Source organism: Paenibacillus uliginis N3/975, assembly GCF_900177425.1.
Lineage (GTDB): Bacteria > Bacillota > Bacilli > Paenibacillales > Paenibacillaceae > Paenibacillus_AQ > Paenibacillus_AQ uliginis.
Genome location: NZ_LT840184.1, coordinates 943,805 through 1,001,475 on the forward strand (window position 1 = coordinate 943,805; position 57,671 = coordinate 1,001,475).

A 57,671-nucleotide genomic window follows, 5' to 3' on the forward strand; every position below is an offset into this window, starting at 1 on the left:
ATATGTCGATTCGCACGGTAGAGGATTTTTTGAATTTCCCAATAAATTATTACATTAAAGTCGATATGGAAGGATTTTCACGAATCATCGATTCCTTGGGGGGAGTTGATGTTATGAATACATTACAATTTGACTATGCAGGTTATCATTTTGCAAAAGGGGAAATAACCTTGAACGGGGAAGAAGCTCTTGCCTTTTCACGTATGAGATACGAGGATCCCAGAGGAGATTTGGGACGCAATGTGCGGCAGAAAGAAATATTGAGAGAGCTAATCGACAAAGCTTTAAAGATATCTACTGTTTTCAAGCTGGAAGATATTCTTGATGAAATAGGCGCAAGTGTTAAGACTGATATTTCATTTGAGGAAATGAAAACATTCATGAAGGATTATCGTACGAAGCTGGAAAAGATCGAGCAGGTAGAAGTTAAAGGCTACGGCGAAAAGATTAATGGGATTTGGTATTATATGGTCGAAGAAGAGGAAAGAAACAGGATGAATGCCTTGTTAAAAGCTCATATACAGTAACACTCCTATGTATATTTACTCTATTTGGATTCATGCATAAGTACCCCCTTTAGCAGCGCAGAGGGGGTACTTTGTTTTAGAGTAAGTCTGGAAGACAAATGATCAATTAGTCTTTTAGCTCTAAAGCCTTCTTTACGGATTTGGACTGGGGCGGATTCCTTCTTCCGATAATGTAATCAATGGAGACGTGGAATTTATCGGCGAGCCGTGTCAAGGTTTCTAAATTCGGTTTTCTGCGGTTTTTCTCATAATGTGATAATGATGCCCGGCTAATGCCAATCGCCTCTGAAAGTTCTTCTTGAGTCCACCCATTGTTCTCCCGCAGTTCTGCGATTCGATGTCCGTACAACGTTCATCTCCACCTCCCTTAAATCATGGTTCAATTCCAAATAGCAACATAATTAACGCTTACATGATACAAAATGTATCGCAAATTAACGTTTACGTCAATACAGCTTGTATCCTATTTTCAAAAATGTAACAAAATGTATCTATACAGCGCATAAGCACTTCGACAAAGGATCTCACATTGCGTCAAAATGCGGGTGCTATCTAGTGTTAGTATGATACAGTAGAACCATTAAAATATGAGAAAATATCTATTTTTTGTTGACAAACTTTTCAAGATTATATACATTCCATTTATAGATACATTTTGTATCACTGACAGGTATCTCCATAGGAGAGGATGTTGTTAGGTATGAATGAATTGAGAATGTACTGTATCTGTTGTTGTCGAGTTGTGTCTCTTACGGAAGGTGGAAATTTGTTTCGAACTGGTTTTTTCAAATATGATATCCCCATGGGGGTTTGCCCGGATTGCTCAAGGATACCCCCACTCCAGTCATCGCTAATGGCAACACTCAGGAAGGAAAGTGTGTTACTATAAAGGGATTATATTGAAGCTATGGTATAAGCTATGACAGTTGCAAAGGAGTAAATAACATATGCAGGAACCGCTTGTAAGGCTGATGGGTGTGACGAAAATAATCGCATCTAAGGCATTGGTCCAGGATCTTACTCTGGACATTCCCGCAGGTCAGGTATTTGGCTTTTTGGGGCCGAATGGTGCGGGGAAGACAACGACGATCCGGATGATGGTCGGTTTGATGTCGATTACGAAAGGGGATATTCTCATCGGGGGGCATAGTATCCGTGAGAACTATGAAAAGGCCTCTTCTCAAATTGGCGCAATTGTTGAGAATCCGGAAATGTATAAGTTCTTGACAGGTTATAAAAATTTGGTCCATTATGCTCGGATGATGCCCGGCATTTCAGAACAGCGTATTCACGAGGTGGTAGAGCTAGTCGGACTTACGGACCGGATTCACGATAAAGTGAAAACCTATTCCCTCGGTATGCGGCAAAGATTAGGCGTAGCACAAGCACTGCTGCATCGGCCGAAGCTGCTCATACTGGACGAGCCAACCAATGGACTTGATCCGCAGGGAATCAGGGAGCTTCGCGACTATTTACGCAAATTAAGCCGTGAAGAGGGAACAACGGTATTCGTTTCCAGCCACCTTCTGTCCGAAATGGAGCTTATGTGTGATACGGTTGGCGTCATTCAAAACGGCAAGCTGATCGATATACGGCAGCTGCGTACTTCAGAAGGAGAACGGGCATTCGAGGAAACAGCCTTCGAAGTAAGTGATGTTCCGCGAGCTGTTCAGCTGCTGGAAACCTTTCAGCACAGAGTGCACGGAAACCGGGTTATTATCCGTGGAGACCGCAATGCGATTGCTGAGATCAATGCAGACTTTGTGCGTGGCGGTGTTCAGGTGTATGGAATACAGCCAATCACCACATCGCTTGAGGATCAATTTTTGGAGATGACGGGAAGTGAAAGCCATGACTGATTTTTTTAAGCTTATCGCCAATGAGAATATGAAGATATACAGCCGAGTCCGCACATGGGTGATGATCGGGATTCTGGCCGCTTTTAATGTGCTTATGCCCGTTCTCATGTACTTAACCGGAGCGTCAATGGATCTTTGGACATCCTTTACGTGGACAGAGAGTTTTACCTTTATGCTGAACACGATATTTACAGTAGTTATCGCCGCAGATATGGTGGCGGGGGAGTTTACGTGGGGCACAATCAAGCTCCTGTTAATCCGCCCTTGGAGCCGGGGAAAGATCTTAATGTCCAAATTTCTGGCTTTGATTCTATTCTCCCTGCTTGGGACGATGATCGTGGCGGTTGTTGGCATGTTATCGTCGGCGTTGTTATTCTCCGGTGAGTCTGCGATCTCCTTGAGTTCGGAAGGGGCCGGTATGGAAGCTTCGGCGCTCCTGCTACTGACCGATTACATTGAACTGTTCGTTATTGCGCTTATCGCTTTCATGATTTCCACCGCTTTTCGCTCCAGCAGTCTTGCTATCGGATTATCGATGCTCATGTTGTTTACGAAGGATTTGTTCGGCTTGTTGTTAAACCCCGAAAAATATGAGTGGGCGAAATATATTTTGTTTCTCCATATTGATCTCAGCGATTACATTCATTCATCTGTTGGGCCCGGCGGGGTCGGGATCGGATTCTCTATCGCTGTGTTAGTCGGGTATTGTTTAATATTTGCGCTTGTATCCTGGTGGGCTTTCTCCAAAAGAGATGTTTCCGCATGATATTTTAGAGGTCGTTATTATTCCGGTAAGATAAAAGAGCTCCTTCGGCAGATTTGCTGTCGAAGGGGCTCTTTAGGTTGAATGTGTATGGCACCGTGAATGACCCCGCAGGGCCCCGGTAGACCGTGAGGAGAGTGGATTAATATTTCGTTACCCTGCTTCGGGTCTTTGCATGGGTACCGTCTCAAGAGCTGACTTGGTAGGCTCAATGCCAGCCGCCGGACTCTCCATGTGACTCGCCCCATTAAGAACGCCGCCCTCCATAATAATAAGAGATGAAGCAATGACATCACCATGCATTTGTCCGGTTGGGGTGATGGTCAGCTTACCCTCGGCTGCGATATCGCCGTACACCTTACCCGCTATGATCACTTCTTTGGCTGAAATGTTGGAGCGTGCAACTGCGCTCTCACCGATGGTCACGTTACCCTGGCTTTCAATGGTGCCATTAAATTTTCCATCGATCCTCAGATCTGCGTCGCAGTTCAGAGCACCCTCAACATGGCTGCCCTGACTGATAAGTGTGCTAGTGCCCGCAGATGAAAACTTTTTTCTCTTAGACTTTTTCACACCAAAAACCTCCTTATCACTTTTATTGAACGTACGGCAGCGGGTTTACGGTCTGGTTGTTTTTGACGACCTGAAAGTGAAGATGCGGACCGGTACTGCGTCCTGTGTTCCCAAGCCTGCCAATACGTTCGCCTTGCCCAACCTGATCTCCGGCCTGAACATCTAGGCTGTCGAGGTGCATATACCATGTCTCGAGCCCGTTCGGATGACGTACAACGATGTACAATCCTCGTACACCACTTCGTTCCGCTGTAGTTACAGTGCCTGAACCAGCGGCAAATACTGGATCACCTCGCTCCCCAGCGATATCGATTCCGGCATGATAGGCGGACCGTCCGTTAAACGGATCGTGTCGATAACCAAAACTGGAGGTAAGGCGCTTGGAGAGCGTGGGCCACTGGGTTGGATTTCCTTCACGTTTACTTTGAGTCTCAACGGCCTGATCCAGCGTCTTGGGAATATGGCTCTCCATCGTCTTGATCAGGTCCTGTATGGCCTCAAAATCATCTTTCGTTTCTTCAGCCAAATCGAGCATTTCGTTCTCATGAACAGCAATATACTCCCCTCCGACATTGCCGCTGTCCAGAGACAGAGAGGACGTCTCCTCTCCAGCAGAGCCGTGTTTTTGGATGAACTGCTGCAGCTCAAGCTCCAGTTCCTTTACCCGCTTCATCTGTGTTTTGGTCTGTGCGGCTTCACTAGAGAGCTGGATAATCGCTTTATTCAGCCGCTCAATCGCTTCTTCTTTGTTGGTAACGGTAACTTCCATTTTGAGCGATTCCAAGCTTTTGAGTGTAAGTTGCTGTTCCAGCTCCGAAATCGTACGCGCAGAGTTGATTTGCATGGAAACAATCAGACTCGATATAGAAAGGATTGCAGCAGCGGGTACAGCGATCATCAATGGCTTGGATAAATGAACCTGTTTGACCGAGTGCTGGGCATCGCGGAGCACCAGCAAGGTCATACGTTGTTTCCGGCGCTTGTTCTTCATGGCATCCCCTTTCATTATTTCTATGTGCAGCAAAGGTAACGATAAAAGAGTTGGACGGATCCTTATTCTCTATGTATTCTACTTTTGCGAGAAACATGTCATAAATATTAGAAGAAGATGATGGTAGTGTTCATTCTTGTTGCTGATTGGGTATGTGTTGAATAAATACATAATTGAATGGTCAATGATGTAGTTATCCATATTTTTTCTAAGTTAGGGGGCTGCCGGTATGCTGTGGCTTCTGCTTGCACTTATCGCATTCATATGCCAAATGGCTGCGGTGCTGTTGCTGGAATTCAGAAATCCGTCCAAGACCGTTGCGTGGTTGTTTATTTTATTTTGTTTGCCGCTGGTCGGCTTTGTGCTCTATTTTTTCATGGCTCAAGACTATCAGCATCGTCTGAAGATTCGTAACCGGGGAACACGTCTGTTTCAGGAGATTAAGGAGCAGTTGTGGAAAAAAGCAGCCGTGGTCCAGCAAGCATCAGACATGCATAATGACGAATTCCATCATAATCTCCGCCTCTTCAATTTGCTGAACCATCTTTCGGAAAGTCCTATCACGGGGTGTAACCGAAGCAAGGTTTTGACCGATGGAGAGGAGACATATGCGGCTATGCTTCAGGCCATGGAAAAGGCGAAAGATCATATCCACGTTGAGTTTTATATTTTTCGTCATGACACGATCGGGACGAAGTTTCAGGATGTGATGATCCGTAAAGCCAAGGAAGGCGTCAAGGTACGCCTTATTTGCGACGGACTGGGCAGCTACAAGCTAAAAAATTCGTTTGTACGCCGGTTTAAAGAGTCGGGGGTGGAGGTTCATTTTTTCCTTCCAGCGATGATTTCGGTGTTAAATCGTAGAATCAATTACCGGAACCACCGGAAAATCGTGATCGTTGACGGAATCGTGGGCTTTCTCGGTGGTATTAATGTCGGCGACGATTATTTAGGGAAATATCAGAAAATGGGCTACTGGCGGGATACGCATCTGGAAGTGGAGGGGGACGCGGTTTATTTTTTGCAGAATGTTTTTCTTCAGGACTGGAAGCTTGCCGCAGGGGAGAAGATTGTAGATCTGAGTCTGTTTCCCAAACACCACTGTACGGGTGAAGAACAGGTACAGATATTGAGCAGCGGACCTGATATGACCTGGAACGCGATTCAGGAAATGTGCTTCGGCTCCATCTCGGTGGCTAAGGAACGGATTTGGATTACTACACCGTACTTTATTCCGGACGAAGGATTATTCGAAGCAATCAAGACGGCGGCTGTCAGCGGTGTGGATGTGCGCATTATTATTCCGGACAAGGCGGATTCCCGTCTTGTTAAGCTGGCTTCACTGTCTTACGTGGAAGATCTACTGACGGCAGGGGTAAGATTTTACGAATACAAAAAAGGGTTTATTCATGCAAAGGTGCTGATCGTTGATGATTTGATTGGTTCCGTTGGCACGGCGAATATGGATATGCGAAGCTTTTTTTGTAATTTCGAGCTGACTGCTGTTCTGTTCGATAAGGAGCCGATTAAGCGTTTAGTTTCCGATTTTGAGGAGGATCTGCGCAATAGTGGTTTGATTGATACCCAGAAATTTCACGAACGGGGAAGGCTGCAGAAGGTTACAGAAATATTAAGTAGAATGCTGTCTCCATTGCTATAAACGATGTTTAAAACGGTGAAAAATAAATGATTAAGCGTTGCGATCTGTTTAATCTTGGAATTCCGTATATCGCCCCTTTCATTTTGTGTTAAAATAAATATATAAATAAAGCTTATAAATATACACTTGGCTTTATTGCAAAATGATCGGGGGAATTTTATGTCCAGTGAATTAAATGTTCTATCACAACCGCCGCAGTCATCGCAATCTCAACAGCAGTCGCAGCCGCAAATGCAACCAACACAACAGCCACAGCCGGAAAAGCCAACCTCGAGATCACTCCAAGCAAGACTTCTCCGCCGGTTTATATTTTTGACGCTTGGAGCAACATTGATGGCCGTCGGTCTGGAGATATTTCTCGTGCCGAACCGTATTATCGACGGTGGAATTACTGGAATCTCGATTATGGTTTCGCATATCACCCAAATACCACTTGGCGTTTTCCTCACACTCTTCAATCTTCCTTTCTTATTTATGGGGTATAAGCAAATCGGCAAAACGTTTGCGTTGTCCACACTTTTCGCCGTTTTGGTTATGTCGGTAGGGACTTACTTTCTTCATCCGGTGTCCCCGCTTACCATTGATCCGCTTCTGGCTGCTGTTTTTGGCGGCGTTATACTCGGGATCGGCGTCGGTTTGGTTATCCGCTCGGGCGGATCGCTTGACGGCACAGAGATCGTAGCCATCCTGATAAACAAAAAAGCACCGTTCTCTGTCGGTGAAATCGTCATGTTCATTAACTTCTTTATTCTCGGCAGTGCAGGCTTCATCTTTGGTTGGGATCATGCGATGTACTCTCTCATTGCGTATTACTTGGCTTTCAAATTGATTGATATTACGATCGAAGGTATTGATCAATCCAAATCGGTATGGATTATAAGCGAGAAGTATAAGGAAATAGGCGATGCGCTCACTCAGCGTCTGGGTCGAGGTGTAACTTATCTGGATGGGGAAGGTGCTTATACCGGTGACAGCAAGAAGGTTATTTTTGTAGTCATTACCCGGCTTGAGGAAGCGAAGCTGAAATCCATCGTTGAAGACTGGGACTCCCAAGCGTTTCTTGCGGTTGGTAACATTCACGATGTGAAGGGCGGCCGTTTCAAGAAGAAAGATATTCACTAAAGTGCTATAGAAGAATGAGACTTAAAATTATTAGCCGAAGCATCACTACGAATGCGGATTATTCTTCCGATCGCTGTTGCCCCCAGATTTCTTTTATGTATTTATATAACGTTGAAATCCGGGGACAAAGGCGACCTCTGTCGTTTCTCCAGAATAATTCCGCCTTCTCCGTTGAAGTTCTTCTATATCTTTAGTTCAATCTATAAGGGGATAATAAACAAACCGCTCCGGTATTCTGGAGCGGTTTGTTGTTGAATGTAATTATGAGACTGGATGATCAGGACCTTGCGTTTCCTGCGTTGTAGAAGAAGTCTCTTGAGTCTCGTCCTTGCTGCGGCGTGTCTTCTTACGTAGCCAATTGAATACTCCGACAATGACAGCAACGATTACATACCAAAACTTTTTGAGCAATAGCAGGAGGCCGACCTTCTTGGCAACAGCCAAACCTGCACCTCCGAGAATCAAACCGGTTAAGCCCATCTCGGCAACCTTATCGGTGGACTCATCGAAATCCTCATAACGCTCTCCTTGAACAGCTGAAAATTTCGGTAAAATCTCATTGGACAGAATTGCTGCCGCTTCTTTGCGGTTTTCGGAATCGCTAACGAGCACAACGCTAATATAACCTTCACGGGTAAGCAGCCTTACCTCATAATTTACAAATGGCTTTTTCTCAGCATTCTCCAGCAAAAGAGACCAGGTCAAGTTTTTTGTACTATGGTCATAGAATGGTTCAACATCCCATCCCGTAACAAAAATATGGTCGCTGGCAGCTTTTTCTTCGTTCTGTGCTTCGGTGCCCTCTTTAATCTGCTTAAGAAGTTTGTCCGGCTTGATCTTTTCCTTCTCTGCGTTTTTGATATGACCCGAATCAACATAGTCAAAATATACAAACCAGTCTTGATCTTCGATCGGACCAATACCGGCAACCTCCTGCCCTGACAGGATGTTTCCCTGCATTGTTGAGAACTTTTTAACGTCTTCTTTATTCAGATAGAAGAAATCTTTACCGAGATCAAGCGTTCCTACAGTTCCGATCTCGACCTTAACACCATCCCCGCCTTCTACCGGGGTAATACCGCTTCCGGTAGCTCCTGCGACGGTAGGGAGTGCTAACATCAGTACAATCAATAAGCTAAAAATTCGTTTCACCAATACATCCTCCAATATCTATAATAGGTCAACCCAAAACTTTGCACATCATATCACAGCTTACCGATATATACCATATCAGGATTATTTGACGGATTATTTCATAAATATACTCTTATATTCGTATAAGAGGGTAATTTATATCATTGCATTTCGGGTGTAATAGGACAAAATGAGTGATGAAATTGTCTTGTATTTCATTTACATGATAGAAAATTGTCAGTTTCATGCAGAAAATGTCGTATGAAAGTGGTTTGTATTCTGAAATATATGTATAAAATGATCGGAAATTCCCATGCTAAACATCCTTTTTAATCCAAATAACTTGTTTATAAGAACATATGTTTGTTGTAATCATCTAATACACTTGGACATGGTATTTTGATGTTGTTGAGGGTGAAATAGGAGGGATGAGCTCATGACCAAAACAATATACGAAAAGATAACGGCCAAACAGACATTGAACCGGGTGAAAGAGGAGAAGATGCCTTTTGATTGGTCGATCAATCCTTATCGTGGGTGCGCGCATGGCTGCAGCTTTTGTTACGCCAGGGCGTTTCAATCGTTCATTGGAATGGGGGCACAAGATGAGTTTCAGCACCATATTTTCATAAAAAATAATGCTGCTGAAGCGCTGGAGGCACAGCTGGCCGTTATCGCGAGGAAATTCGGTCATGATATCGAAGCGGTCCGCCGACATATCGGTCAGGTGACAATTGGCACAGCTACAGACCCTTATCAACCTGTTGAGAGCAAGACGGAGATTACCAGGGAATGCCTTAAACTGTTAGCCAAATATCGCATATCCACGAGCATTACGACCCGGTCGCCGCTTGTGCTCCGGGATCTGGATATTTTGACCCGGATGGATCAAGTCTCGGTCAATATCAGCATTAACACACTGGATGATAATATAATTCATAAATTGGAGCCAGCTTCGCCTCATCCGGCTAAACGAATGGAGACTGTGCAGCGTTTATCACAGCATGGGATTCGGACAGGAATCTTCGCAGCGCCGGTACTGCCGTTTCTGACGGATCGTGAGGAGCAGATGAATCAACTGCTCTATGCTGCTAAGGAGGCAGGTGCGGATTTTGCGATGATTTCTTTATTGCGTTTGTCTCGCGATGTGAAGGACTGGTACATGCAGACGTTAAGACATCAATTTCCAGAGGTCGTTTCGTTGTATACCAAGTTGTATAGTGGATCGGCTTACGCCGAAGATAGCTATGTTGCCTCTTTCAAAACGCTGGCAGAGAAATTGCTGTTGAAGTATGAGCTGACCGGCATGTCCAGTGGACGTGGAGGCAGGGCTTCTAATCAGTTTGGCCCCATTGCAGAGAATGAGGCACCTTGGGCGGTTTCGACAATTAAGACAGGGGAGGATCAGCTATCAAAGGCCAGGGAAGGTCAACGATCTGGTTCAAGCTTGTCCGGCTTGGAGAAGTCGGGTGACTTTGAGTTTCCGCGTGACAGTAACGACAAAAACACGGCGGATTTTGCCCCGACACTGACAGAAGGCAAGCGCAGGGGCAAACTTCCGATTCCATCGAGCCCGGTAGAGCAAGAGGAACTGACGCCGGAGATCGAGCAGTTGTCGTTTCCTTTTTAGATATCCTTTATAGAGGTTGTTCAAAAAGTCCGCTTTTGATCACGAAGTGAATCAGGAAGTGGGCTCGGCATCGAATCTTGAATTCAGCCGGTCCTTCCAGTGCTCACGTACCCAAAACGTACGCTCCGCTCCTCAGTTCCTAGCTTCATCCAACTCAAGCGTTTTGAAAAAACGCACATCGGAAGCATAAGCTTCGGTGCTGAAAACCGACCTTTTTGAACACGCACTTCTAGAACTATTTTCGTTTGGACGACAAGTGACGCAGTATGGGCTCGAGCGGCTGAGGAGGGAGCAGCGTTAGCAAATCACCCTTCTCTTGAAGCCGCTCTACGATATTGAGAAGATGAAAGTCTGAAGGTGAAACATTCTGAGACACCTCTTCCCAGGTCAGCGGGGTGGAGACGGTGGCAAGTGGCCGGGCCCTCGGTGTATAGGGTGCTGCAAGCGTTCTTCCGCTGTAATGCTGAAGGTAATCAAAATAGATATTATCGCCGCGGTTTTTCTTCAGCCTTTCAATCGTGAACAGCTTCGGATGCTTCTCGGTGACATATTGGGCGACGAATTGTCCAATGGTGCGAAGCTCGTCAAATGTCATCCCTTCCGGGATCGGTACGATGATCTGCACGCCCGTGGCACCTGATGTCTTCGGTACGGATGAAATACCAAGTGAACGGAGTACACTGCCAACGATAGCTGCGGCTTCCATGATTCTCGGCTCTTCCGGCTGCGAGGGATCGAGATCGATCATCCACTCGCATGGAAGTGTACTATTGGCATAATGCAGGGACGGATGAAACTCAAGCGCGGCAAGATTGCCAAGCCACAGCAGCTCGGGAAGCCCGTCCAGCAGAACATAATTGATATTTTCATGTATGGCCGTTTTGACAAATGGCGGGGTCGGCTCCGGAGCATTTTTTTGATAGAAGAACTCACCTGGCACACCGTGTGGATAGCGGATTGTTGTGAGAAGTCTTCCGCGACAGTAGCGGAGCAAGTATGGGGACAGCGCGGCAAGCTTCTGAAAATACATAGCCTTCGTAATTCCAACCTCGGGCCACAGCGGTTTGTCGGGATTCGTAATTTGGATCTCTTGGCCTTCGATGGTTAGTGTGCCTTTGATCTGTTTTCTCATGGTTAACCCAACCCTTGAATTCCGAGTAGCTTGGGATGACGCATCATTCCGTCCTGGCTCCACTCCAGGAACGTTACTTCAACGGTCAACGGTTTACTGAGCCAAGCGAGTTTTTCTTTTTTTAAATCGGTGTGCAATTCCTTCCAGCATGCACTGCCTGAATGTAATCCTGCGTAGTGCAGCAGCTGCCGCTTGGTCTGCTCGTTCAGCCCTAGTGAGGCTCTCCCGATGTAGGACCCGTCATCGCCTGCCAAGACGAGACTGGCGACACGCCCTTCCCGGATAATCATTGCAATCGCCTCCGTTTTTAATCGTATGGCAATTTTTTTCTTGTACCAGTCCTGATGTTTCTTTCCCTCACGATAGGGAGAGGATAATCGTTTGATTACAATCCCCTCCCAGCCCCGGTCCTCAGCCCACTTCCATAAACTCTCACCATCGTTGAACAGATCTGCGACGAGAAGACCTGGCTTGTTGGCGACAATCTGCTGCAGCCGCTGATGGCGTTCAATGTAAGGCAATTGCCGCATGTCGCGGTCACCGTCAAGTAATATGTCAAACAGAACATACGTAAATAGGGGAGCGCTCGTGCTGATGGCACGCGATCGCTCCCTCTGCAGAACTTTTTGGAAGACCGGACGGCCAAGCTCCGGATGGAAATACACAACCTCGCCGTCCAGAATCAGACGTTGCTCCTTCAGCTCTGACAGGGATGAGACAACTTCGGGGTACAGCGCTGTCTTGTTCAACAGTTTACGAGAAACCAGCGATACTTCTCCCCCGTTAAGGAGTGACAGGATACGAACACCGTCCCATTTCAATTGATATCCCCACTCGCTGCCTGATGGAATGGTTTCCGTCACGATAGGCGCCATGGGCTCTTTAGGAAGATAATCCTTTAAACCGTTCATGCTCAGGAACCTGTCTCGGTCTTTTTGGCTTTCGTTGTACGGCGTTTCGGTTTAGGTCCTTCGAGTTCCGGTCCTTCACCGCTGACTTTGGCTGTCGCTTCTTTGACAGCGGTCTTTCGGGTCGTTTTCCGTGGTTTCGGTGTCGTTCCCGGATCCGTAGCAATCGGCGGCTTGACGGCCTCAATGCTTGCCTGAAGCGCAGCCATCAGATCAACCACATTCGTTTCCTGACGTGCAGGAGCGATCTTCACTTCCTCACCGGCAACTTTACTGGAGATCATGCCCTGCAGACGCTCGCGGTAATCATCACTGTATTTTTCCGGATCAAAGGGGGAGGAGAGTTGTTCAATGAGCATTTGCGCCATTGTAAGCTCTTTGTCATTAACCACTGCGTTTTCCGGCAGGTTTGGTACTTGGGAGATCGGGCGGATCTCATCGGGGTAAAAAATCGTCTCAATCGCCAGACACTCATCGATAACTCTTATAGCAGCCATACTGCTCTTGGAACGGATCGCGATTTTGGCAATGCCGATTTTGCCGGATTGTCTCATGGCTTCAAGAAGCAGCCGATACGCATTAGCTCCTGCTTGATCGGGTGATAGGTAATAGGTCTTCTGAAAATAGATCGGATCAATTTCCGTTAAATCAACAAAATCAAGAATCGTAATATTTTTGCTGTTCTGTTCTGAAAGCTGCTCGAGCTCTTCTTTTTCAAAAAGAACAAACTTTCCCTTCTCATATTCGTATCCCTTGTTGATCTCCTCCCAGCCGACCTCTTCCTCGCAGACCGGACATTTACGAACATAAGAAAGTGGACTTCCGCAAGCTTTATGGACATATCTCATAGAGATATCTTTGTCCTCGGTGGCGGAGAACATTTTGACGGGAACATGAACAAGTCCGAAGCTGATGGCGCCTTTCCATACGGTATGCATCTATGATTCCTCCCTATCATTTTTTTGAATTACTACTTGATTAGTTTGCCCAAAAAAAGACTCTATATAAGTTGATGTATAAGCGCTTGAACTTTGAGGCATATTGACCTTGGAAACACAGTGGGCTCTACCTTTGTGTGAGGAGGTGTATGAATGACCATGGAGCACAGAGAGAGTAAAGAAACGGAACACGATCACAAGACATTATCGGAGGCGGATTTTACCGTGGAACCGGTGGACGGTGAAATACTGAACTGGAACAGCTTGACTTCAAGTGATAGTGAGATGACACGCGAGTCCACGATGCTTGATATCGACCGAATGGTCAATGAGGGTCTCGGCGGCGGCTATGTGACAGAAGATAACGGGATGATAGGTTTTACAACAACGGATACGATGAAGACGGTGGACGAAACACCGGGAAATACGGAGAAAGGGGAATAGAGATGGAACTGGATCGTGCTTGGAGTATTTTTAAATCTGATGATACGTTTAAGGTGAAGCTGGAAGGTGAGCCGGTATGGATTGAACATATCGATCAGGCTAACGGCATGGCGACGGTTCAAGTCGGCTCGCGACCGACAGATACCGTGACGGTAAACGTGGAACGCTTGGAAGAAGGCGAGTAATAGGAACCATAACGTGCATTCGAGCGGCGTAAGAAACACCTTTTTTTCGGATGATTGCCCTTAGCGGATCACCCGGGGAAAGGTGTTTTTTTTACAGCTAAGAAAGTATAAACTTCGGAGTAAAGTATTTTTCTTATGGAGAAGGTTTCAAAATCGTCCTTTGAGAACATACGCAGCGGGTTAATGGATTATGCATGTGTTAGATATGGAGGTCGATGATCCAAATTGATATATTTCATGCTCTCCTGGGTCCCTTGCGGCATGTTGTAGAGACCGATATAATTAAGGACAAGTTTAATCACTCAGCAGTTACGTCAAAAGGTGGGTATACAGGTGAGAGAAAGCGGTTATGAAGAGCAGTTCCGTTACATTTCCAAAAGTCCGGCCGACACGGAACGGCTAGCCGCCTGGCTGGCCCGGCGTTCAATACCGGGAACAGTCATCGGTCTTGATGGGGATTTGGGAGCAGGGAAAACAGCATTTTCCCAAGGGTTCGCGAAGCATTTAGGTATCAGCGGTGTTGTGAACAGTCCCACATTTACGATTATTAAGGAATATGAGGGGCGTCTGCCTCTTTATCATATGGATGTGTATCGTCTGTCTTTGGATGAAGCGGATGAGCTTGGATTAGACGAGTATTTTTTCGGAGAAGGTGTCTGTCTCGTGGAATGGAGCAGTCTTATAAGCGAGCTTCTTCCTGAAAAACATCTTCATATATCGATTGAAACAACAAACATATCGGAGCGAGTAATTATCATAAAGAGCTTGGGAGAGCCTTACGGCCAGTGGTGTCGGGAATTGAATGAAAATGGGGTAAATATCGATGAATAATCATAACACTACGCCGCGTCAGCGGTTTTTGGCGCTGGATTCGTCTACGGCCTCGCTAGCAGTGGCTGCGATGGAAAATAATGAACTGCTGAAGGAAATCAATGCGAGCGGCGAGCGTAATCACTCTGTACACATGCACCCGGTCATAGCACAAGTAATAGAAGAAGCTGGTTTGACTGTGGATGAAATCGACGGCATCGCCGTTGGTGTCGGGCCGGGATCTTACACAGGCGTTCGTATGGCTGTTACGGCGGCCAAAACGCTTTCCTGGGCGAAAAGTATACCGGTAGCCAGGGTGTCCAGCCTTCACGCCATCGCGTGGGGAGGACTTTCGTCTGGCCTGAAGGATCATTCGACGGAGAATGAACTGCATTGGGTGATCCCGCTGCTGGATGCGAGACGTGGACAGGCGTATACAGCACTGTTCTCTGGCGGAACAGGTACTGCACCACAACGGCTTGAGCCTGATGCCATTCGATTGATGGCGACATGGATTGATACCCTTGCGGATCGACTAAACGCGCTTCAAGAAGAAGAACTTCCTGTATCGATTTGGTTTACAGGTGACGTTACAGTACATGCAGAAGCAGCTGAACGTCTTCGTGAGGTGTACAGTGGGCCACTGAACATTCTCCCTTATGAACTGGAGGGTCGCTGGGTCGGATTTTTGGGAGCCATACGGCTGCTTCAGGGGGAGTCGGACGAGATGCATGCACTGGTACCTAACTATACACAGCTTTCGGAAGCGGAAGCGAACCTGCTGCGCAAGCGGTGAAGGGAGAGTAGGATTGGATCATGGAACATGAATACAAAGCACCATCTCATGACGAAGGTTTGTCTTTCCGGTTGATGACACTGGAGGACATACCGAACGTCATGGTCGTAGAGCACGATGCGTTTACTCTCCCTTGGACCGAGGAAGCCTTTCACAATGAACTTAAGCTGAATCATTTTGCATATTATATGGTGATGGAGTATGAAGGGCGGACGATCGGTTACGCAGGGATGTGGACGATTGTCGACGAGGCGCATATAACCAACATTGCATTGCTCGGAACATATCGTGGGCGAAAATGGGGAGAGCGGCTTCTTAGTGAGCTAATGAAGACGGCCTCCTTTCTACGGATGGAACGAATTACGCTTGAGGTCCGGGTGAGCAATGAGGTGGCCAAGCGTTTGTATATGAAAAAAGGATTTAAGCCTGCAGGCATCCGTAAAGGCTACTATTCCGACAATGGAGAGGATGCACTGATTATGTGGGCGGATTTGCCCCCTTACCGTGAATACGGAGGCGAGGAAGGAAGCGAAGGTTTGTTATGAATGAACAGAATACAGAGAAGCACAGTCTGATCTTAGCCATTGAGACAAGCTGTGATGAAACATCAGTTGCAGTGGTTAGAGATGGGCATGAAGTATTGTCGAGCGTTATTGCGAGTCAGGTCGAAACCCACAAAGCCTTTGGAGGTGTGGTACCTGAGGTAGCATCGCGCAAACATGTGGAGAGCATTACGATGATTCTGGAAGAAGCTGCCTACGAAGCGGGTATTGATATGCGGGATTTGTCGGCTATCGCTGTCACCCAGGGACCGGGTCTGGTCGGAGCGTTATTGGTTGGTGTTGTGGCGGCCAAAAGCTTAGCGTACGCACTCGGGAAACCGCTGATCGGCACACACCATATCGCTGGTCATATCTATGCCAACCGTATCGTTGGCCCGATAGAATACCCGTGTATGTCGCTCGTTGTTTCGGGCGGGCACACAGAACTTGTATACATGAAGTCCGAAGGCAGCTTTGAACTTATCGGCCGCACACGTGATGATGCTGTAGGTGAGGCCTATGATAAAGTGGCGCGTGCGCTCGGATTCCCTTATCCGGGCGGACCACATGTGGACCGCCTAGCCTTGGAGGCGGAGGATGCCGTACAGCTTCCCCGCGTATGGCTGGAGCCGGATTCCTATGACTTTAGCTTTAGCGGATTGAAATCAGCTGTATTAAATGTCGTCAATCAGAGCAAAATGCGTGGAGAAGAGATTCGAACCGGTGCGATTGCCCGGGGCTTTCAGGAATCGGTTACCGAGGTGCTCGTGGAAAAAGCGGTGCGCGCCGTAAAGGCATATGGAGCTGTGCAGCTGCTGCTCTGCGGAGGAGTTGCTGCGAACCGTGGATTACGGCATCTGCTCTCGGAACGCTGTGAGACGGAGAGAATTCCTCTAACCATTCCACCTCATCAATACTGTACCGATAATGCTGCTATGATTGCTGCTGCCGCTCATCTGAAATGGAAGCAGGGAGACCTGACGCCTCTCGATATGAAGGCAGATCCCCAGTTTTCTCTGGAAGAATGGGCTAAGTGAAAAGCTAGGCAAATGCCCTCTTGACGGGTGCAATTAAAGAACGTATAATCATCCTCAAATTCCAGAATAAAGAAACGTGAAGAACAGGAACAGTAAGGATCTCCGGAATCAAGAGAGCTGCGGGACGGTGCGACGCAGTGGAAAGAGACCTGAAACTCGCCTGGGAGCGGAACGTTGGAACACAGCGCATGATGCGCTGGCCGGATGTTGTCCGGTATTACATCGTTACGGTTAGCCACCGTCAGAAGGCCCGGCATACGCAGTCCATAAATATGGATGTGACGTATGGCGACGGAGGGGGCTTGCTTAGGACCGATAATATGATCGGTAAATCCGGCAAGTCAACAAGAGTGGTACCGCGATAGGCAAGCCTGTCGTCTCTTGAATAAAGAGATGGCGGGCTTTTTTTGTCCAAACAAACCGAATAGTAATAAACGCAATGAACGGGAGCAAGTAAAAGGGGTACTGTCTTCAGAGAGCCGCGGTTTTGGTGCAACGCGGCGGCAGGAACCTTTGAATCTCGCCCGGGAGCGGAAGAGGGGAACATAGGCATGGCGCTGCTGCAGATAAGGTATAGATTTGCAGGCAGCAAAAGTTTCTAATATGTACTCTCTTACGGGATCCCCCGTGAACAGGAGTCCGATAAATATTTCGCCCGGCCGGCGTATTTTATCGGACACTAAGCGGACGCACGTTTCGGCATGATGCCGAAATCAATGCGTCAAGTAGAGTGGTACCACGGAGGGTTTAAAGCCCGTCGTCTCTTGTAAGGAGATGGCGGGCTTTTTTGAAATCTAAGAAAGTATGAATTTCAAATTGCATACTTGTCTTATATTTCTCGAAGAAACGCCGAAGTCCTTTATAAAGGACGCCGAAGTCGTTTCTTCTTGCTGCCGGCAGCAGTTGGGTGGGATTGTGGACGCAAGTCGACGTGCGGACGCAGGTGTAATGATGATAAGTAAGATCAATCTGGCACATCTCGTAAAAACAAGGGAGGAACCCACGATGGTACAAGAAATTCGAAGAATTCGCTTGATGGATACAACATTGCGTGACGGAGAACAGGCCCCTGGAGCAAGTCTACAGCCTGAGCAGAAGATCATGCTTGCTGCCAAACTAGCGGAGCTGGGTGTAGATGTGCTGGAGCCGGGTTTCCCTGTGTCCAGTCCAGGCGAGTTTGCCGCAGTTGAAACGATATCCCGCCAGCTTCAAAATGTGGAAATATGCGGCTTTGCGAGAGCGGTAAAAGGAGACATTGACGCAGCTGTCCGGGCGACACAAGATGCAGCCAATCGGCGAATCCATTTGTTTATCTCTTCGTCCGACATCCATATTAAGCATCAGCTCCGCAAGAGCCGGAAAGAGGTCGTTGCGGCTGCACGAGAAATGACGGCGTACGCCAAACAGTTTTGCGACCGGGTGGAATTTACCGCGATGGACGCATCACGTACGAACATAGATGACTTAATTGAGATGGTGGAGGCTGTGATTGAGGAAGGTGCAAGTATTATCAACCTGCCCGACACGGTCGGATATGCGCTGCCACAGGAATATGGAGAGATGTTCCGCCGGGTGCGCGAAGGGGCACGGGGAGGTAGAAGTGTGGAGTACAGCGCCCACTGTCATAATGATTTGGGCTTAGCTGTGGCGAACAGTCTGGAAGCCATTCGGAACGGAGTTAGCCAAATCGAGGTAACGGTTAATGGTGTAGGTGAACGTACAGGAAACTGTGCCTTGGAAGAGCTTGTGATGGCTCTGGCTACCCGGGGTGATGTGCTAAGAGCAGAGACAGGTATCTCAGCTGAGAAGCTGTATGAAACGTCCCGACTGATCAGTGGTGCGATGCATTTTCCGATTGCATTCAATAAGCCGGTTGTTGGCCGTAATGCATTTCAGCATGAATCGGGTATTCATCAGGATGGCCTTCTGAAAGACCGAAGCACCTATGAAATTATGAACCCTGAGGATCTGGGCATTCCGCGCAGCATGATTATTCTAGGCAAGCATTCCGGACGACATGCATTGAAAGACAGGCTTGCCCGGTATGGTGTATCCATTCAGGAACAAGAGGTGGAGAAGCTATACAATACCTTCAAAGAGACCGCAGACCGGCAAAAGGTAGTCAGTGATGATCAACTGCTGCAAATGGTGAGTAGCACGCTTGGTAAACCGGCTCAGGTGTATGAGCTGGGTGAGGTTCAGGTGATATCCGGCAGCGGAGTAAGCAGGGTGGCGGCAGTCAGACTGCGCCACTTGCATGAGGAGCGTGAGGTGTCCTATTCGAGCGTAGCCGATGGACCGGTGCAAGCTGTCATATCCGCAATCAGCCAAGGAATCAGCGGCAGTATTTCCTTCGTTGATCTGGAGCTTCATTCTCTAAGTAGCGGGGAAGATGCGCATGCAGAGGCGGCCGTTACCGTTGAAAGAGACGGTAAGGTATTCCGCGGAACAGCAGTTCACCAGGATATAGTCATGGCGGCAGGGCTTGCATATGTGGCAGCATGCAACTCGGCACTCTTGTCCGTTTAACGACGATTACCATATAAGTGCGTGTTCAAAAAGGTCGGTTTTCAGCACCGAAGCTTATGCTTCCGATGTGCGTTTTTTCAAAACGCTTGAGTTGGATGAAGCTAGGGACTGAGGAGCGGAGCGTACGTTTTGGGTACGTGAGCACCGGAAGGACCGGCTGAATTCAAGATTCGATGCCGAGCCCACTTCCTGATTCACTTCGTGTTAGATATAGAATTTATAAGTTATCTTGCTACGCTGATGAAATTATATATCGCAAGAAAACCAACCTTTGAATCGCGGTCGCTCATCCTTGAATGGCCTCGTTAGAGGTTTTCTTATCAAAAGCGGACTTTTTGAACAACCTCTATAAGAAAAAGGCCTTCTTCTTCGTTTCGAAGGAGAGGGCCTAAATCTATATAAATAAACGGGATTCATATATATGAATCAATAGTTCTGTCAAGTTGTGGACAAGGTTATCCACATTTCCCTTCAAAAATGTGCGCAAATTCAGAAAACACCGATAAATTAAAGGTTTGGAAGAGGCTGAAAAAAGGGGACATCATTTTCAAAATTACTTGTTGAAATTGTGGATAATGTGCATAACTTAGTGGATAATCTTGGGTATCCTCGCTAAAAAGCTTGTTTAAAAGCAAAAAAATGGCCATTTAGGCCATTTTCAAGTCATACTTATACACGGAAGTTGGGGATAAGGCTGTGCATAAGTGTTAAAGCGATTTTGAAGCATATTTGTGAATTTTTTTTGTTTTTTTATAAAATAGGACTGTTTAAGCCTCCAGCAAGCTTTCCCACTCCGCAAAAATTTGTTCCAGTAAAGCTTTTTTGGTATCCGCGATCTGTTGGCGTTCTTGCAGAGCCATATAGTCCTGATATATTTCCGGGAGGGCCATTTCCGCTTCAAGCTGCGCAACTTCCGTCTCCAATGAATGAATCTGTTCTTCCAGGCTGGCAAGCTTTCGTTGTCGGTTTCTTTCTTCACGCTTCGCTTGCTTATCTGCTTCGAAGGAAGAGGCGCCTGGTTTGTCAATTGGAGTTTCCGTGACGGTCTCCTGCTTGGTTCCTGCACGGGAGAATGGTTCAGAAGGCTCGTTGTTCATTTCAACGATCTCTTGCTGTTTATCTGTGTAATCGTCGTAATTACCCAGGAAATGTTGAACGCTGTCTGGATGCAGCTCTACGATGCGTTCCGCCATTTTGTTCAGAAAATAGCGGTCGTGAGAAATAAAGAACAGGGTGCCTTCATAATCAATCAGTGCGGATTCCAGCACTTCTTTGCTGAACAAATCCAGATGGTTGGTCGGTTCATCCAAGATAAGCATATTGGCTTCTAGAAGCATCAGCTTCGCAAGAGACACACGCGCTTTTTCGCCGCCACTTAAAGAGCTGATCTTCTTCAAAACGTCTTCACCACTGAACAAAAAATTGCCAAGAACGGTCCGTATTCGTGCTTCCTCCATATGGGGATAAGCGCTCCACAGCTCTTCCAGTACAGTATTTTTCGGATTGAGCTCGGATTGTTCCTGGTCATAATAGCCGATCTTGACTTTGGTTCCCCACTGTAGGGAACCGGAAGCCGGCTTCATATCGTCAATGAGACATTTGAGCAGCGTAGACTTACCGATCCCGTTCGGTCCGATCAGGGCGACGGTTTCTCCTCTCCGGAGATCGAAGGATACATTTCGGAACAATGTTTCTCCAGGCTGAAAAGCGACGGACAGGTCTTTCACCTGAAGCACCTCTTTACCGGACATGTACTCTACCTCGAAGGAGAAGTGAGCTTTTTTTAAATCGCCCATAGGCTTGTCCAGTCGATCCATTCGGTCAAGAGCTTTGCGCCGGCTCTGTGCACGCTTCGTAGTAGAGGCACGTACGAGGTTACGCTGGATAAAGGTTTCCATCCGAGCAATCTCATCCTGTTGTTTCTCGTACTGCTTCAGTTGTGATTCGTATTCCGCTGATTTCAGTTCGATATATTTGCTGTAATTGCCTGTGTATCGTTTCGATTGATGGCGTTCAATTTCAACAATGGTTGTGACGAGACGGTCCAGAAAATATCGGTCATGGGATACAACAAGCAGTGCTCCCGAATAACCGCGCAGGTAATCCTCAAGCCAGGTCAGCGTTGCGATATCCAGGTGGTTCGTAGGTTCGTCTAGCATGAGCAGGTCAGGGGCTTGAAGAAGTATGCGTGCCAGCGCCAGACGAGTTTTCTGACCGCCGCTTAAAGTGGCGATAGAGGTGTTCGGGGAAAAGCTTCCGAAGCCCATTCCGTGGAGAATGCTGCGGATGCGCGTTTCCATTTCATAGCCGCCGTGATCCTTGAACCAGTCGGAACGGACGGCATACCGGTCAAGCAGATCCTGATAACGTTTCGGATCCTCGCTGGAGGCGGGATCGGCGATCTGCTGCTCCATTTGGCGAAGCTCACGTTCCGTTTCAATGAGCGGTGTAAATACGTCCAGCATTTCCTCCCAAATGGTACGGTCCGACTGCAGGCCGCTATTTTGCGCCAAATAACCAATCGTTGTTTCTTTTGCTTTAAATATTTGTCCCCCGTCATATGACATATCTCCAGATAAAATCTGAAGTAGCGTCGATTTGCCGGCACCGTTTACACCAACGAGTCCGATTCGCTCCCGTTCGAGAATTTGCAGGTTGATGCCCTCAAGCACCGGGGTGACCCCAAATAATTTCGTAATGCCATTGGCTTGCAGCAACATGTGAGATAAAACCTCCATCTATATGTAGTTCCTGATTCATTGGTAGAATTCAGATGATGATAAGGTAAGTTTACATGAAAAATGGTAAACAAGCGACCGATTCATGGTGACTTCCGGCATTCTTGGCGAAAGGGAGGAACAATGGTAAACTAATCTTAATTATAAGCATGAAGGGAAAGAGCGGATTGAACATTTCTGCTTCCAAAACTGAACTTCGGGCGCTTAAGGTTTCTCTTAGAGATTCGATATCGGATAGCGATCGTGAAGAACGATCCGGACAGGTCTGCCGTCTTGCGACCGATCTGCTGATAGCTAATCACGCGGGCAGTATGCTAGTGTATGTTCCATTTCGTTCGGAGCTCGATACCCGGCCGCTGATAACGTGGGCATGGGAGAATGGGATTGAAGTCATGGTGCCAAGAAGCCTTCGGGGAAGCGGTATGATGGAGCTATACCTACTCCACAGCTGGAATGAACTGATTCAAGGTGCTTTTGGTATTCCTGAACCGGATCCTGTGCGCGCAGAGAAGTGCCGAAAGGATGTTGTTCCGGATGTCATATGGGTTCCGGGTCTGGCATTCGATGGGCAAGGTGGACGGCTTGGTTATGGAGGCGGATATTATGACCGTCTTCGGGATCGCATGTTATCGGCTGCAGCGGGTGGTAAGAAGATGCCCTTATGGATCGGGCTTGGATATGAAGTTCAGGTTACAGATCAGGTACCGATGGAATGTCATGATTTGCGTCTGGACGGGCTTATAACTGAAAATGGATACATAAAGACTGGATTCTAGCGGAAGGTGATGGAATGGAGCTTAGTCATTTTAATGAGCAGGGCAGAGCGAAGATGGTGGATGTGAGTGATAAGAACATAACATCCCGGACAGCCACTGCACGAACAACCGTGAAGATGCATCCAGATACGCTCCGACGTATTAAAGAGGGCGGTATTGAAAAAGGCGACGTGCTTGCGGTAGCGCAGGTGGCCGGTATAATGGCTGCCAAGAAGACATCGGATTGGATTCCGATGTGCCATCCGCTTCCACTTACGGGTATTAATGTGGAATTCGGCGATAATGGCCGGGATGAATTATATATAGAAGCAACTGTGAAGACGACAGGAAAGACCGGGGTTGAAATGGAGGCTCTAACAGCTGTTTCTGCCGCTGCTCTGACCGTTTATGATATGTGTAAAGCAATGCAAAAGGATATGGAGATTGGTCCAACAAAGCTACTCAGCAAGACCGGAGGCAAGAGCGGAGATTACATGAACGAAAGTAATTAAACGGGATTCATTTCATTATTGAATATAGAAGAAAGATTCGGCAGAGGGAAGGGGAGGGTACTCATGTTGTGGAAAACGGCGATCCTGACGGCGAGCGATAAAGGCTCACGCGGGGAACGCGAGGATACGAGCGCCCAGGTTATCCGGGAACTGATTGAAGAGGAATTGGGCGGCGAAATTATCGAATACCGTATTGTTCCTGATGAAGAAGATGAAATTATTGCCGCGTTGATTGAGTTGACGGATTATTTTCAAGTGGATCTGGTGCTTACAACCGGGGGGACGGAATTAGCAGTGAGGGATGTAACGCCGGAAGCGACTAAACGGGTCGTCGAACGGGAAGTGCCGGGTATTGTCGAAGCGATGCGGGCTACGGTTATGCAGAAGAATCGAAGTGCCATGTTGTTCCGTGGGGTGTGCGGTATTCGCGGCCGAACGCTGGTACTCAACTTGCCAGGGTCGCCAAAAGGTGTGCATGAGAATCTTGCAGCCGTTATGGATCAGCTGCCTGAGGCATTGCTTATGGTTACGGGACAGTACCGGGAATAGTGAATTTTGATCGGACCCAGAGATAAATATGTAAAAAATATCGTATTCGGTACTTTTTATGTGATTTTTGTTATGGTATGATGGCGTTATCAATGTTATTTAGGCTGATTTCTTGTTATTAGGAGGAGAAAGCTATGGGTCAAATCGGGGTACCGGGTATTATTTTGCTCGTCATCTTGGCTCTGCTGTTGTTCGGACCGAACAAGCTTCCTGAACTGGGGCGCGCTGTTGGCAGAACGTTCCGCGAGTTTAAGGATGGAGCACGTGAGATCATTGACGATGAGCCGGCTTCGAAGAAGAAGGAAGAAGCACCACAGCCGGTCGCAGCACAGGCCAAGGTTGAAGATAAACGTCTTCCGGAATAGAACAGTTTCGTAAAGTGAAATCCCCTCCTACGTGAGGGATTTTTCGCACTTATTATTAGAAACGGCCCCCTTCCCACGCGAGGATTCTGTCGTTTCTTCTTGTGCTGCCGGGATACAGATGAGGTGATATCTAGCGTGTCGGAAAAAATGGAAGAGATGGCGCTTGTAGAGCATCTTAGTGAGCTTCGCAAGCGGATTATTATTGTGCTTGTCGTATTTGTGGGCGGATTGATTGCTGGTCTCTTTATTGCTGAGCCGATTTACCGGTATTTGACGGAAACGGAACAGGCCAAGTCGTTTGAACTGAATGCCTTCTCTTTTTGGGATGGTATCGGGATCTATATGAAAATTGCTGCCCTTTTCTCGCTTGTTATATCGGTTCCTTTTATATTTTATCAGCTTTGGGCTTTTGTAAAGCCGGGGCTACGGAAAAATGAGCAGAAGGCGACAGTTCGTTATATTCCATATGCTTTTTTACTGTTTATTTTGGGTATTGCATTTGGATATTACATCGTATTTCCAATGACACTGTCTTTTACGACTACCATTACGAAGAGCATGGGGCTTCAGGAGACATACGGCATCACGAATTATTTTAACTTTATGTTCAATCTGGTGCTGCCGCTGGCATTATTATTTGAACTTCCCTTGATTGTGATGTTCTTAACCAAAATTCGGATTCTGAATCCGCTGCGGCTGAAGAAGATGCGCCGTGTAGCCTATTTCGGACTTGTGTTTGTGGCTGTTGTCATTACGCCGCCGGACTTTATCTCCGATTTCCTGGTGGCGATCCCGCTGCTGCTTCTATACGAATTAAGCGTATTTCTTTCTGCTATTGTGTATCGTAAGCAATTGCAGGCGGATATGGATATGGAAAGCCGATACATACGTGTTGATGAAGAAGATTAAGCCAGGTCAACTGTATATACTTCTTCGTCGAAGAGTGTCCTGATCAGGACGCTCTTTTTTTGGTTTATTAGAAAGATAAACGCAGGCATAAATTGAAAAGTCGTGGATAGAATGGAAAGAGGAGTCTTGAGGACAACCTGTTCCTGCGGTTATATCAAAAAATGAGTAAAAAATAGCGCAAAGGACTTGAAATCTTCAGGCAACTTGAAGTATCATAAAATTGGTTGTTAGCACTGACGATGGTTGAGTGCTAATACATAAAGCTTTGAAACAGAGCACCACAACATATTTTTAAAGGAGGCTATTTTTTCATGATCAGACCTTTAGGTGAACGCGTATTGGTAGAACCAATCGAACAAGAAGAAACCACGGCATTCGGGATCGTGCTTCCGGACTCCGCTAAGGAAAAACCGCAAGAAGGAAAAGTTATCGCTGTAGGCAGCGGTTCTTTGAAAGATGGTGTTCGTGTAGCGTTGGAAGTTAAAGAAGGCGACCGTGTCATTTTCTCCAAATATGCCGGAACAGAAATCAAATACGAAGGTAAAGAATATTTGATTATGAAAGAAAGCGACATCCACGCGATCTTGGGTTAATTCACAACCTGAATATAAGAGTGCTGAAATATTCATAATCCATTAGGGAGGTATGTAATACCATGGCTAAAGATATTAAGTTTAGTGAAGACGCCCGCCGCGCAATGCTCCGCGGTGTTGATGCATTGGCTAACGCAGTAAAAGTAACACTCGGACCGAAAGGCCGTAACGTTGTTTTGGAAAAGAAATTCGGAAGCCCGCTCATCACAAATGACGGTGTTACGATTGCTAAAGAAATCGAGCTGGAAGATGCATTCGAGAACATGGGTGCTCAGCTCGTTAAAGAAGTAGCTACAAAAACAAATGATGTTGCCGGTGACGGTACAACAACTGCAACGGTTCTCGCTCAAGCGATGATCCGTGAAGGTCTGAAAAACGTAACTGCAGGCGCTAACCCAATGATCATCCGCAAGGGTATCGATAAAGCGGTTAGAGCTGCTGTAGAAGAGCTTCAAAACATTGCGAAGGAAGTTAAAAACCATCAGGAAATCGCTCAGGTTGCTTCCGTATCCGCAGACGATGAAGAAGTAGGTCAACTGATCGCAGAAGCTATGGATAAAGTGGGTAAAGACGGTGTTATCACTGTTGAAGAATCCCGCGGCTTCTTGACTGAGCTGGAAGTTGTAGAAGGTATGCAGTTTGACCGTGGCTACATCTCCCCATACATGATCACAGATACGGATAAAATGGAAGCTGTTCTTGAAAATCCATACATCCTGATCACAGATAAAAAAGTAACTAACACTCAAGAAATCCTGCCGATCCTTGAGAAAATCGTACAACAAGGCAAACCGCTCGTTCTGATCGCAGAAGACATCGAAGGCGAAGCTCAAGCGATGCTGATCGTGAACAAGTTGCGTGGAACATTCAACGCGGTTGCTGTTAAAGCTCCAGGCTTCGGTGATCGTCGTAAAGCAATGCTGCAAGACATCGCTGCATTGACTGGTGGTCAAGTGATTACGGAAGAGCTTGGTCTCGACCTGAAATCCGCTTCCATCGATCAATTGGGTACAGCTCGTCAAGTGCGTGTTACTAAAGAAAACACAATCATCGTTGACGGTGCTGGCAACAAAGACGATATCGAAGCTCGCGTTAAACAAATCCGTAACCAACTGGAAGAAACTACTTCCGAGTTCGACAAAGAAAAACTGCAAGAGCGTCTGGCTAAACTGGCTGGTGGCGTAGCAGTAATCAAAGTCGGTGCGGCTACTGAAACTGAATTGAAAGAACGCAAACTGCGTATCGAAGATGCCCTGAACGCAACCCGTGCTGCGGTTGAAGAAGGTATGGTATCCGGTGGTGGTACTGCGCTCGTTAACGTATACAACGCTGTTGCTGCTGTAAAAGTAGAAGGCGACGAGAAAACTGGCGTGAACATCGTTCTGCGCGCTCTGGAAGAGCCAATCCGCACGATTGCAGCAAACGCTGGTCAAGAAGGTTCCGTTATCGTTGAGCGTCTGAAAAAAGAAGAGATCGGCATCGGCTACAATGCTGCTACCGATCAGTGGGTGAACATGTTTGAAGCAGGTATCGTTGACCCTGCGAAAGTAACACGTTCCGCACTTCAAAACGCTGCTTCCGTTGCAGCTATGTTCCTGACAACTGAAGCGGTTATCGCTGACAAGCCAGAACCAGAAAAGCCAGGCATGCCTGATATGGGCGGCATGGGTGGAATGGGCGGCATGATGTAAGAAACATCACTCATTCTTGAGAGATGGTTAAGTACATTTTTTGCCCAAACTGAGAACTGGTCACGTAAATGACTTTTTTCTAAAGAAAAGACTACTTCCTAAAAACAAGGAGGTAGTCTTTTTTATGTTATTAAAATTTGTTTATCAGGATTTATTTCAGGAGGGTATGTTGAAAGGGCGGATAAGCTTTTTGAATCTCCTAATGATTTTGCTAACGGAATGACTTTTGGAATACATGGGACAGTTAGAGAAGCTGTTCTTCCTACAAGGGCTTGGTCTACAGAACATCTTGCCAGCGTGATTGGAACAGCAGGACTTGTAACAGGTGATGTAACAGGTTCCCTTATTAAGTCGAAAAATGTATTGAGTTCATCTGTAAAATATGAGGGAGCAAGTGAACTAAGACAAATATCCTCTGGGGGATTGCGAAATGAGCTTCCACTAACTGATACTCAAAAAGCTGAAATAGTGGATTACACTAAATCGTTGAATTTTCCAGAGGAGAACATTATAGTATCTAGGCCTGGTTTTTATGATGAATGGAATACAGGGATGATGTACGACAGGTTCATTATCAATACGGACGTGCTCCCAGCAGAACAAACAGGAATTGGTATATTAGCTGCTAATTCTCGTGTTACAGGAAAAGCTACTATTGCCCATGAAATTGTTGGCCATTATGAAGCCTACAAGGCAGGAAGGGCTTTTGAATTATATGATGTTGATGCAGAAACCTTTAAAAAGAATTATGCTTTAGATGAAGCTCAAGCTAGTATAAGAGCTGCGAGATTTGCCCCTGATCTGACATCAACGGAGAGAATGACGTTATTACGAGATGCTATTGCTAGGCTGAAAAATGCTGATTTACGTATACGTGATGTTAGAGATGAACTATATATTAATGAAAGATAGTGGAGGATAATTAATGGAGAAGATTATGACTATCAGTTTAGTATTTGAATCAAAAGAGGAAGGTACTGTTATGGTCGGTACAGACAAAGAACTAGATCAACTAACTCATCCAGAGATAAAAAAAATGATAGGTGAGAAAATACTTGTTAAACGAACGGATAATCGTGAAATTCCACTCCAAGTAAGTTCAATACAAATTTCAACTTCAATGGCTGATAAAAAGAATATCGGAATATCTGTAGGTAAGGCGATTTCACCTGAAGAAATTAAAATTGGTTCAACGATATATAGAAATCAAGATTGATGATAAACTGCTGTGAAAAATGTATTTCATATGAAGTAAACTTAGGTTGATATCATAAATTTAACGGAAGCACCGTTCTGGCTCAAAGCTTATTTAAGCATGCGTAGAGGTTTTTTTATGGAGGAGAATAAACATCAGGGTGCGTCCAATGAAATTTTCAACTATAAATAGGATAATATATCGATCAATGCTTTAAATTATGAGAGCGTAAAATATCTTGTGTAAAAAGAACGGTTTTGAAATTATCCTTACCATACTTTCTTATTGCCTTGCACAAATATCTCGTTCTTTTTCCATCTGATTCTTGTAAGTGCTTTTTGAATCTATTTTTATATCCCTTTGAGGTAAAACCGACATATTTTTTTATCGTTGACTAGATTTAGTAATCAAATAAAGATCGTACATACTCAATCCCCCTCCAGAACGCTTTCCTGCTGATAGTCTTATCAAATTAATTTTACGTATAAAAATTTTTTAGCATAACTTGTAGATGCATCTGACAGCAGTGGAGTAAGCGGTTTTTATTTTTATCTAGATGGTAGTTATTATGGTTCGATGTATGGTTCAAGTGGCTTGTATACTTAAACTGACCTGAGAGCGGGAACATCGTATTCTTTCGGAGTAAAGGCATTTGGCCGTCATAGTCCACACTGATAAATGTAGTTAGTCACCCCGGTCGATTCAGACCGGGGTGACTAACTACATTTATCTGATAGAACGTTAGTTCTTACAATTTGAGTAGTGGGGGTTCTTTAAGGGGTATCACTAAAGCAATATAGTCATCATTCCAAGCACTAAAAAAATGGAGCCTAGGCAAATGGAGATTAATCCACCGAATTTCACCGAATCAATATAGGCATCGCTTGGTTCGGAGTCACCTTTGACTTTCCATCCTTCATTCATTCTCCATCCGAATGTTGGATACTTTCTAGCAAGGACACCAATGCCTATGAAAATAATCGCTAAAAGAAAAAGTGTAAACCATGACATAACATTACCTCCAAATTAAATCAGAGTTGATAGTCCTACCAAGACCAATATTACACCAAGACTAACAACGAATACTCCAAGAAATTGGTATTTTTAATACATCAGTATCATCTATTTCATGATACTCATCCCGGTTCATTCTGATCGCCATTTCTTCGGGACTTCTGAATACAGATGTGCCAAGCCAGATATTAATGGCACCAACTAACATTAGAAACAAAAGTTTTACCTCCCTACCCAATATGTGTAACGATGGCCTGCAATACCGAAAACGAACCCATTATCACACCGAGCATTATTGCGATTACAGCCCTAAATTTAATTTTCAATAAGTCAATATCATCTTGCTCTACATCATCAGGAATTCCATTGAACATTCGTAACCAATCATTATCTGGATAAATAAAGACATACATACCGAACAAAATGATCAGAACGTTGAGTGATATGATCAGAACATCGAGTATTAGTAAAAACATAAGATCAACCCCTTACTGTTAAATACGCAGGAACTAAATGGAAGTTCCGGTAAATAGGAGGTAAAATGAATCGGAGGATTTAGGAGGTGTGGAATGAATAGAGACTGGCAAGAAGATATGGAATATTGTAATAGGTTTGATGACGGAGGACAGTATTTAGTTTGGCCTGAAGTTTTAAAGCACTGGCTCCAGCAAGCAGCAACTGAGAAAAAACGTGCAGATAAACTCGATAAAGCAGTAAAAGAAGCCATTGAAATTTGTGAAGGCATGAAAGACTCTGATGACCCTTTAGAGATCCTTGAAAAAGTGTTGATTCAAATGCAATTAGTCGTGTCCCTTTCAAGGGAGTGCGAAGCATAAGAAAAAATGCAAGGAATTGGTGAACGCAAAGACCCCCACATCCTGGGCGGGGCGGGGGTCAATCAATCGGTAATATATTCCTATCAATAATTATAGCATAAAGGGGATTGAGGGGAATGGCGATGGCATGGGGGCAAGGGGAACTCTTTCCAACAGCAAATGAAGCAGAGATCCAGCGAACAAAATTCCTGCTCGGAAAATATAAAGAGATGACGATTCTCATGCAGGATTTTGAAAAATTCGAAGAAGATTTAAAATAAGTGGCCATTGATGGCGAAGCAGCTCGTCGCATCGATCAGGAAGACCTTCACGCAGACAAGACTGCCAATGCAACCATCCTGATCGAGAAGCAGCGATGGGTGTACCAACGGTACCAGTTTTATACGCGCCAGTTCCAACGGACTTTCTGTTTGATTCAGGACGACGATGAAAGGAAAGCTGTCGATTACAGATACATACAGGGCTTTTCTTACAAGGAGACGATTCTATTCTTCCGACATGGCCTAAGTGACAGTACCATATGTAGAAAGATTGCTGAAGGGATAGAGAGCACGGCCAATAGTTTGAAGTTAATGGGTTTCTTTGAACAGGATGATGCAGAGTTTTGAATGATAAGCAATATTGTGAGGATAAGGTGTCAAAAAAATAGTCCCTTCTTGAATTGAAGAAGGGACTATTGCTTTTTAAACTTATTAGTTTTTTATTCTAATGAGAAGATCTGAAATTAAACGTTATGGTTTTATTTCTTTTTGATAAAAGTCATATAATTGATTAACGGAAGAACTTGACAAGATATGACTGACCTGCTCAACTTTCTCGCGTTCCCAATCGAACCAACGCATTTCTTTTAACTTTTCAATTTCTTCGTCTGTAAAGCGTTTCTTTATCTGTTGAGCAGGGTTACCGCCTACGATAGTATATGGTGGGACATCTTTTGCTACAACCGAACCAGCCGCAACAATGGCGCCCTCACCTATTGTCACACCTGGCATAATCATTGCATTCATTCCAATCCATGCATCACTTTCGATGACTGTATCGCCTTTTGGCGCGTAAGAAGTTTTAATCTGCTCCACAAATGGATACACGGTTATCCATTCAGGATGATGATTGTGATTTCCACCCATTAAAATAATTACACCACTTGCAATGCATACGTAATTTCCAATAATCAATTTATCTATATGCCAACCATGGTCTTCGATGGGGTTAAATAACTTTCTGGATTTTTCATCCCCCCATAGGTATCTAACACATCCATCTTCAAAATCATGATTATCGTAATAACCAGAATAGTATGAGTATTCCCCTACTTTAATCATTGGGTTCTTGACAATATCCTTTAGATACTTAATTTCAGACCAGTGGTCAAATCGATGTTGTTTCATTCTTTTCCCTCGCTTCTAAGTAGTATAAATCATTTTTTACTTAGAAGCTTAATGCAGTAGCAACATTCTTAAACCGTTTCAAACGACGAACCATCGTCCTCATCCTTTTCCTATTTGTTGGTGAGATTGTAACAAACGAATTATCTGTTCGTCAAATCTTACCTCACAGTCCTAAAATAAAGTGAAATTTGACCTTGACCACATTTTGACCACATTGAAATAAAAGGCTTCTCACGGGTTCGAATTCGAACTTGGTGAGAAGCCTTTTTGCTATCCATTGCGTAGTTCATCCAGCAATCTGTTAAGTAACGCTTGGACAAGTCCATCTTCGCTCAATACGCGAAGATGTTTGGAAGTTTGCGGTTGTCGCAGTCCAGTGCGATCGGCGATGTCCCCGACGGTGAGGGGACCATTGCGCAAGAGTTCGATTATGTGAAACCGGTTGGGTTCAGCAAGTGCTGCAAAAATTGAATTGTCCATTGTTTACACTTCTTCTAACTTTTAAGAATTGTTATATAGATGTGCAAGTTTTTAATCTACTGGTTCAGTTTTTGAGTATGATACAATGGAAGACTCAAATACGTTATAAGGGGTGACTTATACATATGCAGACCAGGCGAAAATGGTTCCCGAACACGTTGAAATATAGACTTTTTATCGCGTACATCACACTTCTAATGCTTCCTTTGTGCATTGCTATTTTTTACCTGTTTCAGCATTTCGAATCGATTCGGCAGAATGATATGATAGACCGTATGTCTGAGCGTATGCAGCAGGTTTATATATCCTTGACGGATATGATGGCATTTGCTTATAAAGCGAATACCATGCTGAGCCAGGATGAAAGTCTGATCCAGATTATGCACGCTCCTGATAAGTATGATCCTCTTGAACGAAAGAAAATAATAGAAAGCAAAATGTTCGGAATCAACAACAGCTTTTTTTTCCATCAGACGGAGCTGTATTTTCGTTTTATCGACCGTAACGGCAATGTATACACCTCCTATGCTCCCAATGACCAGTTGACAAACGAACGGAAAGAATTGCAGGATTGGCAGAATAAGCTGCAAATCGGCATCTACCCTTACCGTTGGGTGGCGGATGACTTGAATGATGTAAGAGGAAGTCAAGGAAGCAAGCTTCTGAGTCTGTATATTATGCTGGATGACGAGCTGCGGGGAAATTACGGATTGGCGCGTATCAGCATCAACATTCAGGAATGGTTCCGCAATACGCTAAAAGATAATTCGGTCAATCAGGATCTGACCATTTTTACCGGCCAGGGAGAGACTGTTCTACAAAACAAGGAGGCTGCTTTCAGCCTGGACAGCATGAAAAGGATCATTTCTTCACAGGCGCAAAATGGGCATTACAAGGATGAACGCGCTTTGTCTCTTGTCAATTACAGTTATGTTGAGGAGTTGGACTGGTATGTGGTTAGTCAAATGCCCTTAAGCGAGCTTCAGCGGGAAGTGCAACGTTTAAGGCTGATGATATATATGTTTTTGATTATTTTGGTAACCGCTTTCATATTGGTAACCTTCTTTTTGGCGTCGCGCATGACCCAGCCGCTATATGTTTTGAAACGGAGCATGGAGGAAGCGTCGGACAAGAAGCTGAATGTTAAAATATCCATCAACAAAGGCGCAACAGATGAGATTCGTTCTCTTAGCGAAAGCTTCAATCGGATGATTGATGATGTTGTTGCGCTCATTGCCATGCTTAAGCTGGAGGAGCGGCAAAAGCAGGTGGTTCGTTTCCAAATGCTGCTTTACCAGATGAACCCGCATTTTCTGCTCAACACCTTGAACACTGTCAAATGGATTGCTAGAAAAGAAAAACAAGACGCCATTGCGGGCATTTGCACCTCATTAGGTTTAATTCTGGAGGCAAGTCTTAATTCGGATATTGAGCTGGTTCCCCTTAAAGAAGAGATCAAATTGTTGCGATCCTATGAATCCATACAGGCGTTTCGATTCAGGGAACATTTCACAATCATCTATGAAACGGAGGAATCGGTGCAATACGCACTCGTTCCCAAGTTTAGTTTACAGCCTCTGGCAGAAAATTCTATCGTCCATGGCTTTAACATGTCTGAAGGCCGCGGCACCATATGGGTTAGGGCGCGAGCGGAGGGAAGCGAGCTTATTCTGGAAGTGGAAGATAACGGCATCGGTATGGAAGAGGCAGCCCGCAAGCCGGGAAGACGCAGCGGACATGGGATCGGACTGAGCAATTTAAGGGAAAGGCTGGAGCTGCTTTTTAAGCGGGAGGGAGTTATTGAACTTATATCGGACGCGGAAGGAACCCTGGTTCGAATTCGCTTGCCATTGTTAATTGCAGCGCCGTATTCACAGAAAGGAGATGACAGGCATGTGGACGATTTTATTGGTGGAAGATGAAGTGTTTGTCCGTGAAACCATCAGAGAAATCTTGGACTGGGAACGCCACGGTTTTTGCGTTGTAGGAGAAGCGGGGAACGGCAGTGAGGCGTTGGCGGCTATTCTGGATCTGAAGCCTGATGTCGTCATCGCCGATATTGTTATGCCTGGCATGGACGGGATTGAACTGCTAAAGGAAACGCGGAAGGCAGGAATACGAAGCCGATTTATTATGCTGACGGCCATGAGCCACTTTGATTATGCGCGGGACGCCCTTCAATACGGGGCTTTCAACTACCTGCTGAAACTGTCCTTACATGATGATATTTTGCTGGAAAGTCTGGCGCGGATCAAGGAGGAATTGCTTGCAGAGCTTAAAGGGGCGGGAGAGGCGCTTTATCCTCTTTATCACCGTATTTGGGCGGTTATTTGGGGAACAGGAGCATCAGCTCATGCAGATTCAGCTGAGCTTGCCTCGTCGATGGAGAAATTCCGCAGTCTGAGACTGGATATTGTTGCTGCTCTGAGCGGTGCCGTTCCTGCTCATGCTGATCAGTCCTGTATCCGGCCGGAACAGTATCTGCTGGTCCAATCCTTCCATGATGCAGGTCAGACAACCTTCTTTTGCTGGAGCTTTCAGAAGAAGATAGAATCGGCCTGCCCGGTCCAATCGGAGCGGATTGTGGAATCGACGGCAGGCAGCAGTTTAGCCAGTTTGTCCCATGATTGGCTGCAAGCGCTGAATCAATTAAACGGCGATTGGTACGGTCCTGAGTCTTATCCGGCAGGGGAGAAAGACGAGTCGACGCCAATCGAGGAGTTGGAGGTTGAGCTGATCCGCTGCTTTGAAGAACGGAATGAATCCAAAAGCGCTGAGGCGGCAACGCAAATTTGGGAGTATATGAAAGCCTCATCATTTTCCCATGTGGAAGTGAAAAAACGTGCGACCCATCTGCTTCATATATTGACGATGCTGGCAGGACGAAAATCGGAGGATTGGACAGAAATCTACTCTGCCGTAAGCCATGAATCGCTGCATGCTCATGTGCTGCAAGCGATACGGGAGCTTATTCGGCAGAAGCAGGAAGCGCATGTAAGCTATACGGATCATCCGGAGGTGAACCGGGTGATTCAATATATGCTGGAGCACTACAAGGAAAACATTAAAGTTACAGATTTGGCCAGGCAGGTGGCTATCAACGTGGACTACTTGAGCACCGTGTTCGGCAAAAAAACCGGGTTGACGCCAATCGCCTATTTGCGAAACATTCGGATTGAACAAGCCAAACGCCTGTTGATACATTCCAAGCTCAGTGTAGAAGAAATTGCGAGTCAGACGGGCTTCGCCGACGATGCCTACTTCATCAAAGTATTCAAGCGTCTGGTTGGACAAACTCCCAGCTCCTTCAGGCGGGAGAACAATATGTAAGTTTTGTACTGCCAATCTGCAAGTTTCGTCCCTTATAGGCCAAGGAGCGAATTGATATAGTTGGGATGAATTAAACATGCGATCAAGGAGGTTACAGGAAAGATGAGAAAAAGAAAATCGTTGGTTGCAGGATTGGCATGGCTTGTGGTGGTGTCTCTGATGCTTGCCGGCTGTGGCGGAAACGGGAACGGCAATGGAAGAGCGGAAGGACCGGCGTCATCCTCAAGCGCCGATCCCGGCACGAAGGAAAGCGCGGATCCGATCAAGCTGACCCTGTGGGGAGCCGTGCCGGTCGAAAACGGCCCCCAAGAGGTTGTCGACAACTGGAACAACGAAAATCCGGATATTCAGCTGGAGTATGTGCGGTTCGTCAATGATGACGCCGGCAATCTGAAGCTGGATACGGCGCTCATGTCCAGCCAGCCGGTGGACATGTACGTTAACTATGATTTCAGTCTTTACGAGAAGCGGATCAAAGCGGGAAACGCGCTTGATCTGAGCGCTTTCACTGACTATGACGTGGACGGAAAAATGGGTGAAGGCGCCGCCTTGTGGAAGGTGGACGACAAGTATTACGGCGTTCCTACCCAGAAGGGCTTATCCTTTGTCTGGCTGAACAAGGATATGCTCGACGCTAAGGGACTGCCGGTTCCCACGGAATGGGGGCTGGACGAACTCAGGGATTATGCCGCCAAGCTGAAGGGTGACAACGTTTGGGGATTGGCACAAAGCGATTATTACTTCAATGTACCCATCAACGGTTCCATGCAGAAGCAAAGCTTGCAGATGACGAATCCGGACGGCACCTCGGCTTTCGACAATCCGCTGACGGTCAAAGCGCTTCAGGTTTATTCGGACATGATGTTCACGGATAAAAGCTTGATGCCCCATACGGAGCAGATCACCTCGAAGCCTGCCTTGGATCAAATGTTTGTGAAGGGAGAAACGGCGATGCTGTTCTCCACGAACCAGATCTTCCGCACGACGAACAATGTGGCAGAATTTCCGCGGTCGTTCAAGGTGGCGGCGGCTCCGGCTCCCAAGGTAAACAAGGATCAGAACGATTACATTAACGCCGGCGGCCTGGGAGACGTGATTTCTATCAATCCCCGCACCAAGCATCCGGAAGCCGCCTGGAAGTTTATCAAGTGGTATGCGGACGGCGGAATGCTGCCGATGGCGGCGGGCGGAAGAGTGCCGTCATCTAAGGACTTCCCGGTTGATGAAGCTGTCGCCCTTATGTTCAAGGGTGTGGAGGACACCTATGACCTTGATTCGATTAAGCGGGTCATGTTCGGCGACCTACCGCTTGGTCTGAGCCGTCTGGACCGGAAGACGGGAACTGAGCAGCAGGCAATCTATGATAATGTGTTTTCCCGGAAGTTGACTCCCGAGGAAGGCGCGAAGGAATTAGCGCGGGTGCATAACGGGAATTTGCAAGCGTCATCTCAATAGCGCCGCCAGGCCAAGGAGAGGCGGGCCTTTGACGCCGCATCCCCTTGGCCGCAAGCTGCATGATGCTGCAATCTACATTATATAGAGAGAAAGGCGGTGACCGATCGTGAGCTGGATGAAGCGGCAGAGGCTGATTGGTTATGTATTCATTGTTCCCAATTTAATCGGAATGACGATGTTTATGCTCGTTCCGGCCCTGTTCTCCTTTTATTTAATGTTTACGGATTGGGTATTCGCTAGCGGGCAATCCCCGCGCTTTGTTGGATTGGATAATTTCAGGATGATGGTAAGAGACGATTTGTTTGCTGTATCGGTCAAAAACACCTTGCTGGTGTTGATCCCTGTACCGATTTCCATTATGCTCGGATTTTTGATTGCGGTCATGCTCAACAACCGGACCTATTTCCAGAAGACGCTGCGGGCGTTCTTTTTCGCTCCGTATTTTACGAGTGGCATTGCCATTGCCTTCGTCTGGATGGTGCTGTTTCAGCCCACCAACGGTCCGATTAACGCATTTCTGCGATCCGTTGGCATATCTGAGCCTCCCCTATGGTTCGCTTCACCGGACACAGCGATGTATGCGGTGCTGGTCATGATGACCGCAGGCGGCATCGGGTACAACATGATTATTTATTTGGCCGCGCTGCAGGAATTGTCTTCGGAGCAACTGGAAGCCGCCAAGATGGACGGAGCTACGTTTGGGCAGTTGCTGCGCCTAATTATATTCCCTTTGGTCAGCCCTACGACCTTTTTTCTGATGATTACCGGCTTCATCGGCTCCATCAAAGGCTTTGGCATGATTTACGCCATAACTCAGGGAGGGCCTGGCAATAGTACGACGGTTTTCTCAATTTTCGCTTATAAGAAAGCGTTCAACTTTTATGAAATGGGTTACGCGTCGGCCGTCTCGTGGACCATGTTCCTGATCATCCTTTGCATCACGCTTATTCAGTGGGCAGGCCAGAAAAAATGGGTCCATTACTAACGGAGGGGAAGACGCACAATGGATACAAGAAATATCAGAATAATCAGAGAACGGGTGATCAAGAGCTTCAATACGATCATCATGACGCTTGCCAGTCTGCTGCTGCTGTCGCCAATGATCTGGATGATCAGCACCTCGTTCAAAAAGCCGAAGGACGTCTTCACTTATCCGATTCAGTGGATTCCGCTCGATCCTGTATGGACCAACCATTTTAAGGTCTGGATGACCGGAGACGGATTTGCGCTTTTTTATTTAAACTCCCTGAAAATATCTTTGATTTTGATGATTGGAGCTCCTTTGTTGGCCGCTTTTGCCGCATATGGCTTCAGCCGCATTCCATTTAAGGGAAGGAACGCTATCTTTCTGCTGTATCTGTGTCTGATGATGATTCCACAGCAGGTGCTGTTTGTCCCGAAATTTATCATGTTTGATTGGATGAATATTTACAACACCCATTGGGCGCTCATTCTTCCGGGCTTGTTTACGGTGTTCGGCGTCTTCATGATCCGGCAATTTTTCTTGAGCATTCCCCATGAAATATCTGAAGCAGCTTTCATTGACGGAGCCGGACATTTCCGGATTTTCTTTCAATTGTTTCTGCCGCTTTCCAAACCGGTTCTGGCAACCTTCGCCATCATTGATTTTACATGGACGTGGAACGATTATGAGAACGCCTTGATTTTCCTGTTGGATAAAAGACTGTTCACGGTGCCGCTTGGCATGCAGAATTTTATGCTAGAAGCGGGAGTGGACTATAACATGATGATGGCCGCCGCCACAGCGGGAGTTGTGCCGCTGCTCATCGTCTTCTTCCTGGGCCAAAAGTATATTATTCAAGGGTTCTCAAGTTCCGCTGTCAAAGGATGAACGATTATAGCGAGCATAGCGACGGTTACGATGAGTGTTTATCCGCTCTTACAGATGACTTCTGACAATGAACCGTTGCATATGGGAATCAAAGACACCTTCGGAGCCATTTCAGAGGTGTGATTGCCTAAGCTGCTGGCGAACAGGTGGAACACGGTGAAGCTGGAGTTGGACCATTCTGCTGTTCGAAACCGGATTGTCGAGTTATGGCTATATGTGAAAATGAGACCAAACGCGGCAGGCTGGGATAATCGAACCTTGGTCAGTTATATTGTGGATGAATTGAACGCGATATGTAAGCGCATACAAAATATAATAAGGAGGAGTTTCGCCTATATGAAGAGGTTATCGATTGTGATCGTCATGGCTTTAGTGACCAATCTGTTATTGTTCAACAGCTCTGGCCAGGCTTCTTCAGAGGATTCAGCGGAAAAAACAGCTCTTGCAGCAGCGGATTTTAATTATTTGCTCGGTAACTTCGAACAGCCGGATGACAGCTGGAGATACAGCTTTGGCGATCAGCCGACTGTAGCGGGAAGCTTTACTGTCATTGAGTCGACCTATAGTTATGAGGGCCGTTTTGCCGGACAGCTGCAAGCCGATTTTACAAAAAGCGATCATAGCAAGCCGGAATTTGTAGCTATCAAAAAAGAAGTGGATGAACAGGATATCGAACAGTTTGCTTTTTGGGTAAAGACTTCGGATATGAAGGCTTTGCGTTTTCGCACGGTCGATAAGAGCGGCCAAATCTTCCAGCAGCGTGTAGAGCTGCAGGATACTACTGAATGGCAGCAGGTTGTAGTCAGCCAAATGGGAGCAGCAGCGATAGAGCATTGGGGCGGGGCTAATGACGGCGTATGGCATAAGCCGGCCAAGGCTGTATCTATTCTCATTGACCGTAATGATATTAAGAATGGCGCGTTGACTGCCAGCATTCTGGTAGATCAGGTTACGGCTCAAGTAATTGCTCCGCCAGCAGATTTTGATTACTTAATCAGTGATTTTGAGCAAGAGAGCGATAACTGGCTCTTTTCTTTCGGTGATACGCCTGCCGTTAAGGGAAGCTTTAATGTGATCGAATCAGCTGAGAGTTACACAGGAAACTATATGGGACAATTAAAAGCAGATTTCAGTCAAAGGCCCACGGGCTCGCCATATGTGTCTATAAAAAAAGAGGTGGATGAACTAGACATTGAACAATTGGCGTTCTGGGTCAAAACCTCGGACCTGAAATCATTGCGCATACGAACGACAGATTCTACGGGACAAACGTTCCAACAGCGTATTGAATTGCAAAATATATCGGATTGGCAGCAGGTTGTAGTAAGTCAAATGGGATCGGAATCATTTACTTATTGGAACGGTGCCAATGACGGGGTATGGCACAAACCGGCAGGCGCCATAACGATACTTTTCGACCGTTTTGACATTAAGAATAGCGCGTTAACGGCCACTGTTCTGGTAGACCAGATGACGGCTCAGATCGGCGACTGGGTGCCGGAGCTGAAAATTCAACAAACAGCGCTTGGCAATATATTCCTGGAGCATGAACCGAACGCTTTTGTTGTAAGAACAGGCAGGCCGACAGTAAATTGGGCCGCATATGATATTTATGGCGCGCAGGTCGCTTCGGGAAGCGAGAGTACGAGCGCCGGAAAGGCAAGGATATCGGTGCCTTTCAGCAAATTGGGCTATTTTACGCTGGAAGTTTCTGCTGAGCAGCCCGGCAGTGAACCGCTGGTCCGAAAAACAGCTTACGCGGTCATTTCTTCGGCTTTGCCGCCGGGCAACGGCGAGTCGCCGTTTGGCGTCAGCACGCATTTGAACTGGACTGCCTCCGGATGGAGCAAAGAGCTGAGCAAGCTGATCCGCTATATGGGCGCATCTTTCGTCAGGGATGGCATGGAATGGGGCAGCATCGAGAAGCAAAAAGGCGTCTATACATTTGCTCCTTCACCGGATGACTATATGCAGAAGCTTGCGGAGAATGATATTAAGCTGCTCTTTGTGGCGGCATTCAATAACCCGTTCTACGATAATAATGCAACCCCCTACACGGATGCAGGAAGAAAGGGGCTTGCCGAATACGCCAAGGCCTATGTGGAGCAATACAAGGATCAGCTAATCGGCTTCAACGTCTACAATGAATTCAATGGCGGATTCGGCAAAAGGGGCAACAGTCCCGCCAATTCGCAGCCGGACTATTACTTCAAGCTGATGAAGGAGACCTATAATGTAGTCAAGCCCGCCCATCCGGATGTGCCGGTTGTCGGCATCGTCTCAGGGGGCGTCGACTTGAACTGGATTGAAGGTGTACTGAAAGGCGTAGGAGAAGGCGAGGACAAAAACGCCGGCCTGAAATATTTGGATGCCGTGTCTGTTCAGACCTATATGGACCCGAACGCGCCTGACGAAGTATTCGCCAAACTGGAAGGCCTGAAAACCTTGATTAAGCAATACAATGACGGCAAGCTTGTGCCGATCTGGGTGACGGAATTTGGTTCGCCGACTCATCAATCCGCCAAAGGAGTCGATGAGAAGACACAGGCCAATTATTTGCCGCGCGGATTTGTATCGGGATTGGGGTTTGGAGTAGAGCGGATGTCCTGGTATGATTTCATGAATGACGGGCTTAAAGCCGATTATAATGAAGACAATTTCGGTTTGGTCCGGCATAAGGATGACCCGATGGGGGCTTATACACCGAAGCCGGCCTATGCGAGCTATGCTGCAATGAGCAGGCAGCTTGCCGGCGCGGCATTCGAGGAGATTGAGCAATTCGGTGATCCGATCAAAAGCAATTTGTTCACGAAAGGCGGCGAAGCGCTCAGAGTCGTCTGGGCGCAGAATGAAACGCAAGCCGTGATCGAAACAGACAAGAACCTGGAAATTACCGATTTTATGGGGAACACAGAAATTTACACCCCGCATAATGGCAAGATCTATATGACGATAACGGGCGAACCTTTTTATATAAAAGGAAGCATCAGCCGGATCGTGAAGGACGACACTTTTGCAATCACCGGAGAGCAAACGGCAGTAGGCGACCCGCATACGTTCACGGTAACGGTGAAAAATGAGGCCGTGCCTCAGCTTGCTTTAACAGCGAAGATGGAGGAAAATAGCTATCCGATTGTGGCTGAACAGGGTCAACCGGAAGCGCTTTCTCTAACTGTCAGCGAGACGCGGGAAGGCTTCCGCGCGGTAACGGTTCACTTGCTGGATGAGGCGGGCAACAAGATAGGCAAGCTGCAGCACGAGGTCGCAACCGGCGTACCGCACAAGGTTACTGTCAGACCTGCGATGCAGCAGATTGAAGGGCAGTACAGTCAAACGCTGAATATAGATGTAGAAAACTTCAGAAAGGCCGTCGGTCTTACGGTTAGCAGTATAACCTGGCAGGTTGGAGGACAGTCCGGTCAAGAGCTTGTCAACACGGCCGTACTGCCGGGCAGCAAACAGCAATTCAGCATTCCGCTTAGCCCGATCGCGCCGGGAGGGGATCAGCCTGCGTCCATCCGCGTCGAGTTTGCGGAGCAGGAGCCATATGTTTATCAAGGGAATTTCAGCTTTAATCCGGTCAACCGTGGGACGATTGCGGTCAATGACCGCATCGAGCCGGAAATTGAAGCTTTGGCGCCTACAATCGATTTGTCGCAGGGCAAGCCTGTGCTGCTTTCCGGTCATAGCGGCACAATTGAAGTAAGCGGTCAAGCGTGGCTTCACTTTGATCAGGATCATTTGTACCTGACTGCCAAAATTAAGGACAATGTTCATGCGGCAGCGGCTTCTGGGGCTGATATTTGGAATAATGACAGCATCCAGTTTGCCTTGTCTCTGGGAATCCCGGGTGAAAGCCGGGGCTGGTATGAATATGGCATATCGGATTCGCCTAATGGCCCGCAAATATACCGCTGGACGGCGATGGGAGGATTGCCGGTAGGGCCAGTGCATAATGGTGAAGCAGCGGTAACAAGGGATGAGGAACAGAAGCTGACGATCTATAAGCTTGCTCTGCCTTGGTCGGAGCTGACGCCGATTCAGCCTCAGCGTGGAGATGTGATGAGCTTCTCGCTGCTCGTGAATGAGAATGACGGCAAGGGCAGAAGAGGTTGGATGGAGTGGGGCTCCGGAATCGGCAATGAGAAGAGGCCGAGCCTGTTCCGGTCGATGCAGTGGATGTATAATCAGGCAGCCCCAGCCGTCTATGATGCCGCTTATACCGTCAAAGCCGGTCAAGAAGTGCAAGGAATATTGAAAGCGGACCATGCAGAAGGGGCAGAGCTGACATTTGAAATTGTTGAGAATGGCAAGCAGGGAACGGCTGCCATTGTCGATAGCAGGACAGGGGAGTTTGTCTACACGCCTCTGGCAACGGCATCAAGAGAAGATTTCTTCACCTTCCGCGTGTTCGACCGTTACGAGTATTCGAATACGGCAAAAGTAACGATTACGATCGATCGTCCCGATGCGCTTGGAGACGATGCTTCGTTAAAGTCCCTTCATCTGAATGGAGAGCCGGTTGCCGGAGCTGGTATTGTTACAGGCTTTGCCGATCATACGTATCGTCCCGATCAGGCCGTGACCCGTCAGGAGCTGATCGTGATATTGGCACGGGCGCTGAAGCCGCAAGCTGGCGCCGGGCAAGCCCCAAGCTTCACAGATGAAGCGAAAATTGGTAAATGGGCAGCTGATGCAGTGAAGTCTGCTGTGCAGGCTGGCTGGATTACAGGGTATAGCGACGGCAGCTTCAGGCCGCAGGAAGGCATTACGCGAGTGGAACTGGCAGCGGTGCTGGCACGTACGACACAGGATGATGTAGTGGGAGGCGGGCAGTTGAGCAAATTCCGCGATGCAGAGCAAATACCAGTGTGGGCGCAATCCTATGTAGCGCAAGCAGCAGCCAGCGGGTTGATGGAAGGCATGGGAGCTGGGCTGTTCAAGCCAGCCGGAAGCGTTACCCGGGCAGAAGCAGCGGCTGTAGCTGTAAGATTGATTGAGCAATCAGCTAAATAAGCGATTAGAAAAAAGTACCCGCAGCCGCATCGGTAGATGGGGCTGCGGGTAATAAGGTGAGGAAATACCGTGAATAAACAACTTGAAACTCATCTCCCATTTAGCAGTCCGGGATATCATACGATCATAGAAAAAGTCGATGTCATTTTAATAAAGATACTATTCAGTAAACGAAATGGGGGAGCCAGTTGAAGTATGCTGATTAACCCAGTCAAGAGAGACTTTTGAAACAACTTGCCAGTCAGGTATTTGTGATTTATGTTGTTCCACCCAACTCATACAATATTGCGAGTCTATACTATGTTCTTGGCACTGTTCTAAGAATGATTGGATGTTTGACTCCGTACAGTTTTGCCATGTTCCACAAGTGTTTTTGAAAATATTTTCCATTTTCTTTTGTATAGAAAGATCATTTGCACTAGACATTGTTGATTCCTCCTTTTGTTAAAAAACACAAATGACAATTTTAGCACTGCCAAAATTCAGTTTGTCCAAAAATTAATAATTCATGACTTCAGTAATCAATAATAAATATATCTATGTAATGGCACGGACAGAAGGCTCCCCATAAGTTCACAGAACTTTCGGGAAGCCTTCTTTATTATGTTTAAAATAGACTTATGAATTGACGCATCCGAAGAACCCACGCGATAATGGAAACATTGAATAAATTTAGGCAGAGGAGTAATCGGTATGTTAGAGCAATACGGACATGGAGGGGATTTGGAAAGTGCTGCAAAGGCATATGGAATTGAAGAGAGTGTATTCCTAGATTTCAGTGCTAACATTAATCCTCTTGGTCCACCTGGGCAAGTACTAAAGCAATTGGAGCTGGCTCTATCGTCAATCATTCGTTATCCTGATCCAGGCCATCGGCAATTTAAACATATACTTGGTCGTAAGCTGAGAGTTAACGAAGATAACATCTGTGTAGGAAATGGTGCGGCAGAGTGTATGTCCCTTATTCTACTCGGGCTTCACCCACAGAAGGTAGGCATTATTGAGCCCTGTTTCTCGGAGTACCGGCAGTTATCAGAACAATTTGATATAGAAGTGCAATCGGTACGCGGTAGACAAGACAAGGATTGGAAAGCAACGATTGAGGACATTGGAGAATTGATACAACAGGTGGATCTGGTGTTTATTGGACAGCCTAACAATCCGAATGGTGTACAGTATACACTTCAAGAGCTACATAGATTAGCTGAGTTGGCTGAGCAATCGCAGACCTATCTCGTTGTAGACGAAGCTTTTATTGATTTCATTCCAGAACAACAGCAAGCGTCGTTATTGACGGAGCTTGAAAAGTATCCCCGTACGCTGCTAGTACGGTCCATGACGAAGTTTTATGCCATACCAGGTCTGCGATTGGGCTATACCTTAGCGCATCCAGATGTCATCAGATCCATGACAAGAAAGCAGGTAACTTGGAGTGTGAATGGATTGGCATTGTTAGCGGGCGAGGCGGCACTTGATTGCGATAAAGAATTCGAGCGAAGCACCATGGAACTGATAACGAAGGAGCGTGAAGTGCTGGTCCAAGGGCTTCGAAAATTAGGATGTGAGGTAAGTCCAGGGGAAGCGAATTTCTTATTGGTAAGACTCCCTGATCCATGGCGTGCGATAGATATGCAGCGGGAACTTGGAATCCGGGGGATATTAATTCGAAGTTGTGCGATGTATCCTGGACTTGGACAAGGACATATTCGGATCGCCGTTAAAAGCTCGGAAGCAAATCAAGTATTTCTAACAGAGATACAGAGTGTGATAGAGAGTTTAGGATGAGAATAGGAGTTTTAAAATGACAACGCCTTTTTTGAATGATGAGAGTACCCATTATAAATCTGTGGCTTGGCCCGGCCTAACGCTTACGCGGCATGAACGTCATTTGCTGCTCCACTCCCCTGTCCATATGGATTGTCTTAGCAGCGCTATACATGGAGGAGGTATGGGGAGGATCGACCGGGTAGCCAATATTTATGTAGATCGGTTCTATGATTGCAATCATCCGGAAAAAGATGTGAAGAAGCTGTTCCAAGAGTGGGGCTATACACAGCAATCGACGGCAGGATTATTGACAGCTGTTCAGCTCAAACATGCTGCTGTTCTGGAAGAAACCGGGGAAGACGCTTCCCTATTCTGTTGTACTACAGCGGGAGTATCTAACGGCGCACGTGCTGGATCTGAGCGGACTACATTTCCAGTTTATCAACCGGGTACGATTAATATCATGCTCATCATTGATGCTAGAATGACTCAAGCAGCGATGGTGAATGCTGTTACAACCGCTGTAGAAGCGAAGGGAGCTGCTCTGGCTGATTTGGGAATTCGTGATGCAGAGAATGGTTTAATCGCTACAGGAACTACAACGGATGCTATCGTGTTAGGAGTCAGTCAATCCACATCCTATCCTATAGAGCATCGATATTGCGGAACGGCAACTGATCTGGGAGCTGCGATTGGGCGGCTGGTTTATGGAACGGTAAAAGAAAGCTTGAAGGCTGCGGGAGTGAAGCCGTCATGATGGAGTGGGCAACAATATTGATGATATGCGCTGCATACCTATTAGATCTCATCATTGGAGACCCGCGCTGGATTCCTCACCCTGTGATAAGTATGGGGCATTCAATCAAACGGTTAGAGAAGAGGATTCGTAGTCATGTCCTTCAACCGGGCCATCTGAAAAAAGCCGGAATTCTACTCCCGGTTATTATCGTGGGAGGTTCGCTGCTTATAACCTGGGCATTGTTGAGAGGCCTTTATATGATTCATCCATGGCTTGCAACGGGAGCGGAGGTCATATTAATCGCTACGACCATTGCTACGAAAGGGCTTAAGGATGCGGGTATGGAAGTGTACAATCATCTTAACCGTGGGGATTTACCTGCTGCTCGGAAAGCACTAGGGATGATTGTTGGACGTGATACAGCGCATTTAGACGAGCCTGAGGTTGTTCGTGGGACGGTTGAGACGGTCGCAGAAAATATTGTTGATGCCATAGTGTCTCCGCTATTCTACGCACTTATTGGAGGAGCTCCACTTGCAATGGCTTATCGGGCTGTGAATACCCTAGATTCTATGGTTGGGTACAAGAATGATAAATATATTAACCTGGGGTGGGCTTCGGCCCGTTTGGATGATATTGCTAACTTCATTCCAGCACGAATAACAGCTTTATTACTGGTCGTTAGCAGTTGGATCATGCGTCTGGATTACAAAAAATCTTATCGTACCATAAGACACGATGCCCGTCTCCATCCAAGTCCCAACAGTGGATTTCCTGAATCAGCTGTAGCTGGAGCTTTAGGGATTCGGCTCGGAGGTGAGAACGCCTATAACGGTGTGGTATCTTTTCGTGCATATATGGGCGAATATTCCCGTCCGATGGATAAAGGGGATATTCAGTCAACCGTAAGATTGATGCTGGCTGCATCATTATTATTCCTGCTCCTGAGCATACTTACTATATGGAGTATAGGTGGTACATTATGGGGTTAGAGTTGGTATGTATTCGTCATGGGAAAACGCAGTGGAATAAGGATAAACGATATTTAGGTCATACAGATATAGGAATTCTCCAAGAATCATTGACGGAGCTCTTGCCTGTGAAAAATGCCCTTGAAGGAAGAACGTTTCATAAGATATTCTGTAGTGACTTAAAGAGGTGTAGGGAAACGCTCGATTGGATTTATTCTGCTTCAACAGATAGCGTGGTCTTCGATAACCGTTTGCGAGAAATGGATTTTGGAGATTGGGAGGGGAAGACATACGATCAGTTAAAGCATTATAGTATCTACCGGGAATGGCTGGACAATCCTCAATCCGTGACTCCTCCAGGAGGTGAAGCCTGGGAGCATTTTCAGGGGAGGCTGGCAGATTTTATGAACAGTCTGACCTGTTGGGTGAAGGAAGAGGGTAAGGATAACCATGTGCTAATGGTGACTCATGGAGGAGTGATAAGACAACTAGCCACTATGACTATTCCAGATTCGACGTTCTGGGATTTCTCTGCAGATCCGGGGAGCTTGTTAACGTTGAAGTTGACATGTGATAAGGGCAAATGGATAGGACACTTGTGAGTGAGCCATTAGAGCAAGGGGTTGTAAGGTGTCCCTATCTAACCTATAATTTTGAATTGAGAAGTAAGTCTTGTATCTAAATGAATATAAAAAACTTGTGAGGTCTAGATTAGAAGCGCAAATATGTGCTTTTATTACCTAGTTAATGGGGAAGCCGGTGAAATTCCGGCACGGTCCCGCCACTGTAAACAGGGATATTCTCGATTTACCACTGTTCTGCGACAAGCAGAATGGGAAGGTGAGGATATTAGCGAACCTGTGAGTCAGGAGACCTGCCTTATGAGTAGTACGACGGTCCTTCGAGGAAAGGATTACGTTTGGCTTATGGAAGTACTGCGATTTTAAGCCGGTACATAGCCGCGGAACTCATGGCAATTACTATGAACTCCGTATGACGTAATCCCTGATTCTTTCTTGTAAAAGAAGATCAGGTTTTTTTTGTTGCACAGACTATCGTTGAGATCATTCATTGAAATAACAAGGGGAGCATCTCGCAGACCATGAAAACGAAGATAGAGGAGAGAAATCACAATGAAACAAATGTGGAAGAGTTGGACTACGGGCGCTATAACGATCATACTGGTACTAGCGCTCGCAGCTTGCGGAAATAATAATGAACCGAAACAAGTGACAGAGCCAGCACCGGCAGCAACAACAGAACAATCGGCTCCACCCGCTGATGAGGCAAGTGTACAGAAAACAGAGTATCCTCTGACTGTAAAGGATTCTACAGGTGAGACGTTCACATTTAAAGAGGCACCAAAGAAGATTATATCCATCTCGCCTGCAGAGACAGAATCGTTGTTTGCGATAGGTTTAGATGAGCAGGTAGTCGGAGTATCTGACTATGATGATTATCCGAAAGCAGCAACAACCAAGCCAAAAATGGGTGGTTTGTACAATCCTAACGAGGAAGCGATTATTGCGGCACAACCTGATCTCGTAGTAACAGGTATCTCCATGAGTGCAGAAGCTGCACAGCATCTGCGTGATATAGGTATCACCATCTTCAAGACAGATCCGAAAACGGTAGATGATGTTATTGCAAATATTGAATTGTTTGGTCAAATTACGGACCATCAGGCAGAAGCAAAAGCGGTTATAGACAAAATGAAACAGGAGCAGGCTGAAGTCACAGAAGCGGTTAAATCACTTACACCTGAACAGAAAAAGAAAGTATATATCGAGTTTTCCCCTGGTTGGACGGTAGGTAGTGGTGAGTTTATGGATGAATTAATCACTCTAGCTGGTGGAGTTAACGTTGCTGCTGATACAGCAGGATGGTATGAAATCAGTGAAGAGAAAATCATTAATGATAATCCCGATGTGATTCTGTTCTCAAAGAATGTTATTGATGACAAAACAAAGAAAACGTTAGACCAAATGATTAAAGCACGTAGTGGTTGGGATCAAATAACGGCTGTTAAAAATGATGCTGTCTATGGATTAGACGATAATCTGATTAGTCGTCCCGGTCCACGTGTGACAGAAGGTCTCAAAGAAATAGCAAATACGATCTATCCTGAACTGTTGAAGCCATAAGTAGCGTTCGGTGTTAGTATTCAACTTAGAGCAATTAAAGGAGCAATGATATATGAGACAAGGAATCATGGAACGTATCGGAGAAATTCGTGGTCTTGATCAAGCTGCGATTCAGGCTGCGAAGTTACATATAAGCAACCTTACTGTCCCTCCGGGAAGCTTGGGTAAATTGGAGGCAATGGCAATACAGCTTGCAGGGATCACTGGAGTAGTACAGCCTTCTTTTGACCGTAGAGAAGTTATTATTATGGCAGGCGATCATGGTGTATGTGAAGAGGGCGTAAGTGCCTTTCCACAAGAAGTTACACCTCAAATGATTCATAATTTCCTTGCGGGTGGTGCAGCTGTTAACGTTCTTGCCAGACAAGCAGGTGCAGAAGTTGTATGTGTGGATATCGGAGTGAATAGTGAGTTGTCCCATCCTGATCTCCTATCGCGAAAAATTCGGTATGGTACAGCTAATATGGCACAAGGTCCTGCAATGACTTATGAAGAAGCGATTCAGTCTATTCTTGTTGGTGTGAAGGTAGTTGAAGATGCTGTCAGACGTGGCGTCCAGCTATTTATTACTGGCGAAATGGGGATTGGAAATACGACGGCAAGCTCAGCGGTAACCTGTGCACTCTCTAATATTCCGGTCAGCGATGCGGTTGGAAGAGGGACAGGAATTGACGATTCTCGTCTACAGCATAAGATTGCCGTTGTTGAACAAGCGTTGAAGGTCAATGCTCCTGACGCGCTTGATCCTATAGATGTACTAGCTAAGGTCGGCGGTCTTGAAATTGGTGGTTTAGTAGGTGTAATTCTTGGATCAGCAGTAAACGGTTGTCCGGTTATAATCGATGGATTTATTTCTAGCGCAGCGGCGTTGCTTGCCAAAGCGATCTGTCCAACATCTGCTGATTACATGATTGTGTCGCATGTTTCTCATGAACAGGGACATCGGCAGCTATTACATGAATTGAATCTTCGTCCTGCACTGGAATTAGACCTTCGTATTGGTGAAGGTACAGGTGGGGTGTTGTGTCTACATCTTGTGGATGCAGCGTGTCGTATTGTCAGCGAAATGGCAACCTTCGAAAGTGCGGGTGTCTCGGGTGAAACCAAGGAGCAGACGAAATGATCATACTCGTCACAGGTGGGGCAAGAAGCGGGAAAAGCAGCTTTGCTGAGAGGTTATGTATGTCGAAGTCACACGAAGCCGTATATGTCGCTACGGCTCAAGCTTTCGATGATGAGATGAAGGAGCGAATTGCTCTTCATAAACTTCAGCGTAATCAAGCGAACTATTCGTGGCGAAATGTAGAAGAACCGTTTCAACTTGTGAAGCTCCTGAGCGATATGCGTGAGAACAGTCAGAGTGATGATGCTCCTACGGTTCTAGTAGACTGCCTTACGCTATGGCTATCTAATATCCTCCTATCCTATGAAGGACAGGAGGATATGCAAGAGAAGGTAAAGGCTGAAATTCTTTGTCTTGTGGACCAAGCACAGCAATACCCTGGACATTTGATCATGGTAACGAATGAAGTTGGCAGTGGTATTGTACCGGAATATCCTCTTGGCAGAATGTATCGCGATTTGGCAGGGTATATGAATCAGGCAATCTCCAGAAGCAGTTCTGAGGTTTTCCTGGTCACCGCAGGCATTCCTATCGAGCTGAAGAGTAGGGAGTATAGAATATGACGAAATGGGGACAAGCGGCTGCGGCCGCTTTTCAATTTCTATCACGCTTTCCTGTGAATGCCAATATTGATTACTCGCCAACATTGTTTCGTCAAAGTGTGAAGTTCTATCCGCTTGTAGGAGCTGCTATTGGGCTCGTTGTATGGGGAGGCGCTGCAGGATTTACGTATTTACTGCCACCACTACCAGCAGCAGTGTTGACCCTCATTTTATGGGTTGGGCTCACAGGAGGACTTCATTTGGATGGTTGGATGGATACGGCGGATGGCATTTTGAGCTACCGTTCTCGTGAACAGATGTTAGACATCATGAAGGATAGCCGCGTAGGAGCTATGGGTGTGCTAGCAAGCACGCTGCTCCTTATGTTGAAACTCTCTTTAATCTATTCACTGCTAATTAATGGTCTCAACTACTTAGGGCTCCTACTCCTTCCTTTGATTTGGAGTCGCTGGTTCATGGTTCATGCGATGGCTACATGGCCGATGGCCCGTGGTAAGGATGGATTGGCTGGGAAATTCAATGGTTTGGATAAAGGGCAGATATGGGCAACGTTACTAATTGCGATCGTGTTGTCAGGTGTTGCCGCATCAATAGCACCGTTGATCTACATGGACAACCATTCGTTGATGATAGCGCTGCTTGGTTTCATTACGCTTCCTCTGGCAGCTTGGGGTGCAGGAACGTGGCTGGCACGGAGATTAAACGCTACATTAGGTGGATTAACGGGGGATACCTACGGAGCTCTTAATGAATTACTTGAAGTGGTTGCTTTGCTTATGCTAGTGCTGTTGCACAACCATATGTGATGAAGAATCGAAGAGAAAAGTATCAAGAAACAGGCGACATTTCGTTCAAAATCGAACGAAATGTCGCCTGTTTAATTTGAAGCATACTTATGACTTTTAAAAACGTATTAGATAACAATATTTGATAAATTATACGGGATAACTTTTTTCAATTCTTCAAGATTCATCTCGACCTGGTATCCAATCTTTCCAGCACTAAATATGATTGTCTCAAAATTAGTTGCTGAATCATCAATTGTAGTAATAAAATTTTTTTTCATGCCAATGGGTGAACATCCTCCGTGTATATATCCTGTAATAGCTAATAAATCTTTCGATTTTAACATTTCAATTGATTTTTCATTAACACTATTAGCCGCTTTTTTCAAATCCAGTTCATTGGCAACAGGAATGAGAAAAACATAATATTTCTTAGATTTCCCTATCGTTACAAGTGTTTTAAACACCTGATCAGGATTCTGATTTAAAGTATTGGCCACATCAATGCCGCTAATGGCATCTTTATTTACGTAACAATGACTTTTGTATTTCACTATCATTTTATCTAATATTCTCATTACATTTGTTTTAAATTCCATAATCAACCACCTTGCAGATTATTTAATATTTCTTGTAACCATGAATAAATAGTCTGTTTCTATAACTGCCTATTTTACAACGGTATCATAAAGCCTTCAATGAAAATTTAATAATTATTAATCGAAGAAGAGTAGACAACACTGCAAAAGTTTTATGTGTCCTTAATATAGATTTAATCCTCCATTAAGATTCACAGCTTACTATAAAAGTACCCCTTTTATATATTTTATTATATTGTGAAACCCCTCTAACATCGGTTAGAGGGGTTTCGTGTGTTGGCAATCGATATTATTGTTACGAGAGGTATTATTAGAGACTGCGCGCTAATAGTGCAAGCTGGGTGGTAACACGGTTAATAAATCGCCCCTATGTCTACAATAGACAAGGAGACGATTTTTTTGTTTTTTAATACGAACTAACAACACGTAAGGAGTTAGATAATCATGAATATTATAGATGAGTTGGAATGGCGTGGAGCCATCAATCAGCAGACAGATGCAGAAGGACATTATTATCCGCAAAGGTAAGAAAACATACAGCCTGGTAAAGCTAGTTAAGTAGTGCATGATCGATAACTATTCAATATGTAAAGGATTTTTCTACAGCCGAATTGGGCTGTAGAAAAATCCTTTTTTTCGTCTACCTTTTGTCGACTCGGTCAGTTTTCTCCTCCAAGCCTCCCGTAATTTTTCTCCTCCAAGCCTCCCGTAATTGTATATTCAAAAAAACAATAATAGTTCGAATACAATTTAATATAGTTAGACATCATAAGCCAATCAATGACAATCTCGACCAAATACGACTTGAATGACAGAAAGAAGGACAGATAAATGGTCAAATCAAAACAATTATCACTTTTTGGATTGATCGGGATTACAATGGCTTTTTTTGGGACAGTGCGGAGTGTTCCGACGTTATCCATAACAGGTTGGACGCAGATTTTCTACATGCTTGTTGCAGCGTTATTATTTGCACTTCCAATTGCGTTGATGTCTGCCGAACTTTCCACGGGATTTCCTGGAGAAGAAGGTGGGCCTCAAGTATGGGTGAAGAAGGCGCTAGGAGAAAAATGGGGATTCGTTACTTCTTGGCTGCTATGGGTTCAAATGTTCTTCGGAATGGTTATGGTGTCTTCGACAGTGGGCGTTCTGTTTGGATATGTCATTAACAGACCGCAGCTGTCTTCCAATAACATTTTTATTTTTGCGGTAATTCTCATTTCGTATTGGGGAGTTACCTTATTAAATATCAAGTTCGACATGGTTAAAATTGGTGGGAACTGGGGAGCGATCATTGGGGTGTACATTCCATTTGTAGTCCTTGTTATTCTCGGTCTTTGGTTCTTTTTTAAAAATGGCATTCAGCAAATCAGCTATCTGGGTAATTTTAAAGCCAAGGATTTGGTACCGAATTTCAGTGATTTAGGTAGCTTAACTTACTTATCGGGCATTATCTTCATATTCGCCGGGGTTGAGATATCATCCGTACATGCGAATAATATCGAAAATCCGAAGCGCAATTACCCGATAGCGGTTATTACTTCGGTTATTTTGTTAGTCATTTTCAACCTTGTGGCTGGACTAACCGTATCGAACGCCGTGCCATTGGGTGAAATGCAGCTAGCAAATATTACGCAGCCATATCTTATTTTTTGTAAAGATTTAGGCCTGCCCATGATTCTTGTCAACATTATTTCGGCCATGATTCTTATCGGAGTATTGGTGCAGTTAAGCGCATGGGTGCTTGGGCCAAGTAAATCCATGATTAAAGTTGCTGATGAAGGTAACTTGCCAAAGTTTTTTCAAAAAAGAACCAAAAGAAATATCCCGATCACGTTTGTTTTGATTCAGGCGTCGGTCATTTCATTAGTAGCGCTGTTGTATGTCGTTGTGCCTGACGTTAATAGTGCGTTCCTGATTATTACAATTACAACAACGATTTTATATTGTGTTGTATATGCCTTAATTGGCATTTCGGCCATTAAGCTTCGCTACACGTTACCGGACATCGAAAGACCATTCCGATTGGGCAATAAGGGCAATGGATTAATCTGGTTCATTTCACTTCTGTCTCTGATAAGTGTTGCTATTACGATGATCGTCAGCCTTATACCACCATCCATTCTTCAGCCGAGCCAATATACGGGCTACATTATTTTTCAAGTTGGAGCAACGGTAATTATGGTGGCAATCGCTTTGATTATCTACAAATTCAAAAAACCAGAGTGGAAAAAAGAAAAATAAATAGCAGCCAAACCATATCAATCATGAATAAATAATGGAGGAAATGACAATGAAAATTGAAATTACAGATATAAATTTAAAAGCGTTATTTTTAGGTGATAAAGGTGAAAATGTCGACATTTTTAAAGAACTATTGCTTAAAATGATCGACGAACATGTCGGTTGGCGTCAAAATTATCAGCCGCAAGATACTCCTGTGATCTCGCCATTTGATAAAAGCTCAGAGAGCTTCAACAATACAGTTGATCATGTTCGCAGCGTATTTAATGAATTATCTTCCAAGCTTCGCTCAAAATCGCTGCCTTGGCATACAGCGGGTCGCTTCTGGGGGCATATGAACTCCGAAACGTTGATGCCGGCTATTATTGCTTATACAGCGGCTACGTTATGGAACGGCAACAACGTCGCTTATGAGTCCTCCCCTGGTACTTCTGAGATGGAAGAAGAGGTGGGCCATGAACTTGCAACACTGATGGGCTATCAGGAAGACAAGGGCTGGGGACATATCTGTGCCGATGGATCGATCGCGAATCTGGAAGGATTATGGTATGCACGAAATTTGAAGTCACTTCCGCTTGCCATTAAAGAAGTTGCTCCAGAGCATGTGGAGGGCAAGTCCGAGTGGCAACTGCTAAACATGTCAACTAAGGAAATATTGGAAATTATGGACAAAATACCGGACAAGCTGGATGAGGTAAAAGCTCACTCCGCTCGTAGCGGTAGGCATCTACAAAAACTAGGAAAATGGATTATACCGCAAACAAAACACTACTCTTGGCTGAAAGCTGCCGACATTATCGGTATTGGCCTTGATAATGTCGTATCAATTGATGTAGATCATAATTACCGCATGGACATTGACAAGCTTGAGGCGAAAATTCGCGAGCTTGCTGCGCAAGAAATTCCTGTACTTGGTGTGGTTGGTGTTATCGGTACAACAGAAGAAGGTCAAATCGACCGTGTCGACAAAATAGTTAATCTGCGTGACAAACTGGCAAAAGAGGGCATCTATTTCTACATTCATATTGATGCAGCTTATGGCGGATATGCACGTGCCATCTTCATAGATGAGAACAATGAATTTATAGATTATGACAAGCTTGATAAAGTATATAAAAAATACGGCGTATTCCAAGAAAAGAACGAATGGCTTACAGAGGACATTTACAACTCCTTTAAAGCAATGAGTCAAGTGGAGACGATAACAGTCGATCCGCACAAAATGGGTTACATTCCGTATTCTGCCGGAGCAATCACAGTAAAAGACAGCAGAATGCGCGATGCGATCTCCTACTTCGCTACTTATGTATTTGAGAAGGGTGCTGATATTCCTGCACTGCTAGGGGCTTATATTCTGGAGGGATCCAAAGCAGGTGCAACTGCCGCAGCGGTATGGACAGCTCACAAAGTACTTCCGCTAAATGTAATGGGCTACGGCAAATTAATGGGGGCGAGTATTGAAGGTGCTTTTCATTTCTATCACTTCTTGAAGGATCGAGAGTTCCATGTGAACGGGAAAACCATTAAGGTTTACCCATTAACCAAACCTGACTTCAATATGATCGATTATGTGTTTAATGAAGTTGGCAATACGGATCTCGGTGTGATGAACAAGCTGAACCACGATTTCTTTGGGCATGCATCTTATGCTAAAGGTGGCTTGTATTACAATGAGTTCCTTACGTCACATACTGACTTTGCTGTTCCAGACTATGGCAACAGTCCGCTGCCATTCGTGAAATCACTCGGATTCAGTGAGGAAGAGTGGGCACGTGAACAGAAAGTTACTGTACTCAGAGCAAGTGCGATGTCGCCGTATGTAAATGACAAGGAAGTATTTGATGAATACGCGGTGAAGATTGAAGCTGCTATTCAGACAAAGCTTGAAACCATTTATAACGACTATCAACAAGCATAATTAAAAAGGAATGCGTAACGTGCTAATTGGGTTGCGCATTCCTTATCACCATTTCAACTTAGAGCAATATTTAACGACAAGGAGTTTTACCATGAAAAAAGAAGTGACTCTAAAAGAGAGTATTTTCCTTCTTATTGGAATACTAGCCATTATAGGTGTGTGTATTATCGGAGTAGGCATGGCTCCTCAGGTGCCTATTTTACTATCTATAGGTGTTCTGATCGTGTTTGGGAAATTGAAAGGGATTTCCTGGGATACAATTCATAAAGGTATTCAGCAAGGCATTACTCCAGGCTTAATTCCTATACTTATATTTATGCTAATCGGGGCCTTGATCAGTGTCTGGATTGCGGCAGGCACGATCCCTACGATTATGGTATATGGATTCAACATTATGCTTCCACAATTCTTTCTGCCTTCGGTCTTTATTATTTGTGCCGTTGTAGGGATTACGGTTGGAAGTTCCTTCACGACGATATCAACTATCGGTATTGCTTTGTTCGGTATGGGTCAGATTATGGGCTATCCTGCTGCTATTACGACAGGAGCTATTGTATCTG

Annotated in this window: 57 protein-coding genes, 2 pseudogenes, 1 riboswitch and 1 other annotated feature (2 of these 61 running past the window's edge); of the genes and pseudogenes, 43 read left to right on the forward strand and 16 right to left on the reverse strand. The window is 45.7% G+C overall.

Annotated features, from left to right (window positions below):
• A protein-coding gene (locus B9N86_RS04420; protein ID WP_208917945.1) for an LCP family glycopolymer transferase crosses the window boundary here: on the forward strand, positions 1-527 show its 3' portion. The gene continues 409 nt to the left of window position 1, outside the view; 527 of the gene's 936 nt are visible here — the last part of the coding sequence; its start codon lies beyond the left edge, outside the window; its stop codon occupies positions 525-527.
• A gap of 148 nt (positions 528-675) precedes the next feature.
• Here B9N86_RS04420 and B9N86_RS04425 read toward each other — a convergent pair.
• Positions 676-876, reverse strand: a pseudogene (locus tag B9N86_RS04425) (helix-turn-helix domain-containing protein); the annotation flags it as partial.
• A gap of 598 nt (positions 877-1,474) precedes the next feature.
• On the opposite strand from B9N86_RS04425, the gene B9N86_RS04430 reads away from it, so the two are divergent.
• Both B9N86_RS04430 and B9N86_RS04435 read left to right on the forward strand, forming a co-directional pair.
• Positions 1,475-2,386: an ABC transporter ATP-binding protein gene (locus tag B9N86_RS04430; protein WP_208917947.1), complete on the forward strand. Its 912-nt coding sequence runs from the start codon at positions 1,475-1,477 to the stop codon at positions 2,384-2,386.
• Positions 2,379-3,152 (forward strand): ABC transporter permease, encoded by a 774-nt coding sequence (locus tag B9N86_RS04435; RefSeq protein ID WP_208917948.1) that lies wholly within the window; start codon positions 2,379-2,381, stop codon positions 3,150-3,152. The genes B9N86_RS04430 and B9N86_RS04435 overlap by 8 nt, the downstream gene beginning before the upstream one ends.
• A 150-nt stretch (positions 3,153-3,302) precedes the next feature.
• On the opposite strand, the gene B9N86_RS04440 is transcribed toward B9N86_RS04435, so the two are convergent.
• Together B9N86_RS04440 and B9N86_RS04445 are read right to left on the reverse strand one after the other, a co-directional pair.
• The gene (locus tag B9N86_RS04440; RefSeq protein WP_208917949.1) at positions 3,303-3,722 is read right to left on the reverse strand and encodes a bactofilin family protein; all 420 of its coding nucleotides are present in this window, start codon (positions 3,720-3,722) and stop codon (positions 3,303-3,305) included.
• Between the two features lie 22 nt (positions 3,723-3,744).
• Positions 3,745-4,713 carry a M23 family metallopeptidase gene (locus tag B9N86_RS04445; RefSeq protein ID WP_208917950.1) on the reverse strand — a complete coding sequence of 323 codons (969 nt, stop codon included), beginning with the start codon at positions 4,711-4,713 and terminating at the stop codon, positions 3,745-3,747.
• Between the two features lie 229 nt (positions 4,714-4,942).
• Here B9N86_RS04445 and cls point away from each other — a divergent pair, with 229 nt between their 5' ends.
• Together cls and B9N86_RS04455 are read left to right on the forward strand one after the other, a co-directional pair.
• On the forward strand, positions 4,943-6,373 hold the full coding sequence (gene cls, locus B9N86_RS04450; protein WP_208917951.1) for a cardiolipin synthase: 1,431 nt from the start codon (positions 4,943-4,945) through the stop codon (positions 6,371-6,373).
• 159 nt (positions 6,374-6,532) lie between these two features.
• Entirely contained in the window at positions 6,533-7,495 is a 963-nt protein-coding gene (locus B9N86_RS04455; protein ID WP_425298570.1) for a YitT family protein, read from the forward strand.
• A gap of 261 nt (positions 7,496-7,756) precedes the next feature.
• On the opposite strand, the gene B9N86_RS04460 is transcribed toward B9N86_RS04455, so the two are convergent.
• Positions 7,757-8,647, reverse strand: a complete 891-nt coding sequence (locus B9N86_RS04460) for a DUF2167 domain-containing protein (RefSeq protein ID WP_208917952.1) — start codon at positions 8,645-8,647, stop codon at positions 7,757-7,759.
• A 418-nt stretch (positions 8,648-9,065) separates the two neighbouring features.
• Between B9N86_RS04460 and B9N86_RS04465 the strand changes: the two genes are divergently transcribed.
• Positions 9,066-10,259: an SPL family radical SAM protein gene (locus B9N86_RS04465; RefSeq protein ID WP_208917953.1), complete on the forward strand. Its 1,194-nt coding sequence runs from the start codon at positions 9,066-9,068 to the stop codon at positions 10,257-10,259.
• Positions 10,260-10,494: 235 nt separating this feature from the next.
• Here the strand turns inward: B9N86_RS04465 and ligD are convergent, their stop codons facing one another.
• Genes ligD through ku form a run of 3 tightly spaced genes read right to left on the reverse strand, consistent with a single transcriptional unit; the run spans position 10,495 to position 13,237 of the window.
• The gene (gene ligD, locus B9N86_RS04470; protein WP_208917954.1) at positions 10,495-11,391 is read right to left on the reverse strand and encodes a non-homologous end-joining DNA ligase; all 897 of its coding nucleotides are present in this window, start codon (positions 11,389-11,391) and stop codon (positions 10,495-10,497) included.
• Positions 11,392-11,393: 2 nt separating this feature from the next.
• On the reverse strand, positions 11,394-12,302 hold the full coding sequence (locus B9N86_RS04475; RefSeq protein WP_208917955.1) for an ATP-dependent DNA ligase: 909 nt from the start codon (positions 12,300-12,302) through the stop codon (positions 11,394-11,396).
• A gap of 2 nt (positions 12,303-12,304) precedes the next feature.
• Positions 12,305-13,237: a non-homologous end joining protein Ku gene (gene ku / locus B9N86_RS04480; protein ID WP_208917956.1), complete on the reverse strand. Its 933-nt coding sequence runs from the start codon at positions 13,235-13,237 to the stop codon at positions 12,305-12,307.
• 153 nt (positions 13,238-13,390) lie between these two features.
• Here ku and B9N86_RS04485 point away from each other — a divergent pair, with 153 nt between their 5' ends.
• The 8 genes from B9N86_RS04485 to B9N86_RS04515 all read left to right on the forward strand — a co-directional run bounded on the left by B9N86_RS04485 (position 13,391) and on the right by B9N86_RS04515 (position 19,580).
• Positions 13,391-13,681, forward strand: a complete 291-nt coding sequence (locus B9N86_RS04485) for a hypothetical protein (RefSeq protein WP_208921011.1) — start codon at positions 13,391-13,393, stop codon at positions 13,679-13,681.
• Positions 13,682-13,683: 2 nt separating this feature from the next.
• Positions 13,684-13,866 carry an H-type small acid-soluble spore protein gene (locus tag B9N86_RS04490; protein WP_208917957.1) on the forward strand — a complete coding sequence of 61 codons (183 nt, stop codon included), beginning with the start codon at positions 13,684-13,686 and terminating at the stop codon, positions 13,864-13,866.
• Between the two features lie 333 nt (positions 13,867-14,199).
• Positions 14,200-14,697 (forward strand): tRNA (adenosine(37)-N6)-threonylcarbamoyltransferase complex ATPase subunit type 1 TsaE, encoded by a 498-nt coding sequence (gene tsaE / locus B9N86_RS04495; RefSeq protein ID WP_244562942.1) that lies wholly within the window; start codon positions 14,200-14,202, stop codon positions 14,695-14,697.
• Complete coding sequence (gene tsaB / locus B9N86_RS04500; RefSeq protein ID WP_208917958.1) at positions 14,690-15,472, forward strand: tRNA (adenosine(37)-N6)-threonylcarbamoyltransferase complex dimerization subunit type 1 TsaB; 783 nt, start codon at positions 14,690-14,692, stop codon at positions 15,470-15,472. The genes tsaE and tsaB overlap by 8 nt, the downstream gene beginning before the upstream one ends.
• 20 nt (positions 15,473-15,492) lie before the next feature.
• Entirely contained in the window at positions 15,493-16,017 is a 525-nt protein-coding gene (gene rimI, locus B9N86_RS04505; RefSeq protein WP_208917959.1) for a ribosomal protein S18-alanine N-acetyltransferase, read from the forward strand.
• Entirely contained in the window at positions 16,014-17,051 is a 1,038-nt protein-coding gene (gene tsaD, locus B9N86_RS04510) for a tRNA (adenosine(37)-N6)-threonylcarbamoyltransferase complex transferase subunit TsaD (protein WP_208917960.1), read from the forward strand. Before rimI ends, tsaD begins: the two co-directional genes overlap by 4 nt.
• Positions 17,052-17,188: 137 nt before the next feature.
• Entirely contained in the window at positions 17,189-17,416 is a 228-nt protein-coding gene (locus B9N86_RS30905) for a hypothetical protein (protein ID WP_425298571.1), read from the forward strand.
• 65 nt (positions 17,417-17,481) lie between these two features.
• Positions 17,482-17,819, forward strand: a binding site (T-box leader).
• 237 nt (positions 17,820-18,056) lie between these two features.
• Positions 18,057-19,580 (forward strand): 2-isopropylmalate synthase, encoded by a 1,524-nt coding sequence (locus tag B9N86_RS04515; protein WP_208920087.1) that lies wholly within the window; start codon positions 18,057-18,059, stop codon positions 19,578-19,580.
• A gap of 767 nt (positions 19,581-20,347) precedes the next feature.
• Here the strand turns inward: B9N86_RS04515 and B9N86_RS04520 are convergent.
• Positions 20,348-22,300, reverse strand: coding sequence for an ABC-F family ATP-binding cassette domain-containing protein (locus B9N86_RS04520; RefSeq protein ID WP_208917961.1), 1,953 nt, complete (start codon positions 22,298-22,300; stop codon positions 20,348-20,350).
• A 167-nt stretch (positions 22,301-22,467) separates the two neighbouring features.
• Here B9N86_RS04520 and B9N86_RS04525 point away from each other — a divergent pair, with 167 nt between their 5' ends.
• The 9 genes from B9N86_RS04525 to B9N86_RS04565 all read left to right on the forward strand — a co-directional run bounded on the left by B9N86_RS04525 (position 22,468) and on the right by B9N86_RS04565 (position 28,908).
• Positions 22,468-23,094 (forward strand): 5-formyltetrahydrofolate cyclo-ligase, encoded by a 627-nt coding sequence (locus B9N86_RS04525; RefSeq protein ID WP_208917962.1) that lies wholly within the window; start codon positions 22,468-22,470, stop codon positions 23,092-23,094.
• A 14-nt stretch (positions 23,095-23,108) separates the two neighbouring features.
• Positions 23,109-23,585: a cyclic pyranopterin monophosphate synthase MoaC gene (gene moaC, locus B9N86_RS04530; protein ID WP_208917963.1), complete on the forward strand. Its 477-nt coding sequence runs from the start codon at positions 23,109-23,111 to the stop codon at positions 23,583-23,585.
• Between the two features lie 63 nt (positions 23,586-23,648).
• Entirely contained in the window at positions 23,649-24,134 is a 486-nt protein-coding gene (locus tag B9N86_RS04535) for a MogA/MoaB family molybdenum cofactor biosynthesis protein (protein WP_208917964.1), read from the forward strand.
• 134 nt (positions 24,135-24,268) lie between these two features.
• Positions 24,269-24,499 carry a twin-arginine translocase TatA/TatE family subunit gene (locus tag B9N86_RS04540; RefSeq protein WP_208917965.1) on the forward strand — a complete coding sequence of 77 codons (231 nt, stop codon included), beginning with the start codon at positions 24,269-24,271 and terminating at the stop codon, positions 24,497-24,499.
• A gap of 135 nt (positions 24,500-24,634) precedes the next feature.
• The gene (gene tatC / locus B9N86_RS04545; protein ID WP_208917966.1) at positions 24,635-25,408 is read left to right on the forward strand and encodes a twin-arginine translocase subunit TatC; all 774 of its coding nucleotides are present in this window, start codon (positions 24,635-24,637) and stop codon (positions 25,406-25,408) included.
• A gap of 311 nt (positions 25,409-25,719) precedes the next feature.
• Positions 25,720-26,001, forward strand: coding sequence for a co-chaperone GroES (gene groES / locus B9N86_RS04550; RefSeq protein ID WP_054956559.1), 282 nt, complete (start codon positions 25,720-25,722; stop codon positions 25,999-26,001).
• 62 nt (positions 26,002-26,063) lie between these two features.
• A complete protein-coding gene (gene groL, locus B9N86_RS04555; protein ID WP_208917967.1) occupies positions 26,064-27,692 on the forward strand; it encodes a chaperonin GroEL in 1,629 nt (542 codons plus the stop codon).
• Between the two features lie 219 nt (positions 27,693-27,911).
• Positions 27,912-28,604 carry a hypothetical protein gene (locus B9N86_RS04560; RefSeq protein ID WP_244562943.1) on the forward strand — a complete coding sequence of 231 codons (693 nt, stop codon included), beginning with the start codon at positions 27,912-27,914 and terminating at the stop codon, positions 28,602-28,604.
• Positions 28,605-28,617: 13 nt separating this feature from the next.
• Complete coding sequence (locus tag B9N86_RS04565) at positions 28,618-28,908, forward strand: hypothetical protein (protein ID WP_208917968.1); 291 nt, start codon at positions 28,618-28,620, stop codon at positions 28,906-28,908.
• A 184-nt stretch (positions 28,909-29,092) separates the two neighbouring features.
• Here B9N86_RS04565 and B9N86_RS30910 read toward each other — a convergent pair whose 3' ends face one another.
• From B9N86_RS30910 to B9N86_RS04580, 4 genes are all read right to left on the reverse strand, one after another.
• Positions 29,093-29,275 (reverse strand): GIY-YIG nuclease family protein, encoded by a 183-nt coding sequence (locus B9N86_RS30910; protein WP_425298599.1) that lies wholly within the window; start codon positions 29,273-29,275, stop codon positions 29,093-29,095.
• Between the two features lie 398 nt (positions 29,276-29,673).
• A complete protein-coding gene (locus B9N86_RS04570) occupies positions 29,674-29,898 on the reverse strand; it encodes a DUF6199 family natural product biosynthesis protein (RefSeq protein ID WP_208917969.1) in 225 nt (74 codons plus the stop codon).
• Positions 29,899-29,959: 61 nt separating this feature from the next.
• Positions 29,960-30,118 (reverse strand): hypothetical protein, encoded by a 159-nt coding sequence (locus B9N86_RS04575; protein WP_208917970.1) that lies wholly within the window; start codon positions 30,116-30,118, stop codon positions 29,960-29,962.
• Between the two features lie 13 nt (positions 30,119-30,131).
• Positions 30,132-30,377 carry a hypothetical protein gene (locus tag B9N86_RS04580; protein WP_208917971.1) on the reverse strand — a complete coding sequence of 82 codons (246 nt, stop codon included), beginning with the start codon at positions 30,375-30,377 and terminating at the stop codon, positions 30,132-30,134.
• Between the two features lie 93 nt (positions 30,378-30,470).
• Here B9N86_RS04580 and B9N86_RS04585 point away from each other — a divergent pair, with 93 nt between their 5' ends.
• The 3 genes from B9N86_RS04585 to B9N86_RS04590 all read left to right on the forward strand — a co-directional run bounded on the left by B9N86_RS04585 (position 30,471) and on the right by B9N86_RS04590 (position 31,345).
• Positions 30,471-30,737, forward strand: a complete 267-nt coding sequence (locus B9N86_RS04585) for a hypothetical protein (protein ID WP_208917972.1) — start codon at positions 30,471-30,473, stop codon at positions 30,735-30,737.
• 116 nt (positions 30,738-30,853) lie between these two features.
• Entirely contained in the window at positions 30,854-30,997 is a 144-nt protein-coding gene (locus B9N86_RS30120; protein WP_244562944.1) for a hypothetical protein, read from the forward strand.
• A complete protein-coding gene (locus B9N86_RS04590; RefSeq protein ID WP_244562945.1) occupies positions 30,998-31,345 on the forward strand; it encodes a hypothetical protein in 348 nt (115 codons plus the stop codon).
• A gap of 123 nt (positions 31,346-31,468) precedes the next feature.
• On the opposite strand, the gene B9N86_RS04595 is transcribed toward B9N86_RS04590, so the two are convergent.
• Together B9N86_RS04595 and B9N86_RS04600 are read right to left on the reverse strand one after the other, a co-directional pair.
• Entirely contained in the window at positions 31,469-32,125 is a 657-nt protein-coding gene (locus B9N86_RS04595; protein WP_208917973.1) for a CatB-related O-acetyltransferase, read from the reverse strand.
• Between the two features lie 279 nt (positions 32,126-32,404).
• Positions 32,405-32,605, reverse strand: a pseudogene (locus B9N86_RS04600) (ArsR/SmtB family transcription factor); the annotation flags it as partial.
• Between the two features lie 125 nt (positions 32,606-32,730).
• Between B9N86_RS04600 and B9N86_RS04605 the strand changes: the two are divergent.
• The 6 genes from B9N86_RS04605 (at position 32,731) to B9N86_RS04630 (ending at position 44,258) form a co-directional block, all read left to right on the forward strand.
• Complete coding sequence (locus B9N86_RS04605) at positions 32,731-34,527, forward strand: sensor histidine kinase (protein WP_208917975.1); 1,797 nt, start codon at positions 32,731-32,733, stop codon at positions 34,525-34,527.
• Positions 34,499-35,935, forward strand: a complete 1,437-nt coding sequence (locus B9N86_RS04610) for a response regulator (protein ID WP_208917976.1) — start codon at positions 34,499-34,501, stop codon at positions 35,933-35,935. The genes B9N86_RS04605 and B9N86_RS04610 overlap by 29 nt, the downstream gene beginning before the upstream one ends.
• A 102-nt stretch (positions 35,936-36,037) precedes the next feature.
• Complete coding sequence (locus tag B9N86_RS04615; RefSeq protein ID WP_208917977.1) at positions 36,038-37,390, forward strand: ABC transporter substrate-binding protein; 1,353 nt, start codon at positions 36,038-36,040, stop codon at positions 37,388-37,390.
• A gap of 115 nt (positions 37,391-37,505) precedes the next feature.
• Entirely contained in the window at positions 37,506-38,375 is an 870-nt protein-coding gene (locus B9N86_RS04620; RefSeq protein ID WP_208920088.1) for a carbohydrate ABC transporter permease, read from the forward strand.
• An 18-nt stretch (positions 38,376-38,393) separates the two neighbouring features.
• Positions 38,394-39,242, forward strand: coding sequence for a carbohydrate ABC transporter permease (locus B9N86_RS04625; RefSeq protein ID WP_208917978.1), 849 nt, complete (start codon positions 38,394-38,396; stop codon positions 39,240-39,242).
• 123 nt (positions 39,243-39,365) lie between these two features.
• On the forward strand, positions 39,366-44,258 hold the full coding sequence (locus B9N86_RS04630) for an S-layer homology domain-containing protein (RefSeq protein WP_208917979.1): 4,893 nt from the start codon (positions 39,366-39,368) through the stop codon (positions 44,256-44,258).
• A 159-nt stretch (positions 44,259-44,417) separates the two neighbouring features.
• Here the strand turns inward: B9N86_RS04630 and B9N86_RS04635 are convergent, their stop codons facing one another.
• Positions 44,418-44,684 carry a hypothetical protein gene (locus B9N86_RS04635; protein ID WP_208917980.1) on the reverse strand — a complete coding sequence of 89 codons (267 nt, stop codon included), beginning with the start codon at positions 44,682-44,684 and terminating at the stop codon, positions 44,418-44,420.
• A 267-nt stretch (positions 44,685-44,951) separates the two neighbouring features.
• Between B9N86_RS04635 and cobD the strand changes: the two genes are divergently transcribed.
• The 8 genes from cobD (at position 44,952) to cobS (ending at position 52,371) form a co-directional block, all read left to right on the forward strand.
• Positions 44,952-46,043, forward strand: a complete 1,092-nt coding sequence (gene cobD / locus B9N86_RS04640; RefSeq protein ID WP_208917981.1) for a threonine-phosphate decarboxylase CobD — start codon at positions 44,952-44,954, stop codon at positions 46,041-46,043.
• Positions 46,044-46,059: 16 nt separating this feature from the next.
• Positions 46,060-46,782, forward strand: coding sequence for an adenosylcobinamide amidohydrolase (locus B9N86_RS04645; protein WP_208917982.1), 723 nt, complete (start codon positions 46,060-46,062; stop codon positions 46,780-46,782).
• Positions 46,779-47,756 carry an adenosylcobinamide-phosphate synthase CbiB gene (gene cbiB / locus B9N86_RS04650; protein WP_244562946.1) on the forward strand — a complete coding sequence of 326 codons (978 nt, stop codon included), beginning with the start codon at positions 46,779-46,781 and terminating at the stop codon, positions 47,754-47,756. The genes B9N86_RS04645 and cbiB overlap by 4 nt, the downstream gene beginning before the upstream one ends.
• Positions 47,747-48,337, forward strand: coding sequence for a histidine phosphatase family protein (locus B9N86_RS04655; protein WP_208917983.1), 591 nt, complete (start codon positions 47,747-47,749; stop codon positions 48,335-48,337). Before cbiB ends, B9N86_RS04655 begins: the two co-directional genes overlap by 10 nt.
• 83 nt (positions 48,338-48,420) lie before the next feature.
• Positions 48,421-48,631, forward strand: a riboswitch (cobalamin riboswitch).
• 237 nt (positions 48,632-48,868) lie between these two features.
• Positions 48,869-49,879 carry an ABC transporter substrate-binding protein gene (locus B9N86_RS04660; RefSeq protein WP_208917984.1) on the forward strand — a complete coding sequence of 337 codons (1,011 nt, stop codon included), beginning with the start codon at positions 48,869-48,871 and terminating at the stop codon, positions 49,877-49,879.
• A gap of 52 nt (positions 49,880-49,931) precedes the next feature.
• Entirely contained in the window at positions 49,932-51,002 is a 1,071-nt protein-coding gene (gene cobT / locus B9N86_RS04665; RefSeq protein ID WP_208917985.1) for a nicotinate-nucleotide--dimethylbenzimidazole phosphoribosyltransferase, read from the forward strand.
• On the forward strand, positions 50,999-51,565 hold the full coding sequence (gene cobU / locus B9N86_RS04670; RefSeq protein ID WP_208917986.1) for a bifunctional adenosylcobinamide kinase/adenosylcobinamide-phosphate guanylyltransferase: 567 nt from the start codon (positions 50,999-51,001) through the stop codon (positions 51,563-51,565). Before cobT ends, cobU begins: the two co-directional genes overlap by 4 nt.
• Entirely contained in the window at positions 51,562-52,371 is an 810-nt protein-coding gene (gene cobS / locus B9N86_RS04675; RefSeq protein ID WP_208917987.1) for an adenosylcobinamide-GDP ribazoletransferase, read from the forward strand. The genes cobU and cobS overlap by 4 nt, the downstream gene beginning before the upstream one ends.
• Before the next feature lie 107 nt (positions 52,372-52,478).
• Here the strand turns inward: cobS and ybaK are convergent, their stop codons facing one another.
• On the reverse strand, positions 52,479-52,949 hold the full coding sequence (gene ybaK, locus B9N86_RS04680; protein WP_208917988.1) for a Cys-tRNA(Pro) deacylase: 471 nt from the start codon (positions 52,947-52,949) through the stop codon (positions 52,479-52,481).
• Between the two features lie 831 nt (positions 52,950-53,780).
• Between ybaK and tyrP the strand changes: the two genes are divergently transcribed.
• The 3 genes from tyrP to nhaC form a co-directional block, all read left to right on the forward strand.
• Entirely contained in the window at positions 53,781-55,193 is a 1,413-nt protein-coding gene (gene tyrP / locus B9N86_RS04685; protein WP_208917989.1) for a tyrosine-tyramine antiporter, read from the forward strand.
• 49 nt (positions 55,194-55,242) lie between these two features.
• The gene (gene tdc / locus B9N86_RS04690) at positions 55,243-57,111 is read left to right on the forward strand and encodes a tyrosine decarboxylase (RefSeq protein WP_208917990.1); all 1,869 of its coding nucleotides are present in this window, start codon (positions 55,243-55,245) and stop codon (positions 57,109-57,111) included.
• Between the two features lie 91 nt (positions 57,112-57,202).
• Positions 57,203-57,671, forward strand: partial view of a Na+/H+ antiporter NhaC gene (nhaC, locus tag B9N86_RS04695; protein ID WP_208917991.1) — the 5' end (the start) only. It continues 905 nt past the right edge of the window; only the first 469 of its 1,374 coding nucleotides appear in the window; it begins with the start codon at positions 57,203-57,205; the stop codon falls past the right edge of the window.

Coding starts and splice junctions, on each gene's coding strand:
- B9N86_RS04610 (WP_208917976.1), top strand. CDS start 34,499: ATGTGGACGATTTTATTGGTGGAAGATGAAGTGTTTGTCCGTGAAACC.
- B9N86_RS04655 (WP_208917983.1), top strand. CDS start 47,747: ATGGGGTTAGAGTTGGTATGTATTCGTCATGGGAAAACGCAGTGGAAT.
- B9N86_RS04540 (WP_208917965.1), top strand. CDS start 24,269: ATGGGTCAAATCGGGGTACCGGGTATTATTTTGCTCGTCATCTTGGCT.
- tsaB (WP_208917958.1), top strand. CDS start 14,690: ATGAATAATCATAACACTACGCCGCGTCAGCGGTTTTTGGCGCTGGAT.
- cbiB (WP_244562946.1), top strand. CDS start 46,779: ATGATGGAGTGGGCAACAATATTGATGATATGCGCTGCATACCTATTA.
- B9N86_RS04565 (WP_208917968.1), top strand. CDS start 28,618: ATGGAGAAGATTATGACTATCAGTTTAGTATTTGAATCAAAAGAGGAA.
- B9N86_RS04520 (WP_208917961.1), bottom strand. CDS start 22,300: ATGTTGCTGCAAGCCAATGGCATTACGAAATTATTTGGGGTCACCCCG.
- tyrP (WP_208917989.1), top strand. CDS start 53,781: ATGGTCAAATCAAAACAATTATCACTTTTTGGATTGATCGGGATTACA.
- B9N86_RS04430 (WP_208917947.1), top strand. CDS start 1,475: ATGCAGGAACCGCTTGTAAGGCTGATGGGTGTGACGAAAATAATCGCA.
- cobD (WP_208917981.1), top strand. CDS start 44,952: ATGTTAGAGCAATACGGACATGGAGGGGATTTGGAAAGTGCTGCAAAG.
- B9N86_RS04485 (WP_208921011.1), top strand. CDS start 13,391: ATGACCATGGAGCACAGAGAGAGTAAAGAAACGGAACACGATCACAAG.
- tsaD (WP_208917960.1), top strand. CDS start 16,014: ATGAATGAACAGAATACAGAGAAGCACAGTCTGATCTTAGCCATTGAG.
- B9N86_RS04525 (WP_208917962.1), top strand. CDS start 22,468: ATGAAGGGAAAGAGCGGATTGAACATTTCTGCTTCCAAAACTGAACTT.
- B9N86_RS04455 (WP_425298570.1), top strand. CDS start 6,533: ATGTCCAGTGAATTAAATGTTCTATCACAACCGCCGCAGTCATCGCAA.
- B9N86_RS04570 (WP_208917969.1), bottom strand. CDS start 29,898: ATGTCATGGTTTACACTTTTTCTTTTAGCGATTATTTTCATAGGCATT.
- cls (WP_208917951.1), top strand. CDS start 4,943: ATGCTGTGGCTTCTGCTTGCACTTATCGCATTCATATGCCAAATGGCT.
- cobU (WP_208917986.1), top strand. CDS start 50,999: ATGATCATACTCGTCACAGGTGGGGCAAGAAGCGGGAAAAGCAGCTTT.
- B9N86_RS04635 (WP_208917980.1), bottom strand. CDS start 44,684: ATGTCTAGTGCAAATGATCTTTCTATACAAAAGAAAATGGAAAATATT.
- ku (WP_208917956.1), bottom strand. CDS start 13,237: ATGCATACCGTATGGAAAGGCGCCATCAGCTTCGGACTTGTTCATGTT.
- B9N86_RS04615 (WP_208917977.1), top strand. CDS start 36,038: ATGAGAAAAAGAAAATCGTTGGTTGCAGGATTGGCATGGCTTGTGGTG.
- groL (WP_208917967.1), top strand. CDS start 26,064: ATGGCTAAAGATATTAAGTTTAGTGAAGACGCCCGCCGCGCAATGCTC.
- B9N86_RS04535 (WP_208917964.1), top strand. CDS start 23,649: ATGTTGTGGAAAACGGCGATCCTGACGGCGAGCGATAAAGGCTCACGC.
- B9N86_RS04515 (WP_208920087.1), top strand. CDS start 18,057: ATGGTACAAGAAATTCGAAGAATTCGCTTGATGGATACAACATTGCGT.
- B9N86_RS04645 (WP_208917982.1), top strand. CDS start 46,060: ATGACAACGCCTTTTTTGAATGATGAGAGTACCCATTATAAATCTGTG.
- cobS (WP_208917987.1), top strand. CDS start 51,562: ATGACGAAATGGGGACAAGCGGCTGCGGCCGCTTTTCAATTTCTATCA.
- B9N86_RS04585 (WP_208917972.1), top strand. CDS start 30,471: ATGAATAGAGACTGGCAAGAAGATATGGAATATTGTAATAGGTTTGAT.
- B9N86_RS04620 (WP_208920088.1), top strand. CDS start 37,506: ATGAAGCGGCAGAGGCTGATTGGTTATGTATTCATTGTTCCCAATTTA.
- moaC (WP_208917963.1), top strand. CDS start 23,109: ATGGAGCTTAGTCATTTTAATGAGCAGGGCAGAGCGAAGATGGTGGAT.
- B9N86_RS04475 (WP_208917955.1), bottom strand. CDS start 12,302: ATGAACGGTTTAAAGGATTATCTTCCTAAAGAGCCCATGGCGCCTATC.
- B9N86_RS04660 (WP_208917984.1), top strand. CDS start 48,869: ATGAAACAAATGTGGAAGAGTTGGACTACGGGCGCTATAACGATCATA.
- groES (WP_054956559.1), top strand. CDS start 25,720: ATGATCAGACCTTTAGGTGAACGCGTATTGGTAGAACCAATCGAACAA.
- cobT (WP_208917985.1), top strand. CDS start 49,932: ATGAGACAAGGAATCATGGAACGTATCGGAGAAATTCGTGGTCTTGAT.
- B9N86_RS04490 (WP_208917957.1), top strand. CDS start 13,684: ATGGAACTGGATCGTGCTTGGAGTATTTTTAAATCTGATGATACGTTT.
- tdc (WP_208917990.1), top strand. CDS start 55,243: ATGAAAATTGAAATTACAGATATAAATTTAAAAGCGTTATTTTTAGGT.
- B9N86_RS04605 (WP_208917975.1), top strand. CDS start 32,731: ATGCAGACCAGGCGAAAATGGTTCCCGAACACGTTGAAATATAGACTT.
- ligD (WP_208917954.1), bottom strand. CDS start 11,391: ATGAGAAAACAGATCAAAGGCACACTAACCATCGAAGGCCAAGAGATC.
- B9N86_RS04465 (WP_208917953.1), top strand. CDS start 9,066: ATGACCAAAACAATATACGAAAAGATAACGGCCAAACAGACATTGAAC.
- B9N86_RS30120 (WP_244562944.1), top strand. CDS start 30,854: ATGGCGATGGCATGGGGGCAAGGGGAACTCTTTCCAACAGCAAATGAA.
- B9N86_RS04435 (WP_208917948.1), top strand. CDS start 2,379: ATGACTGATTTTTTTAAGCTTATCGCCAATGAGAATATGAAGATATAC.
- B9N86_RS04560 (WP_244562943.1), top strand. CDS start 27,912: ATGACTTTTGGAATACATGGGACAGTTAGAGAAGCTGTTCTTCCTACA.
- B9N86_RS04445 (WP_208917950.1), bottom strand. CDS start 4,713: ATGAAGAACAAGCGCCGGAAACAACGTATGACCTTGCTGGTGCTCCGC.
- B9N86_RS04595 (WP_208917973.1), bottom strand. CDS start 32,125: ATGAAACAACATCGATTTGACCACTGGTCTGAAATTAAGTATCTAAAG.
- B9N86_RS04625 (WP_208917978.1), top strand. CDS start 38,394: ATGGATACAAGAAATATCAGAATAATCAGAGAACGGGTGATCAAGAGC.
- B9N86_RS04580 (WP_208917971.1), bottom strand. CDS start 30,377: ATGTTTTTACTAATACTCGATGTTCTGATCATATCACTCAACGTTCTG.
- ybaK (WP_208917988.1), bottom strand. CDS start 52,949: ATGGAATTTAAAACAAATGTAATGAGAATATTAGATAAAATGATAGTG.
- rimI (WP_208917959.1), top strand. CDS start 15,493: ATGGAACATGAATACAAAGCACCATCTCATGACGAAGGTTTGTCTTTC.